The sequence below is a fragment of the Acrocarpospora catenulata genome, from assembly GCF_018476525.1.
In the GTDB taxonomy this organism is placed as follows: Bacteria; Actinomycetota; Actinomycetes; order Streptosporangiales; family Streptosporangiaceae; genus Acrocarpospora; species Acrocarpospora catenulata.
In genome coordinates this window covers 219,096-276,043 of sequence record NZ_JAHCST010000007.1, presented here as the reverse complement: position 1 = coordinate 276,043, position 56,948 = coordinate 219,096, and the positions used below count along the sequence as shown (strand labels likewise).

Genomic DNA, 56,948 nt, shown 5'->3' with positions numbered 1-56,948 from the left:
ATCCAGGGGCGGCCGTCCTCCTCGACCACGTCGTGCACCACGATCACGTTGGGGTGGGAGAGCCGCCCGGCGGCCCTCGCCTCCCGGATCGTCCTGCGGTTGAACGCGATCCGGTCCTCCTCGCTCATCGGCGAGTAGAGGACCTCCTTGACCGCGACCGCGCGGTCCAGCAGCTCGTCGTGGGCGCGCCAGACCACGCCCATGCCACCCCTGCCGATACGTTCAATCAGCTGGTACCTGCCGGCCAGGCGACGCGGTTCCTCCACCGATCCCCCTCCGAAACGTCAGCACCGTCCCACCCGGGCCGGGGCTCACTTCGCGGGTTCGAAGGTAGCCGCGAAAGTGTCGAAATAGTGAAGATACTTCTTCCAGTCCTTGTCCCGCGTCTTCCAGAGAATCGCGTACCCGTGGCGGTCGTCGACGACGAAGCCGCGGTTGCGGATGTGGCCGGTGGAACCGCCCGGCTCCCAGGTGAACTCCCAGTCGGCGGCTTCCCGGAAGTAGTCCACCGATTCGATCTTTATCCGCTTGTAGCCGGGCCAGTTGCCCCGGGTGCTCCGCTCCTGGTTCTCCCAGTCCTTGACCGCGTCCGACTTGGGGGAACTGGTGAACCCGATCTGCAGGTACGCCCCGTCCAGCGGCCCCCGGAAATACACGTTGCCCGAGTCCCGCGAGGACACCTTCCAGCCCTTCGGCAGGGCCAGCTTGAAGCCCTTCGGGTCCTTGTGCGTCTTCCAGCCCGCGGGGAGCGCGCCCGCCGACGGGCTCGGCGAGGACGAGGAAGACGGTGAGGACGAGGAAGAGGACGAGGGTGAGGGCTCCGCAGGGGTGGTGCTTGCGGACGGCTCGGCCGGGGTCGTGGCACCAGGCGCGGATGTGGCGGCGGCACCGCCGCCCTGGCCGGCCTCCTGGCTGGCCTGCTGGGCACCCAGCCAGACGCCGACCCCCGCGATGACCAGCAGAGCGGGGACGATCACCAGCGCCGCCTTGACCGCCGGGCTCATCCGCCGGGGCTCGGTGCTCCAGTCGGGGTAGACCGGGGGCGGCGGCTTGGCGGCGGCGGCCTCCTCCTCGCGCGGTTCCGGGGCGGGTGCCTCCGGCTCCCAGGTGCCCGGCAGCGCGCGCATGCCCGTCTCCGGCGGGTACGGGTCCCGGCGGCGGGCGCTGGCCGGAATCGGGGTGCGCTTGGGCGTCTCCTCGGGGTCGGCGGGTTCGGGGTCCGGCTTGGGCCGGGGGGCGGGGATCTCGACGGGGCCGGTGTCGGCCTCGCTGGACTTCACCGCCGGGGAGGGCTTGGCCGGCCTGGGCGGGACCGGCTTCGGCTTGACCGGCTTGGACTTGACCGTCTTGGGTTGGACCGGCTTGGGCTGGACCGAGGGGGAGGTCTCCTGCTGGCTGGTGGGGAACGGCTTGGTGGCGGGTTCCTTGGCGCCGCGCAGCAGCCGTACCGTCTCGTCGTAGTCGGGCCGCTCCTCCGGCTCCTTGGTCAGCAGGCGTTCCAGGACCACGCCCAGCCGTCCCGCGTGCACGGCGGGGTCCGGCTCGTCGTTCAGCACCGCGTGCATGGTCGCCATGGCCATGCCCCGGTCGTGCGGCGGGCGGCCCTCCACGGCCGCGTACAGGGTGGCGCCGAGCGACCACAGGTCGGACTCGCGCTGGGCGGGCCCGCCCCTTAACCGTTCGGGGGCGATGAAGGCGGGGGTGCCGACCAGGCCGGTCCTGGTCATCGTGGAGTCGGTCTCCACCCGGGCGATGCCGAAGTCGGTGAGCACCACCCGGCCGTCCTCGGCCAGCAGTACGTTCTCCGGCTTCACGTCCCGGTGCAGCACGCCCTGGCCGTGCGCGGCGCGGAGCGCGTCCAGCACCTGCAGGCCGATGTCGGTGACCCGGGACGGGGGCAGCGGGCCGTCCTCCCTGATCACCTGGCCGAGCGAGCGGGACTCCACCAGCTGCATGATGATCCAGGGACGGCCGTCCTCCTCGATCACGTCGTGCACCACGACCACGTTGGGGTGGGTGAGCCGGCCGGCCGCCCGCGCCTCGCGCATGGTGCGCCGGTTGAGCTCTTCCAGCTCGTCGTCCATGGCGCTGTCGTACCTGACCTCCTTGACGGCCACCGTGCGGTCCAGCAGCTCGTCGTGGGCCCTCCAGACGATGCCCATGCCACCGCGGCCGATGGGCTGGATCAGCTGGTACCGGCCTCCGACGAGTCGGCCTTCCGCGTTCGACATTCACACCCCTCTCGAAACCCAAGAATCGTCCCACGGATGGCAAATGGATCAAACGGCGAACCACTGCCCCGATCCCGGGATCCGAGACAAACTCAGACCAGGGGTATCACCTTTAGGACATCGGGTCCGCAACGGGAGGTTCGCACACGGGCGGGACGACCGATGATCGCCGGGCCTGGGTGACCCGCCAGCCCACCGTGATCGCGACGGCCAGCACCGGGATCAGGTAGAAGGCCACCCGCTGGTCGGGGTCGGCGAACGGCATCAGGATCACCACGAGGGCCAGGAATCCCAGCGTGATCCAGTTGGTGACCGGCGCGCCGGGCATCCGGAAGGCGGGCCTGGCCAGCTCGCCGCGGAGCGCGGCCTGGCGCAGCCGCAGCTGGCAGAACAGGAAGGTGCCCCAGGTGGTGACCACGCCCAGCGAGGCCACCGCGGTGGCGATGTTGAAGGCCCGCTCCGGGACGAAGTAGTACAGGACCACCCCGCCCAGCAGGACCACGGCGGTGAACAGGATTCCCCCGTACGGCACGTGCCGCCCGCTCATCGCCTTGGCGAATCCGGGGGCCTCGCCGCGCAGCGCCATCGAGCGCAGGATGCGGCCGGTGGCGTACAGGCCGGAGTTGCAGGAGGACATGGCGGCGGTGATCACCACCAGGTTCATGATGTCCCCGGCGACCGGGAATCCCAGGTGGCTGAAGACCGTGACGAACGGGGACTGGCCCGCCTGGTAGGTCGTCCACGGCAGCACCATGGCCAGCAGCAGCACCGAGCCCACGTAGAAGATCGCGATCCGCCAGGTCACCCCGTTGATCGCGCGGGGCATGATCTTGGCCGGGTCCTTGGTCTCCCCGGCCGCGATGCCGACCACCTCGATCGAGGCGTACGCGAAGACCACCGCCTGCAGGCTCATCAGCACCGGGCCGAACCCGCTCGGGAAGAACCCGCCCACCTCGGTCAGGTGCGCCGGGCCGGCCCCGTGCACCGAGAACAGCACCAGGTAGAGGCCGACCACCAGGAAGGTCACGATGGCGGCCACCTTCAGCAGCGCGAACCAGAACTCCAGCTCGCCGAAGAGCCGCACCGAGACCAGGTTCACCGACAGCACCAGGCCCAGTGCGATCAGCGCGGTCAGCCAGCGCGGGAAGTCCGGTGCCCACTTGTGGACGTAGATGGCCACCGCGGTCAGTTCGGCCACCCCGGTGGCGGCCCAGTTGATCCAGTACATCCAGCCGCTGGCGAAGCCCGCCCAGGGGCCGATGAAGGTGGTGGCGTAGTCCACGAAGGAGCCGGAGGTGGGGCGGTAGAGGACCAGTTCGCCCAGGGCGCGCATGACGAAGAAGGCGGCCACGCCCGCCAGCGCGTACGAGATGACCAGGGCGGGGCCCGCGGCGGCCAGGCGTCCGCCGGAGCCGAGGAACAGGCCGACGCCGATGGCGCCCCCGATGGCGATCATCTGAACCTGGCGGTTTCCCAGGGCGTGCGAATAGCCCTCGTCGGTGCCGTTTTTCACCGGCCGTCTCCCCCCGAAGATCGTTTCGACTGTGACACACGTGACGACTTTTTCGGCGTAGGCTCTCGTCACCGGGTCGGAAGATGGGGGTCTCATGGGCGATTCGTTTGTGCATCTGCACGTCCACACGGAGTACTCGATGCTCGACGGTGCGGCCCGGTTGAAGCAGATGTTCAAACTCGTGGGCGAGCTGGGCATGCCCGCGATCGCCATCACCGACCACGGCAACATGCACGGGGCCTACGACTTCTACAAGCAGGCTACCGGCGCGGGAGTAAAGCCGATCCTCGGCATCGAGGCGTACGTGGCGCCCGCCTCCCGCCACCACAAGAAGCAGGTCCTGTGGGGCGAGCCGCACCAGAAGAGCGACGACGTCTCGGCCGGCGGCTACTACACCCACATGACCATCTGGGCCAAGAACAAGGTGGGCCTGGCCAATCTGATCCGCCTGTCCTCCCGCGCCTACACCGAGGGCTTCGTCCGTAAGTGGGCGCGGATGGACGCCGAACTGCTCGCCGAGCACGCCGAAGGGCTGATGGCCACCACGGGCTGCCCCTCCGGCGAGGTGCAGACCCGCCTGCGGCTGGGGCAGTACGACGAGGCGGTCGCCGCCGCGGCCAAGTTCCAGGAGATCTTCGGCAAGGACAACTACTTCCTGGAGATCATGGACCACGGCCTGGACATCGAGCGCCGGGTCCGCGACGGCCTCACCCGGATCTCCGCGGAACTGGGCATCCCGCCCCTGGTCACCAACGACTCCCACTACACCTACGAGAGCGACTCGGCCTCCCACGACGCGCTGCTGTGCATCCAGACCGGCAAGCAGCTGTCCGACCCCGACAGGTTCCGCTTCGACGGCAGCGGCTACTACATCAAGACGGCCGACGAGATGCGCGCCGTGGACTCCTCCGACCTGTGGCAGGAGGGGTGCCGCAACACCCTGCTGGTGGCCGAGAAGGTCGACCCGTCGGACATGTTCGGCTACAAGAACCTGATGCCCAGCTTCCCGGTGCCGGAGGGGGAGACCGAGGAGACCTGGTTCCGCAAGCAGGTCTGGGCCGGCATGGACCGGCGCTTCCCCGACGGGTACGACGAGGAGCACCGCCGCTGGGCGGAGAACGAGATCAACGTCATCCTGCAGATGGGGTTCCCGTCCTACTTCCTCGTGGTCGCCGACTTCATCATGTGGGCCAAGAACAACGGCATCCGGGTGGGCCCCGGCCGTGGCTCCGCCGCGGGCTCCCTGGCCGCGTACGCGCTGGGCATCACCGACCTGGACCCGATCCCGCACGGCCTGATCTTCGAACGGTTCCTCAACCCCGAGCGCGTCTCGATGCCCGACGTCGACATCGACTTCGACGAACGTCGGCGGGCCGACGTGATCCGGTACGTGACCGAGCGCTGGGGTTCCGACAAGGTCGCCATGATCGCCACCTTCGGCACCATCAAGGCGAAAGCCGCCATCAAGGACGCCGCCCGCGTCCTCGGGCATCCGTACGCGCTGGGCGACCGCGTCTCCAAGGCGTTCCCGCCCGCCGTCATGGGCAAGGACATCCCGCTCAGCGGCATCTTCGACAGCGAGCACCCGCGCTACAACGAGGCCGGCGAGCTGCGCAAGCTCTACGAGGACGACGTCGACGTGCGGGCCACCATGGACCTGGCCAAGGGCCTGGAGGGCCTGATCCGGCAGACCGGCGTGCACGCGGCCGGAGTGATCATGTCCGCCGAGCCGCTGGTCGACAACGTGCCGATCATGCGGCGCGATTCCGACGGCGCGATCATCACGCAGTTCGACTACCCGACCTGCGAGACCCTCGGCCTGCTGAAGATGGACTTCCTCGGCCTGCGGAACCTGACGATCATCGACGACTGCCTGAAGATGATCGAGGGCAACACCGGCACCGACATCGACCTGCTCGCCCTGCCGCTGGACGACGTCAAGACCTACGAGCTGCTGGCCAGGGGCGACACGCTGGGCATCTTCCAGCTGGACGGCGGCGGCATGCGCTCGCTGCTGCGCATCATGCGCCCCGACAACTTCGAGGACATCTCCGCCGCCCTCGCCCTCTACCGGCCGGGCCCGATGGGCGCCAACTCGCACACCAACTACGCGCTGCGCAAGAACAAGCAGCAGGAGATCACCCCGATCCACCCCCAGCTGGAGGAGCCGCTCAGGGAGATCCTGGACACCACCTACGGCCTGATCGTCTACCAGGAGCAGGTCATGGCCATCGCCCAGAAGGTGGCCGGATACTCGCTGGGCGGCGCCGACCTGCTCCGCCGGGCCATGGGCAAGAAGAAGAAGTCCGAACTGGACAAGCAGTTCGAGTTCTTCGAGAAGGGCATGCTGGACAACGGCTTCTCGGCCGAGGCGATCAAGGCGCTCTGGGACATCCTGCTGCCGTTCTCCGACTACGCCTTCAACAAGGCGCACACCGCCGGGTACGGGCTGGTGTCGTACTGGACGGCCTACCTGAAGGCCAACTACCCCGCCGAGTACATGGCGGCCTTGCTCACCTCGGTCAAGGACGACAAGGACAAGTCCGCGCTCTACCTGAACGAGTGCCGCCGGATGGGCATCAAGGTGCTCCCGCCGGACGTCAACGACTCCGACTTCGACTTCACCCCGCGCGGCACCGACATCCGGTTCGGCCTGTCGGCCATCAGGAACGTGGGCGGGAACGTGGTGGACGGGGTCATCGCCGCCCGCCGGGAGAAGTCCAGGTTCGCCGACTTCAAGGACTTCCTGCGCAAGGTCCCGGCGTCGGTGTGCAACAAGCGGGTCATCGAGTCGCTGATCAAGTCCGGCGCCTTCGACTCCCTGGGCCACGTGCGCAAGGGCCTGGTGATGGTGCACGAGCAGGCCGTGGACGCGATCATCGACATCAAGAAGAACGAGGCCATCGGGCAGGACTCGCTGTTCGGCGCGATCGAGGGCGTGGAGGACCAGACCTTCGACGTGCAGATCCCGCAGGGGGAGTGGGACAAGAACACGCTGCTCCAGTTCGAGCGCGAGATGCTCGGTCTGTACGTCTCCGACCACCCCCTGCTGGGGGTCGAGCACATCCTGTCCAGCGGGGCCGACTGCTCGATCGCGGCGCTCCAGGACGAGAGCCGCCCCGACGGGCAGATCGTCACCGTCGGCGGCATCCTGTCCGGTGTGCAGCGCAAGGTCACCAAGAAGGGTGACACCTGGGTGCTCACCCAGCTGGAGGACCTGGAAGGCTCCATCGAGGTGATGATCTTCCCGTCCGCCTACCAGCTCTGCGCCACCATCCTGGCCGAGGACGTGATCGTCTTCGTCAAGGGCCGGGTGGACAAGCGGGAGGACGTCGCGAAGATCATCGCGATGGAGGTGACCCAGCCGGACCTGACCAGCGAGTCCGGCGGGCCCTTAGTGGTCAGCATGCCGGTCGCGCGGTGCACTCCGCCGGTGGTCGGCCGCCTCAAGGAGGTGCTCACCACCCACCCCGGCACCACCGAGGTCCACCTCCAGGTGCACAACGGCCCCCGGACCACGGTCATGCGCCTGGACGACCGGCTGCGGGTCAACCCCAGCCCGGCCCTCATGGGTGATCTGAAGCAGCTGCTGGGCCCCGCCTGTCTGGGCGCCTGACCCCTATCGTGCGGTAAGCCGCAGGTAGGGGATGAGGGACTGGAGGACCGCGGCGGCGTGCCAGGCGGCGACGCGCCGGTGGGTCTCGCCCGCGGCCGGGGGCGTGATGCCCTGGATCACCGCCCAGCCCTGGGTCAGCTCGCCCACCTCGGCGGGCTTGGCCGTGCCGACCGGTCCCGGGAGCACGCGGTGCGCCCGGGACACGCCCCTGGCGTCCTCGGTGCGCCAGTGCGCGGGGTCGCCGTAATCGCCGAAGAAGGCGGCGACGGCGTGGCCGATCCCGGTGCCGGGGCCGTCCACCACGGCTTCCGCGCAGACCACCACGTCACCGGCGGCCAGGCCGGGGTCGGTGGCCTCGGCGGTTCCGGTCAGCACCACGATGCCCGGCCGGAAGTGGCCGAGCAGGTGGCCGAGGGCCGCCGCGACCGAGTCGCGGGCCTGGAGGGCGGCGATCCGCGACGTGGTACCTCTGGTACGCACGGTGCCCTCATAGAAGAGCAGCCCCCCGGCCGCTGCCAGGCCCAGGTCGAGGACATCCCGGACCGCGCCCATCTCGACGGGGGTTCCGGTGATCACTCCGATGTCGACCGGCCGCCTCTCGTGGCTGATGCCGCTCACCGCTGCACTCCTCAGACTCGCGGGTCTCCGGGGGGTGGTGCAAGATCGTGTCGCGCCGTTGACTGCCTATTCTGACGCCACTTTGCGGTGCGGGAGTACGGTTCCGGCCGTGACGCCGGGTGATCTCCGGGTGATCTCGTGTGATTGCGATGTCTGACCCCTTTGTTGTGTTACGTTGACGCTGCGTGCGCTCCCCCTGGTCATTTCGCCGATGGGGAGAGTTGTCATGGTGCGGATCGGGGCGGTCGGCGGGCTGGCCTTGTGCGGGGCCGTCGGAGGGTTGCTGGGGGCCGCCCTGGTGGTGCCGTGGGTGGCAGGGGCGGGAGCGGCCGGCAACGCGGCGGCGGCCAACTTCACCAACCTGCCCGCGCCACCCCGGGAGGAGCAGCTCCCGGAGATGACCCGCATCCTGGACCGGAACGGCAAGAAGATCGCCCAGTTCTACTACCAGAACCGGCGGTCGGTGCCCATCGCGCAGGTCTCCGGGCACATGCGCAACGCCATCGTGGCCATCGAGGACGCCCGCTTCTTCGAGCACGCCGGCCTGGACGTCAAGGGCACCCTCCGGGCGCTGATCGCCAACGCCCGGGCCGGGGGCGTCAAGCAGGGCGGCTCCTCGCTGACCCAGCAGCTGGTGAAGAACATCATGGTCAACCGGGCCGAGTCGGACCACGAGCGGAACTCGGCGCGGGTGCAGAGCATCCGCCGCAAGCTCAACGAGATGCGGTACGCGCTGGCCATGGAGGAGCGCTACACCAAGAACCAGATCCTGGAGCGGTACCTGAACATCGCCTACTTCGGGGCGGGCGCGTTCGGGGTGCAGGCCGCCTCCCGGCGGTTCTTCGGGGTGGACGCCGACGATCTCACCCTGGCCCAGGCGGCCACGTTGGCCGGTTCGGTGCGCACGCCGTACGGGACCGACCCGTCGCTGGGTAAGGAGCAGCAGGCCGCGCTGCTGGAGCGGCGCAACACCGTGCTCGACCGGATGGCCCAGCTACGGATGATCACCCAGCTGGAGGCGGACCAGGCCAAGCGGCTGCCGCTGGGGCTGAAGCTGACCCCGGCCCCCGGGGGCTGCGAGACCAGCAAGTACCCGTTCTTCTGCGTGTACGTGCAGTCCGAGGTGCTGGACAATCCGGCCTTCGGCTTCACCCGGGCCGACCGGGAGCGGCGGCTGCGGATCGGCGGCCTGACCCTGCGCACCACCCTCGACCCGGTCGCCCAGAGCGCCGCCGAGCAGGCCATCCGGGCCAAGGTGGCGCCCGCGGACACCCAGGTGGCCGCCGAGGCGATGGTGGAACCGGGCACCGGGGCGATCCGCGCGCTGGCGGCCAGCAAGAAGTACGGCCGCAATCCCGGCGACAAGAACCTGGGCCCCAACACCACCTTCAACCTGCCCGCCGATCAGGCGCACGGGGGTGGCATGGGTTTCCAGGCCGGGTCCACCTTCAAGATCTTCACCCTGGCCGCCGCGCTCGCGAAGGGCTGGCGGTTCGGGGAGGGCTTCAACACCCCGGGCATGTTCGTGCCCTCGCAGGGCTACGTCAACTGCGCCGGAGAGAAGGTCAACGACCCCAAGGCCAAGGTGTTCAACGCCAGCGGCGAGGGTGTCGGCGGTCCTTACAGCCTCGAACTCGGCACCTGGAAGTCCTCCAACATCTTCTACATGATGCTGGAGAAGGAGGTCGGCCTCTGCAACGTGGTCAAGATGGCCGAAGCCGTCGGCATCCGCCGCCCCGACGGCGCCCCCCTCCAGCAGGTGCCCACCTTCACCCTCGGCGTCAACGAGATGGACCCGCTCACGGTGGCCGCCGCCTTCGCCGCCTTCGCCGCCCGGGGGGTGTACTGCAGGCCGACCGCCATCACCGCCATCTCGGAGCGTGACGGACGCTCGGTGGCCGTGCCGCCCAGCTGCTCGAACGCGGTGGAGGGGCCGGTGGCGGACGCCGTCAACCGTGTCCTGTCCGGCGTCTTCACCCAAGGCACCATGAAGGGCCAGTCCATCGGCCGTCCCGCGGCCGGGAAGACCGGCACCAACAACAGCTACACCTCGGCCTGGTTCGCCGGCTACACCCCCGACCTCGCGGCGGCGGTGAGCGTCGGCGACATCCGCGGCTCCTACAAATACCCCCTGACCGACGTGCAGATCGGCGGAACCCACTACGGCTCGGTCCAGGGCGCCTCCCTCCCGGGCCCCATCTGGGTCGACTCCATGACCAGAGCCCTCCGCGACACCGAGGCCCGCTCCTTCACCCCGCCGGACATGCAACGCTTCGGCGGCGGCTTCACTCCCGGCCTACGCGAAATGCTGGAAAACGAGAACCGCAAACGCCGCGACCGCCGTCCCTTCGACGATTTCCCCGACGACTACCCGGACTACCAGGAGTACGAGGACTACCGCGAATTCCGGGACTACCCACGCGGTTACCGCCCCCGCTACGGCCGCCGCTTCGACTGGTAGCGGGCACAGGGCTACTCGGCGCGCAGGGTCCCGGCCAGGTGGAGCCGGGCGGCGGCCCGGGCAGGCAGGGCCGCCAGCGCCGAGGCGGCCACCAGGCCGACGGGAACGGCCAGGGCCAGCGCCCACACCGGGGTCGGCGGAACGTACACCAGCGGCGTGCTTTCTGCCACCAGTCGCCACAGCGTGCGGCCCAATGCCAGGCCAAGCGGCACGCCGAACACGAGACCGAGCGCCGCCAGCGCGCCGGCCTGGGTGAGCGCGATCCACCTGACCTGCCTGGGGGTCATGCCCAGCGCACGCAGGACCACGATGTCGTGCCGCCTCCGGTGCCCGGCGGCGCTCACCGCGTGGCCGGCCGTCGCGACGGCCAGCAGGGCCAGGCACCCGGCCAGCACCACCGGCAGCACGCGCAGGTCGCGGACCTCGGTGATCTGCGGCGGCAGTAGGGCGGGGGACACGCCCAGCCGTGGCCGGGCGATCCTCGGCAGCACGTCCGCCTTGCGGTCACCGTTGTAGCCGAGGAAGACGACGGCCTGATGGGTCTGGCCGAAGCGGGACGGATCGGCCGTGGCCAGGACGGACATGGCGGGCGAACGCGGTGCCGCGGCGGCCGCCCGGCCGGCCCACGCGACGCCCACCGCCCCCGCCCCGATCAGCAGGGGCACCAGCAGGAGCGCCGGCGCCAGCACCGCCAGATCGAGGTCGAAGCCGGGACTCGGCTCGAAGTCGGCGGCGGCCCCGACCGGCGTCCAGATCGAGGCCACCGCCGCCCCGCACCCGCCGAGCACGCTTCCCGCCAGGCCGGCCACCACCGGGCCCAGCGCCGCCGCGCCCGCCTCCTGCCCCGGCGTCAGCCCGCTCGGCCGCAGCACCCGCAGGTCGGCCAGGGCCGATCCCACCCAACGCGCGACGTACTGCCCGATCACGAAGGCGCCTGCGGCCAGCGCCGCCAGCCCGAGGGCGAGCACGCTGAGCGCCTGGTAGGAGAGGAGTCGCTGGTGGTGGCGGCCGGTCTCGGCCAGGTCGTCCACCTGCACCGGATGCCCGGTCAGGGCCGCCATCCGCGTGCGCAGCTCGTCCACTCCGGCGGCGCCGTGCGTGAGCCGGGCCAGGGCCACCGAGAACCCGCGGCCCGAGGCCCCCAGGAGGTTGTCGCGATATTTCTGGAACAGGCCGGAAGAGGGCAGCACGACACCCGGGCCGTCCAGGCCGTCGGCGAACACCGGCGACCGGATGACCCCGACGATCCTGGCCGTGATCCGTGGCCCGCGGCCGCCCGGCATCGTGCCCCCGGCGTCCGCCAGCAGGTCCACCTCCTGCGGGGTGTTGAGCTGGATGCGGACGGTGTCGCCGACGCTCTTGCCAAGCGCGCTCGCCCCGCGCCGCGCCGCCGCGACAGCGGTCAGCACCACGCCCAGTCCGACGGCGATCAGCACCACCAGCACACACAGTTCCCGCCGCCGCCGACGCACTTCGACCCCGAACCACACGGGCAGAAATCCCACGCATCCGAATCTCCCGCTCCCGGCGGCCGGAGCCAAGGGTGCTGGCCCCCCGTGGACAGCCGAAGCGCGCCGGCCGCGGCGGTAACCACGTCGCAACCGCGCCGCAAGGTCTCGACCCCAAGCTGAGGCAGCCCAGCATTCCGCTGGGCGTACTCAGCTAGATCACACTACGGGGATCACCATGAAAATCTTCGCCATGCGCAAGCAGGCCACGCTGGCGGTACTCACTCTGGCGACCGTCGCGGGCGTGTCCGTCCTGGCGGCGCCCGCACAGGCGGCGTCAGCGCGCTGTGTCCTGACCATCACCGACTACGACCACGGGTACGTCTGGCGCGTCAACAACAACTGCACGCCCGCCAGACCCAGCGACAGGCTCATTCAGTCGGTTTACTGGGGGGCCGACTGGCCGGACGTCGACGACTACCTGTTCGAACGCAGGTACCCCACCATGAACGACATCTTCACCCAGGGCCGGGCCTTCCTCGACGAAGACACGGCCGGTAGCGACGAGGTCTACACGGAGAACAGGTTCCAGCGGATAGACGGCACCATCTACACCGTCAAGTCCAACGAGGTGCACAAGCAGTTCTGGAGCAAGTTCTAGGGCATGCGATCCGAGGCTCTCGCCCCGCCACTGCCGGACTCCACGTACGGAGACGACCGGCCGCCCCCGGGAGGGACGGCCGGTGCGAAGGTCAGCTCGCCGGGGTGCCTCGGCGGATTTTGAGGCCCAGGGAAGTGAACTGCTCGAACGGGCGGTGGTAGCCGCGTTCGATGTGGTTGACGCCGCGGAGGGTGGAGGTGCCTTCGGCCACCGAGGCGGCCAGGACGGCGGAGAAGCCGGCCCGGATGTCGGGGAGGGTCACGTCGGCGCCGCGGAGCTTGGAGACGCCGCGGACGACCGCCGAGTGCTTGGCGTTGGTGTCGTGGTACCGGCAGGCCGGGCCGCCCAGGCACTGCGCGAAGACCTCGATCTCGCAGCCCATCTTCTGCAGGGCGGGCACGTACACCAGCCGGTTCTCGAAGACCGTCTCGTGCAGGACCGACATGCCCTCGGCCCGGGTGAACAGCACCATCAACGGCGTCTGCCAGTCCGTCATGAACCCGGGATGGGTGTCGGTCTGCACAGCCGCGGCACGCAGCCCGTCGGGCGCCGCGGCGGTCAGCCACTCGTCGGTGATCTCGAACCGCGCGCCCATCCGGGCCAGCGTGGTGATCGCCGTCACCAGCCGATCCTGCGGACACCCGTGCACCCGCACGAACCCACCGGTGACCAGCCCGGCCACCAGGTAGGAGAACGCCTCGATCCGATCCCCCGCCAGCCAGGTGGAAGCCCCGCGCAGCCGCTCCACACCCTCGATCACGATCCGCCGATCGGGGCTGAGCTCGATCATCGCCCCCATCCGCTGGAGGAACAGCGCCAGCTCCACCACCTCGGGCTCCATCGCCGCGCCCTTGATGACGGTCTTCCCCTCAGCCAGCACCGCCGTCATCAGGATGGTCTCGGTGGCCCCGACGCTCGGATACGGCAAGGTGATCCGCGTCCCGTGCAACCGGCTGGCCTTGGCCGTGATCCCGTTCTCGTCCTCGGTGATCTCGGCGCCCATCGACCGGAGCGCCTCCAGGTGGAAGTTGACCGGCCGCCGCCCGATCGGATCCCCGCCCACCATCGGGACGAACGCCTCACCCGCCAGGTGGAGCAGCGGCCCGAGCATCAGGATCGGAATCCGGTTGAGCCCGGTGTACTTCTCCGGCACCCGGGGACGGATCTCCGGGCCCTGCTCGATGGTGATCTCCCCGTCGGCGATCTCCACGTGGATGCCAAGGGCTTCCAGCATCGCCGCGGTGAGTCCGACCTCGCCGACCTCGGGGGCGTTGTGCAGCGTGCTCGGGCCGGTGCCCAGCATCGCCGCGACCATGTGCTTGGAAACCGCGTTCTTTGAACCCCGGACTTCGACGTCCCCCCGGAGTGGGCCGGATGGTTCGATATGCCACGCCTCTTCGTTCACGGGGCAATGCTAACGGCGTCGGAGTAGATCCCCGTGAATCTCCACGGGACCGGTCCACATGTGCGCCGGGGACCCGGGTACTAGCATCAGGACGGTGCGGCGGATCTCCTACTTCGTGAAGACGGTCCTGGTCCTCCTTGTGCTGGGGGCGGTGGCGGGGCTGGCCTGGTCGTACTTCGCGCCGCGCACCCATTATCTGCTGGCCGACGGGCAGTGGCTGGTCGCCGACCCCAACACCCAGACCCTGATCGCCGCCGACGGCTGGTTCGCCGTGATCACCGGCGCGCTCGGCCTGCTCTGCGGGCTGGCGGGCTACCGGCTGGCGGAGGAGCGGGCCATCGAGGTGGTCTCCGGCCTGGCGGCCGGAGGCGTCGCGGCGGCCCTGGTGGCCTATCTGGTGGGCTCCTCCGTAGGCGGCGCGGCGATCCAGGCGGCCGCCGCCGGCGGGTACAGCACCCGCGACACACTCGGCCTGACCGCCTACGGCGTGCTGGTGTTCTGGCCGGTGGTGGCGGCCGGCACGTTCTGGGCGCTGGAGTTCGCCGTCACCTACCGGGAGCGCCATCAGGAGTGAGTTGGGGCCGGATCCGCCCGAACCCGGTGGCCCGCTCGAAGGCGTGCCCGAGCCGGAGCACGTCCAGATCGGCCCACGGCCGCCCGACGATCTGCACCCCCACCGGCAGCCCCGCGTCGGTGAACCCGCAGGGCACCGAGAGGGCGGGCGCGCCGAGCACGCTGATCCAGTAGCAGGAGCGCATCCAGGCCAGATAGTCCGGCATCTGCTGCCCGTTGATCCGCGTCACGTACGGATCCTCCACCGGGAACGGCGGCACCTGGCTGACCGGGGCCACCAGGAAGTCGTACCGATCCCAGAACTCGGTCATCCGGTGCCAGAGCGCCGTGCGGAGGCGTTCGGCGTGGGCCAGGTCGGCGCCGGTGAGCTTGCGGCCCTGCTCGACGTTCCAGGCCACGTTGGGGCCGACGCCGTCCAGTTCGCCGAAGTTGAGCGCGTAGTACCAGGACCGGTAGGTGCGGAACGCCTCCTCGGCGCCGGACAGGTCCGGGTCGGCCGGTTCCACGATGGCCCCCAGGTCGGCCAGCACCTTGGCGGCGCCGGCGGTGACGACCGCCGTCCCGGCGTCCACCGGCAGCCCGCCCAGGTCGGGGCTGAACGCGATCCGGGTCCCGGTGAGGTCGCGCTCCAGCGTTTCGGCGAAGACCTCCCCGCCCTCCCGGACGGCCAGCGGGGAGCACGGGTCGAAGCCGGCGATCGCGCGCAGGAAGAGCGCCAGGTCCGCGACCGTGCGGGCCATCGGTCCCGAGACGCCCAGCGTGTACCAGGCCGCGGTGTCCGAGCGCGTCGGCACCCGGCCGGGCGTCGGCCGCAGGCCCACGATGTTGCAGAAGGAGGCCGGGTTCCGCAGCGAGCCGCCCATGTCGGACCCGTCCGCCAGGGCCACCATGCCGGTGGCCAGCGCCGCCGCCGCGCCGCCGCTGCTGCCCCCGGCCGACCTGCTCAGATCGTACGGATTGCGGGTGGCTCCGAAGACCTCGTTGACGGTGTGCGAGCCGGTGCCGAACTCGGGGGTGTTGGTCTTGCCCAGCATGATCCCCCCGGCCGCCCGGACCCGCCGCACCAGCAGGTCGTCGGCATCCGGCACGTGGTCGGCGAAGACCGCAGAGCCGTACGTGGTGCGCACCCCCGCCGTGTCCACCAGGTCCTTGTGCCCGACCGGCAACCCGTGCAGCGGCCCCCGCCAGGGACCCGCGTCCAGGTCGGCGGCGCGCAGCAGCGCCTGGTCGGCCACCAGCGTCACGATCGCGTTGACCGCCGGGTTGACCTCCTCGACCCGGCGCAGGTGCGCCTCGACCACCTCGACCGCGCTCACCTGCCTGGTCCTGAGCAGCCCCGACAGCTCCACCGCGGACATGTAGTGCACTCATCCACCCCCTCAGGACCGAGTCTCACCGACCCGGCCTGTCAGCCGCGTCGGCAACATTCGCCGAGGCTAGAGCTTGGCTATGGGCGCGGTGACCGCGTCGGTGAGCTTGACCAGGTTGGCCGGGTCGGTCTCGATCTGCAGGCCGCGCCGCCCGGCCGAGAAGTAGATCGTCTCGAAGCCGAGGGCCGACTCGTCCACCACCGTGGGCAGGCGCTTGCGCTGGCCGAGCGGGCTGATCCCGCCCACCACGTAACCGGTCACCCGCTCCACCTTGACGGCCTCGGCCATCGCCGCCCGCTTGCCGTGCAGCGCCGCCGCGAACGCCTTCAGGTCCAGCTTGCCCGCCACCGGCACCACCGCGACCGCGAGCCCGGCCTCGGTCTCGGCCACCAGCGTCTTGAAGATGCGCTCGTAGGGCAGCCCCAGCGCGTCGGCCGCCTCCTCGCCGTAGGCCTGCGCGTTCGCGTCATGCTCGTACGGATGCAGGGTGAACTCGGCCTTCGCCTGGGTCAGCGCCACCGTCGCGGGAGTGCCCTGCCCGCCTTTGCTCTTCGCCACGGGCCAAGCCTAAGCCCAGCTCCGCAACAGCATCCGCCGCCACCAGTCCTCGTACGGGATGGGCTCGGCGGTCAGCACCGGATGCAGCCACCAGAAGTTGAGCAGCGCGCAGAGCGCGAACAGCCCCACCACCGCGGCGCCCACCGCGCGCCGCCCCGGCGGGGCGTCCGCCCTGCCGATCAGCAGCCCGCCGGCCAGCACCAGCGCCAGGATCATGAACGGCACCATGGGCAGCGCGTAGAACTGGAACATGGTGCGGTTGTCGGCCAGCGCGAAGTAGAACCAGGGCAGCCAGCCGACCGCGTAGCCGAGCAGCACCGCGCCGGCCCGCCAGTCCCGGACCGCCGTGTACCAGGCCACCATGGCGATCAGGGCCAGCAGCCCGCCGTACCAGATCACGGGGGTGCCCACGTTGAGCACCGCGGCGGAGCAGGAGTCGGCGCCGCAGCCGGTCGGGCTGGCGTAGTAGAAGGCCACCGGGCGCTGGAGCAGCGGCCACTGCCACGGCTCCGACATCCAGTCGTGGGTGGCCTCCAGGCCGGTGTGGAAGGAGAGCGCGGCCGTCTGGTACCCGAACCAGGAGCGGACGGAGTCGATCACGAAGAAGGCCGGGCCGTGCGCGGTGGCCTGCGCCCAGTTCCGCCCGTACCCGAGCGAGGAGGCGAACCACCCGGCGAAGGAGGCCACGTACACCACCCCGGGCACCACCACCAGCCACGCCGCCGACAGCGGCAGGTCCAGCTTGCCCGTTCCCAGGTACGGCCTGCGCAGCCCCACCGCCCGCCGCGCCCCCGCGTCCCAGACCAGCACCATGACGGTGAACGCCACGATGAAGAAGATCGCCGTCCACTTGGTGGCCAGACCGGCCCCCAGACAGAGCCCGCCCGCCAGCCGCCACGGCCGCAGCCCGAGCCGGGGCCCCAGTTCCTCCGACCCGGCCGACTCCCGCCAGTCCGCGAGCCGCTCCCTGGTCCTGTCCCGGTCGGTGACCAGGCAGGCGAACCCCGCGACGATCCAGAACGTGAGGAAGATGTCCAGGATCGCGATCCGGGAGAGCGTGAAGTGCAGGCCGTCCAGGGCCAGCAGGAAGCCGGCCAGCGAGCCGAGCAGCACCGACCGGGTCATCCGCAGCGCCACCCTGGCCAGGATCAGGATGGTGAGCGAGCCGATCACCGCCGCCGCGATGCGCCAGCCGAACGGGTTCACCCCGAAGATCAGCTCGCCCAGGCCGATCAGCCACTTGCCCAGCGGGGGATGGACCACGTACTCGGCGCAGTCGCTCACCTGCGGGCAGGAGGAGAACACCCCCGTGCCGCCGTTCATCATCAGCGCGTCGGGGTCCTTCACCGAGGTGCGCTCCACGCCATAGGTGATCAGCGAGTACGCGTTCCTGGCGTAGTACGTCTCGTCGAAGACCACCGCGTGCGGCGTGCCCAGGTCCCGCAGGCGCAGGAAGGCCCCGAACGCGGTCACGAGAAGAGGGCCGAGCCAGCCCCAGAGCACACTCTCCTGGAAGGCCGGCAGCAGGCGGGCACGCACTGACGGCGACGGCAGGAGCCGGTCACGCACGGACGGCGATTCGCTCATCGGGCAATCGTAAAGTTTGTGAAAGGGTGGATTAGCCTACTTTGACGTATCCCATGGATCTTCGGATCCGTCACCCGGATCTTGCATGACACGGCACGTCCGCATGGTGGACAGAACCGGAATCCGGGCGGACCCTCCGTAGACTGGGCGAGTGATTTCCCGTATCGACCTGCGCGGCCCGCTGCCCCGGGACCTGCGCGATGTGCTGCCCCGTGCCGACCTGGACGTGGAGGCCGCCCTGGAGAAGGTGCGGCCCATCTGCGAGGAGGTCCGCCATCGCGGCGCGGCGGCCGTACGGGAACTGACCGCCCGCTTCGACGGGGTCGACCTGCCCACCGCCCGGGTGCCCGCCGCCGCCATCACCGCCGCCCTGGCCGGGCTCGACCCGAAGGTCAGGCAGGCCCTGGAGGAGGCCATCCGGCGCACCCGGCTGGTCCACCGCGACCAGCGCCGCACCGACGTGACCACCGCCGTGGTCCCCGGCGGCACCGTCACCGAACGCTGGATCCCGGTCGAGCGGGTCGGGCTGTACGCGCCGGGCGGCCTGGCCGTCTACCCGTCCAGCGTGGTCATGAACGTGGTCCCCGCCCAGGAGGCCGGGGTGCCCTCGATGGCGGTGGCCTCGCCGCCGCAGTCCGACGGCCTGCCGCACCCCACCATCCTGGCCGCCTGCGCGCTGCTCGGCGTGGCGGAGGTCTACGCGGTGGGCGGCGCCCAGGCCGTGGCCATGTTCGCCTACGGCACCGAGGACTGCCCGCCGGTCAGCATGGTCACCGGTCCAGGCAACGTCTGGGTGGCCGCCGCCAAGCGCCTGCTCAAGGGCCGGATCGGGATCGACGCCGAGGCGGGCCCGACCGAGATCGCGGTGCTCGCCGACGCCACCGCCGACCCGGTGCACGTGGCCGCCGACCTGATCAGCCAGGCCGAGCACGACCCGATGGCCGCCGCCGTGCTGGTCACCGACTCCGAGGACCTGGCCGAGGCGGTGGAGAAGGAGCTCGCCGTCCAGGTCGAGGCCACCAAGCACCGCGAGCGCATCGCCACCGCGCTGGGCGGCCCGCAGTCCGGCGTCGTGCTGGTCTCCTCCCTCGAGGACGGCCTGCGCGTGGTCGACGCGTACGCGGCCGAGCACCTGGAGATCCAGACCGCCGACGCGGCGGCCGTGGCGGCCCGGGTGCGCAACGCCGGGGCCATCTTCGTCGGCTCCTTCGCGCCGGTCTCGCTCGGCGACTACCTGGCCGGCTCCAACCACGTGCTGCCCACCGGCGGCTGCGCCTGCCACAGCTCCGGCCTGTCCGTGCAGACCTTCCTGCGCGGCGTGCACGTGGTCGACTACACCCGAGAGGCGCTCGCCGAGGCCGCGCCGCTGGTCTGCACGCTCGCCGACGCCGAGGACCTGCCCGGTCACGGCGCCGCCGTGCGCGCCCGTTTCGACTGGGAGATCCCCGCCCCGTGACCACTCTCGACGACCTGCCCATCCGGGACGACCTGCGCGGCAAGCAGCCCTACGGCGCGCCGCAGCTCGACGTGGCGGTGCAGCTGAACACCAACGAGAATCCGTACCGGCCGTCGGACGCGCTGGCCGCGGACCTGGCCGAGGCGATCCGCCGGGCCGCCGGCACGCTCAACCGCTACCCCGACCGGGACGCCGTGGAGCTCCGCAAGGACCTGGCCGACTTCCTCGGCCACGGGCTGACCGGGCGGCAGCTCTGGGCGGCCAACGGCTCCAACGAGATCCTGCAGCAGGTCCTCCAGGCGTTCGGCGGGCCCGGCCGCTCGGCCATCGGGTTCGAGCCGTCGTACTCGATGCACCCGATCATCGCCGGGGGCACCAACACCCGGTGGATCGAGGGCGGGCGGGAGCAGGACTTCTCGCTCGACCCCGACCGGGCGGTGGCGCTCATCGAGGAGCACCGGCCGGACGTGGTCTTCCTCACCTCGCCCAACAACCCGACCGGGACGGCGCTGCCGATCGCGGTGATCGAGCGGGTGCTGGCCGCCGCCCCCGGCATGGTGGTGGTGGACGAGGCGTACGCGGAGTTCGCCCGGGGCGGCACGCCCTCGGCGCTGACCCTGCTGCCCAGCCACCCCCGGCTGGTCGTGACCCGGACCATGTCCAAGGCGTTCGCGCTGGCCGGGGCCCGGGTGGGCTACCTGGCGGCGGACCCGGCCGTGATCGACGCCATGCTGCTGGTGCGGTTGCCGTACCATCTGTCCACGCTCACCCAGGCCGCGGCCCGGGTGGCGCTGGCGCACCGCGAGGAGCTGCTGGGCACGGTGGCCGCGCTGCGCGCCGAGCGGGACGAGACGGTGCGCTGGCTACGGCAACGTGGCCTGACGGTCGCTGACAGCGACTCCAATTTCGTGCTATTCGGTAAGTTTCCGGATCGGCATGCGGTGTGGGAAGGACTGCTGGACCGCGGCGTGCTGATCAGGGAGACCGGCCCGGCCGGCTGGCTGCGCGTCTCGATCGGCACACCGGAGGAGATGGCGGCCTTCCGGGCCGCGCTGGAAGGGGTTCTCGGATGAGGATCGGGCGGATTGAGCGGGCCACCAAGGAGACCTCGGTGCTGGTCGAGGTCAACCTCGACGGCACCGGCCAGGTGGAGGTGGCCACCGGCGTCGGGTTTTACGACCACATGCTCGCCCAGCTGGGCAAGCACGGTCTGTTCGACCTGACCGTGAAGACCGAGGGCGACCTGCACATCGACTCCCACCACACGATCGAGGACACCGCGATCGCGCTGGGCGCCGCCTTCCGGGAGGCGCTGGGCGACAAGTCGGGCATCCGGCGGTTCGGCAACGCGTCCTGCCCGCTGGACGAGGCGCTGGCCGAGGTCACCGTGGACCTGTCCGGCCGGCCGTACCTGGTGCACAGCGAGCCCGAGGGCATGGCGCCGATGATCGGCCCGGAGTACGACACCACGCTCACCCGGCACATCCTGGAGTCCTTCGTGGCCCAGGCCGCGATCTGCCTGCACGTGCGGGTGCCGTACGGGCGCAACGCCCACCACATCGTGGAGGCGCAGTTCAAGGCGCTGGCCCGGGCGCTCCGCGCGGCCTGCGAGCCCGACCCGCGCGCGACGGGCGTGCCCAGTACCAAGGGAGTGCTGTGACCCTCGCCTCCGGTGGAATGATCTTCTTTGGCCTCTTCCTCATCGGCGGGGTCATCTCCTTCTTCCGCCAGGGGTTCAAGGTGGCCGCAGTGGTGACGGGCGCGGTATCGGCACTGGCGATAACGGCGGGGGTGCTCTGGTGGCAGTGAACAAGCGCGTCGTGATCCTGGACTACGGGTCGGGGAACCTGCGTTCCGCGGAGCGGGCGGTGGCCCGGGCCGGGGCCGAGGTGACGGTGACCGCCGACTACGACGCGGCGATGGAGTGCGACGGCCTGGTGGTTCCCGGCGTGGGCGCGTTCGCGGCCTGCATGGCCGGGCTGAAGGGCGTGCACGGGGACCGCATCGTGGGCCGGCGATTGGCGGCCGGGCGGCCGGTGCTGGGCATCTGCGTCGGCATGCAGATCCTGTTCGAGAAGGGCGTCGAGCACGGCGTGCACACCGAGGGCTGCGGGGAGTGGCCCGGCACGGTGGAGCGGCTGGAGGCGCCGGTGCTGCCGCACATGGGCTGGAACACGGTCACCGTGCCGGAGGGCTCGGTGCTCTTCCGGGGGCTCGACGCGGACACCCGGTTCTACTTCGTGCACTCCTACGGCGTACGGCACTGGGAACTCCAGGCCGGGCCCGGGTTCACCCAGCCGCTGGTCACCTGGGGCGAGCACGGTGTGCCGTTCGTGGCGGCCGTGGAGAACGGCCCGCTGATGGCCACCCAGTTCCATCCCGAGAAGTCCGGCGACGCCGGCGCCCAACTGCTGGCCAACTGGCTGAACACCCTGCCATGAGCAAGGAACGGGCCAAGCGGCGGGCCGCGCGGGAGGCCGAGCAGGCCAAGCTGGCCGCCGAGCGCGCCGTCCGCGAGGCCCGCGCCGCCCGCCGCCGGGAGCTGCGCGGACGCATCACCGCGGTGCTACCCCGGCCGGTTCGGGTGGCCCGGCAGGGCGGCTACCTGGCCAGGCGGCGCCGCACGCAGAACGCGGTGATGGCCGTGCTCTGGTTCCTGGTCCAGGTGCTGGCCTGGATTCTTCTCGACACCTGGATGGCCAGAATCGCGGTCTTCGCGGTGTCGCTCCTGCTCATCCCGGTGCTTGTCACCGTCTTCTTCGACCGGAGGTCGTAAACGATGTCCCTGGTGTTGCTACCCGCGGTGGACGTGGCGGACGGCCAGGCCGTCCGCCTGGTCCAGGGAGAGGCGGGTTCGGAGACCTCCTACGGCGACCCGCTCGCCGCCGCCCTGGCCTGGCAGGAGGCCGGGGCCGAGTGGATCCACCTGGTGGACCTGGACGCCGCCTTCGGCCGGGGGAGCAACCGGGAGTTGCTGGCCGAGGTGGTCGGCAAGCTGGACGTGCGGGTGGAGCTCTCCGGCGGTATCCGGGACGACGCCTCGCTGGCCGCGGCGCTGGCCACCGGCTGCCGCCGGGTCAACATCGGCACCGCCGCGCTGGAGAACCCGGCCTGGTGCGCCAAGATCATCGCTGAGCACGGCGACCGGATCGCGGTCGGCCTGGACGTGCGCGGCAGCACGCTGGCCGCCCGCGGCTGGACCGAGGAGGGCGGCGACCTGTGGGAGGTGCTCGACCGGCTGGAGGCCGACGGCTGCCCCCGCTACGTGGTCACCGACGTCACCAAGGACGGCACGTTGCGCGGCCCCAACCTGGACCTGCTCCGCCAGGTCTGCGCCCGCACCGACCGGCCGGTGATCGCCAGCGGCGGCGTCTCCTCGCTGGACGACCTGCGCGCCCTGGCCACCCTGGTCCCCGACGGCGTCGAGGGCGCCATCGTGGGCAAGGCCCTGTACGCCGAGCAGTTCACCCTCCAGGACGCGCTGAAGGCGGTGCGCGCATGATCCCCGCCACCCGCATCGCCTCCGGCGGCCCCTGGGAGGACCGCTACGGCTACTCGCGCGCCGTCATCGCCGGACCGCACGTGCTGGTCTCCGGCTGCACCGCCGTGGTCGGCGGCGAGCTCCAGCACATCGGCGACGCCTACCAGCAGGCCATCACCGCCTTCGGGGTGGCCCTGGACGCGCTGGCCAAGGCCGGCGCCTCCCGCGACGACGTGGTCCGCACCCGGCTCTACGTGGTCAACGAGGCCGACTTCGACGCGGTCGGCAACGCGCACGGCCACATCTTCCGCGAGGTGCGCCCGGCCTGCACCAGCGTCCAGGTGGCCGGCCTGGTCGACCCGCGCATGCTGGTCGAGGTCGAAATAGAGGCGTACCGGCCATGACCGTAGCGGTACGCGTGATCCCCTGCCTGGACGTGGACGCCGGGCGGGTGGTCAAGGGCGTCAACTTCGAGAACCTGCGGGACGCCGGCGACCCGGTGGAGCTGGCCCGTCGCTACGACGCCGAGGGCGCCGACGAGCTGACCTTCCTGGACATCACCGCCTCCAGCTCCGACCGCTCCACCATGCTGGACGTGGTGCGCCGCACCGCCGAGCAGGTCTTCATCCCGCTCACCGTGGGCGGCGGGGTCCGCGCGGTGGAGGACGTGGACCGGCTGCTGCGCGCGGGCGCCGACAAGGTCGGCATCAACACCGCCGCGATCAGCCGTCCGGAGCTGCTGCGTGAGGCGTCCTGGCGGTTCGGGGCGCAGTGCATCGTGCTGTCGGTGGACGCCCGGCGGGTGGTGGACGGTCCGCCCACGCCCAGCGGCTTCGAGGTGACCACGCACGGCGGGCGCCGGGGGACCGGCATCGACGCGGTGGAGTGGGCGGCCAGGGGCCAGGAGCTGGGGGTCGGCGAGATCCTGCTCAACTCGATGGACGGCGACGGCACCAAGGACGGCTACGACATCGAGATGATCGAGGCCGTGCGGGCCGTGGTGACGGTGCCGGTGATCGCCTCGGGCGGCGCGGGCAAGCTGGCCGACTTCCCGCCGGCCGTCGCGGCGGGCGCGGACGCGGTGCTGGCGGCCAGCGTCTTCCACTTCGGCGAGCTGAAGATCCCCGACGTGAAGGACACGCTGCGGGCCGCCGGACACCCGGTGCGCTGAACGAATTCGCTGAAAGATTCAGCGGCGGCTGATCACCGCACCGCCCACGGCGGCCTCGGTCTGGGCGATCAGCTCCCGCAGCGTGGCGGGCAGGGCGGCGATGGACTCGCGCAGGTACTGGGGGCTCTGGTCCCAGAGCACCAGCCGCGAGCCGCCGGTGGCGACCAGCAGGCCGAAGAGCACGCCGTCCTGCATGCGCAGCGGCTGGCGGCGCTCGATGGCCAGATTGAGCCGTCCCACCGGCCAGGCCGCCTTGTTGGCCTCCACCGGGGCCTGGGCGGTCGATCCCAGCAGGCGTTTGGCCGCGGGCCGGAGCAGGCCGGCCTCGGTCATCCTGGCCGCCACGTCGGCGTGCGCGGTTCTGGCCAGGAAGAGCAGCCAGGTGCCGACCGGGTGGGTGGGCTCGGCGACCAGGTGGTCCAGGGCGTACTGGGTGGGCGCGTCACCGGTCGGCGCCGGGTCGACCACGGCGAGTTGGACCTGACCCGGGACCAGCCGGACGGTGACGCGCCCGGTCAGCATCAGCTCACCGAGCACCGCGGCGGCCAGTCCGAGACCGGTCAGCCGGGGATGGAGCCGCATTCGCCCTGACACGTCGTCATGCATGACGAAGTAGAGGTCGTCGGCCAGACTTAGTGCTGGAAGATCACCTTCAGCCACGTTCGGTGATGTTATCGGCGAATTGTTAAGTCTGTCATTACAAGACGAATGTTTTTCCTCTTGCTTTCTGGCGACTTGCACCCTCGGCCGAATGGAGTAACACCATTAATTTCCTCTTTGTGAGGTAAGTCCATTTCGGCCGGTGTCACAGGATGGTTACTCATCGTGATGCCATGGGCCGGGAACTTGATGCTTCAAGTAAGGTCCGATAGCTTGAAGCATCAAGTTTCCCCCAAGGAGTACCGATGAACGTTGTCCTCTGGGTCCTGCAAGGCCTGCTCGCCGTGGCCTTCGCCGGGGCCGGCATCATCAAGACCACCCGGCCCAAAGACCAGCTCAAGGCCGCCATGCCCTGGACGGAGGACTTCTCCGCCACCCAGATCAAGGGCATCGGCGCACTGGAGTTCCTGGCCGCCCTCGGCCTCATCCTCCCCGCCGTGACCGGCATCGCCCCCGTGCTCACCCCGCTGGCCGCCACCGGCCTGGTGCTCGTCATGGCCGGCGCCATCCTCACCCACCTGCGCCGCAAGGAGTCCTCGGTCATCGTCGTCAACGTCGTGCTGCTGGCCCTGGCCGCCGTCGTCGCATGGGGGAGGTTCGGTCCGTACGCTTTCTGATGTGGAACCACGGGGCGGATGGCTGGACGAAACCGAACAGCGGGCATGGCAGGGCCTCATCGGCTTCGCCATGCTCGCCCTCCCCGAACTGGAGCGCGCCCACCGCCGCCACGGCCTGGTGCACATCGAGTACGGCCTGCTCGCCGCGCTGAGCGACCGCTCCTACCGGCTGAGCGAGCTGGCCGCCATGCTCACCATGTCGCAGAGCCGCCTCAGCCACCGCATGAACAAGCTCCGCGACCGCGGCCTGGTCCTGCTCAGCCCCAGCCCCGAGGACGGCCGGGTCACCGTCGCCGAGATCTCCCCCGCCGGGCGCGCCCTGGTCGAGAGCATCGCCCCCGGCCATGTGGAGGACGTCCGCCGCCTGGTCTTCGACAACCTCACCCCGGCCCAGACCGAGGCGCTGGCCGACGCCCTCACCGCCGTCATCGGCGGGCTGGGCTCCTGCGGCCCTATCGACCGTCCCGCGCCCGACTGTCCCCCACCTGGCTGTCCCTGACCTAGCTGTCCCTGACCCGCAGCAGGGTCTTGCCGAGCGTGCCACGGGCGGCCATGGCCCGGTGCGCCTCGGCGGCCTGCTCCAGCGGGAACATCTGGCCGATCAGCGGCCGCAGCCGCCCCGCCGCGCCCGCGGCCAGGGCCTGCTCGGTGGCGGCGCGCAACTCCTCGGGCGTGGGGCTGGGCCGGACCAGGGTGACCCGGCGCTCCGCCGCGCGCTCCGGCGGGATCTTCGCCCACTCGCCGCTGGCCAGCCCGAAGCTGACCATCCGGCCGCCGGGATCGAGCAGTTCGAAGGCGGCGCCGGCGACGGCACCGCCCACACCGTCGAGGACCACGTCCACGCCGCCGGCGGCCTTGCGCACCAGCTCGGGCCAGGCGGGGTCGCGGTAGTCCACGACCGTCTCGGCGCCCAGCTCCGCGGCCACCGCCATCTTGAGGTCGCCGCCCGCCGCCCCGATCACCCGGGCTCCGGCGGCCACCGCCAGCTGCACCAGCAGGGAACCCACCCCGCCGGCCGCGGCCTCCACCAGCACCCGCTCACCCGGGGCGGGCGCGCCCGCCCGCAGCATCAGGGTCGCGGTCCTGCCGTCGGCGAGCAGCGCCACCGCCGCGTCCAGCGCCAGACCCTCCGGTACGGTGAACAGCCCCGCCGCGGCCACGGCCACCCGCTCGGCGTACCCGCCGGAGCCGCCGGTGGAGGTGACCACCCGCCGGCCGACCAGGCCCGGATCGACCCCCGAGCCGGCCGAGGCGACCACGCCGCCGACGCCGTTGCCGAGGATCGTGGGCAGCGCCGGGCGGAACGGGCCGGTCCCCGCGCGGACCTGGGTCTCCACGAAGGTGAGGTTGGCGAATTCCACCTCGACCACGACCTGGCCCGGGCCCGGCGACGGTTCCGGGGTGTCGGCGACCACCAGCACGTCCGGATCGCCGAACTCGTGTATCCATACCGCGCGCACAACGCACCTCCCGATCAGTTGCAGCTCACCCGCGCACGCCTTCGAGCGCGGTCGAGGCCGGGGACGGGCGAGCAACGATCGGGAGGTCGGCGATGGTGAGGTGTCAGCGGATCGGCCCGGGAGACTGGCTCACGGGCCGGTCAGATCACCGCAGAACCTGCGTGAAGAAGGTCGCCAACTGCGTGGCGCCGGTGTTCACGCTGTCGAACACGCCACGCACGGCCGCAGCCGCGGCGGACGGCTGCGTGTAGAGGTAGAAGACCACGAACGCGATACCCGCATACGTGAGCACCTTCTTGACCTGCATCAGGGGGCCTCCTGCGGTCAGTTTCCCGCTGCTATGTACCCGGCAACCCGAATGATCATAACTAGCCGCGAAGCAAGGAGGACCTTCCGGCCCCCCCGACTCACCGGCGTCTCAGAGTAACCGCCGCCGCTAACCAGCGAACAGTGATGTGAAGAACCGTGATAGCGACTCCGCTCCGGCCCCGATTCCGTCCAGAACCCCGCGGACCGCCGACGCCGCACCGGTCGGCTGGGTGAACAAATAGAAGATCACAAAAGCGATGATCGCGTACGTTAACAGCTTCTTGACGTTCAAGGCGGGGCTCCAACCGTGATGCGCTGCCCCTCATGCTGCCCCATTTCGGTGGGTACCGTACGCGAATTGGGGATAAGTCCGGATGTCCGCAACCTTGTCCGTAACCACGAAAACTTCGCCGGATTCCATCACCCGATGAGATCTGCCCGGCTCCCCTGCCGCAGGGTGGCGTGATGAATTGTTCATCCCGCGATGTGCCGAGACGATCCTGAGGAGTGCGCACGCTCATGGACCCCAGCGTGGATTCCCCCGCCCGCCTCGCCGAGGCGCTCCGCCCCGTGCTGGCCCTCGGCCCCGGTACGGTCGAGGCCGCCGTCCTGGCCAGGAACCTGAAGGAACTCTCCTCCCAGCTGACCGCCGACATCCACGCCGTGCAGGACCAGTCAGCCCGGGAGGTGCTCCGCCGGATCCGCACCGAGGTGGAGCGCCTCACCGACGAACTGGACCGGCCCGGTCACTGAGGCTGATCGCTGGGGCCTCACGCCCCCAGCGGGGCGGCCATGAGACGGCTCACGGCGTCGTCGGGGCCGTCCATGGCGACCCTGGCGTGGGACTGGCGGCCGAAGGCGAACAGCAGGAGTTCCAGGGGCGCGCCGGTCACCACCACGGCCGGGTCGGCCATCTTGGCGCCCGCCTTGTCCGGGGTGTCGGCGCGGCGGAGCACCACCCCGACGGGGGACTTGCGGAAGAAGAACCGGCCGCCGGCCTTGAGGCGCCGCCAGATCAGGTCGTCCAGGTCGGCGGGGAGCGCGCGGGGCTCCCAGCCGGGCTGGGCGCGGCGCACGTCCTCGTGGTGGACCAGGAACTCGATGGTGTTGACGAGGGAGTCCAGCCCGGGCACCAGACCGTACGGCGTCCAGCGGGGCGGCCCGGTGCGGACCATGTCCACCAGCTTCGGATAGGGCGTGCCGGACTTGAGATCGGTCTGCACGGTCCGGGTGTAGGGCCCGAGGAATTTTACCGAGATTCCGGCGGCGGCATCGATGCGCCGTTCCCGGAGCACCAGGTGGGCGGCCAGATCGGCCGTCGTCCACCCGTGCACAGGGTGGGCGCGTCCGGACCGAGCCGGTCGAGCAGGTCGCTGAGCGCGGCGCGTTCCGCGCGGGCGTGGGTCACGGCACCCAGACTAGATCGGGACCGAGAGCAGGGCGCGAGCGGGAATAACCTGCCGCTCCGGAAAGATTTCACGTGCCTAGGACCAGCGGCTGACCACTAGCAAGCGACCTGTCAGCCTATGGGCTGATCCAGGATGTCTGTCCCCTTATGTACTGTCATCTCTCGGAAGCTCTGCTGTAACGGAGCCACAACCGAAGCAACCGAAAGGAACCCCGCGTGCCGACCAAGGTTTCTTCCGCAGTCATGCGCCAGGGGTTCCGGGTGATCGGTGTCGCCATCAAGACCGAGCCGCGCATCTTCACCGTGGCCGTGCTGGCCAGCGCCGTCTACGGCGTGATGACCGTGGCCGCGGCCTGGGCGCTGGGCTGGGCCACCGAGAACGTGGTGCTGCCCGCCTTCCGCCAGGGCACCACCACCGGCGGCGCCCTCACGGCCGCCGGGCTGCTCATCATCGGCGTGGCGGCGCTCAAGGCGCTCGGGGTGATGGGCCGCCGCATCCTGGCCGGGATCATGCAGTACCGCATGCAGGCGCACTCCCGGCGCGCGGTCACCCGCCAGTACCTGCGGCTGCCGATCTCCTGGCACCACCGCCACCCGACCGGCCAGCTGCTCTCCAACGCCAGCTCCGACGCCGAGGCCGCCTGGGGCCCGCTGGCCCCGCTCCCGATGGCGGTCGGCGTGATCATCATGCTGCTCGCGGCGGCGGTGGCCATCGTGGTCACCGACCCCATGCTGGCCATCGTCGGTTTCCTGATATTTCCGGCGATCGCCCTGCTGAACCTCGTCTACCAGCGGCGGCTCTCCCCGCTCGCCACCCGCGCCCAGGAGCTGCGCGCCTCGGTCAGCGAGGTGGCGCACGAGAGCTTCGACGGCGCCCTGGTGGTCAAGACCCTCGGCCGCGAGGAGGCCGAGACCGTCCGCTTCCAGGCCAGGGCCGACGAGCTGCGGGACGCCAACATCGCGGTGGGCCGGGTGCGCGGCCTGTTCGACCCGCTGCTGGAGGCGCTGCCCACCCTGGGCGTGCTGGCCGTGCTGCTGGTCGGCGCGATGCGGTTAACCTCCGGCCAGGTCACCTCCGGCGACCTGATCCAGGTGGCGTACCTGTTCACCCTGCTCGCCTTCCCGATCCGGGCGCTCGGCTGGGTGCTGGCCGAGCTGCCGCGCAGCGTCGTCGGCTGGACCCGCGTGCAGGAGGTGCTGGACGCCACCGGCTCCCTGACGTACGGCGCCGAGCGTCTGACCGGGCAGGACCCGGCCAGGGCCGAGGCCCGGGAGGTCACCTACGGTTACGACCCCGAGCTGCCGGTGCTGCGCGGGGTCACCTTCACCGCCGAGCCGGGCCGGACCGTCGCGGTGGTCGGGCCCACCGGTTCCGGCAAGTCCACGCTCACCCAGCTGCTGGGCCGGCTGATCGACCCCGACGCGGGCGCCGTGCTGGTCGACGGCGTGGACCTGCGGGAGCTGGCGCGCGGCGAGGTGAGCGGCAGCGTCGCCCTGGTGCCGCAGGCCACCTTCCTCTTCGACGACTCGGTGCGCGGCAACATCACGCTCGGTGCCGGGCTGCCCGACGAGCAGGTCTGGGCCGCCCTCCGGCTGGCCCAGGCCGACGGCTTCATCAGCGCGCTCCCCGAAGCCCTGGACACCCGTGTAGGCGAGCGCGGCGCCACCCTCTCCGGCGGGCAGCGGCAGCGGCTGGCGCTGGCCAGGGCGCTGGCCCGGCGGCCCCGGCTGCTGATCCTGGACGACGCCACCTCCAGCGTGGACCCCCAGGTGGAGAAGCGCATCCTGGTCGGCCTGCGCGACCAGCCGGCCACGGTGATCGTGGTGGCCTACCGGATGGCCACCATCGCCCTCGCCGACGAGGTGGTCTACCTGGAGCAGGGGGTCGTGGCCGACCAGGGCACCCATGAGCAGCTGCTGCGGCGCTGCGCGGGTTACCGGGACCTGGTCACCGCCTACGAGCGGGAAGAGACCGAGCGCGCGGAACTGGCGGAACTGGACGAGATCGAGGACGAGGTCGTGGCATGAGTATGCAGGCGCTGGAGCGGTCCGCCCTGGAGACGGTCCGCCAGGGCATCCGGCTCTCGCCGGAGTTCCGCAAGGGCCTGGCCGGCACGCTCGTCCTGGCCGCGCTGGCCACGGTCGGCAAGATCATCGTGCCGATCGCGGTGCAGCAGGTGATCGACAAGGGCCTCCAGGGGCCCACCCCCGACCTGGCGTTCATCCGAAACGCCGTGCTGGCCTGCGCGGTCGCCGTGCTGCTCACCGCGCTGGCCGGGTACCTGATGAACGTGCGCCTCTACCGGGCCACCGAGTCCGGCCTGGCCACCCTGCGCGGCAAGGGCTTCCGGCACGTGCACGACCTGTCGGTGCTCACCCAGAACACCGAGCGCCGCGGCGCCCTGGTGTCCAGGGTGACCGGGGACGTGGACCAGATCAGCACGTTCATGCAGTGGGGCGGCCTGATGATCATCCTGGCGGTGGGCCAGCTGGCCATCGCCACCGTGCTCATGGCGGTCTACTCCTGGCAGCTCACCCTGCTGGTCTGGCTCTGCTTCCTGCCCGTGATGCTGGCCCTGCCCCGCTTCCAGCGCCTGGTGGCCCGCGGCTACACGGTGGTCAGGGAGCGTACCGGCGACGTGCTGGCCGCGGTCAGCGAATCGGTGGTGGGCAGCGCCGTGATCCGCGCGTACGGGTCGGAGGACCGCACCGCCGAGCGCATCGACCAGGCCATCGACGGCCAGCGCCGGGCCCAGGTGCGGGCCCAGAAGATCGTCGGCCTGACCTTCCCGATCAGCGAGCTGGTGGCCTCGATCGCGCTGGCGGCGGTGGTGGTGGCCGGCGTGCTGCTCGGCCTGGACGGCGACATCACCGCGGGCGAGCTGATCGCCTTCCTGTTCCTGATCACCCTGTTCATCTCGCCGCTCCAGATGGGCACCGAGGTGCTCAACGAGGCGCAGAACGCGATCGCCGGCTGGCGGCGCATCCTCGGCGTGCTGGACACCCCCGCCGACGTGGCCGACCCGGAGGACGGCGTGGTGCTGCCGCGCGGCCCGATCGCGGTGGCCTTCGAGGAGGTCGGCTTCCACTACCCGGAAGGCCCGCCGGTGCTGCACGAGGTCAGCGCGGCCATCCCGCCGCGCAGCAGGATCGCGGTGGTGGGGGAGACCGGCTCCGGCAAGACCACCTTCGCCAAGCTGCTCACCCGGCTGATGGACCCCACCGGCGGCCGGATCACCGTGGACGGCGTGGACCTGCGCCAGGTGAGGTTCTCCTCGCTGCGCGAGCGCATCGTGATGGTGCCGCAGGACGGCTTCCTGTTCGACTCCACGCTGGCGGAGAACATCCGGTTCGGCCGCCCCGAGGCCACCGACGAGGAGATCACCGCGGCGCTCGGCGAACTGGGTCTGGCCGACTGGCTGGAGGGCCTGCCGTACGGGCTGCGCACGCCGGTCGGGCAGCGCGGGGAGTCGCTGTCGGCGGGGGAGCGGCAACTGGTCGCGCTGGCCCGCGCCTACCTGGCCGACCCGGACCTGCTGCTGCTGGACGAGGCCACCTCGGCGGTGGACCCGGCCACCGAGGTACGGCTGGCCCGTGCCCTGGAGGGCGTCACCCGGGGCCGCACGGCCATCTCCATCGCGCACCGCCTCTCCACGGCCGAGGCCGCCGACGAGGTGATCGTCTTCGAGCACGGCCGGATCGTGCAGCGCGGCCCGCACGCCGAACTGGTGGCCGAGCCGGGCGTCTACGCCGACCTGCACGCCTCCTGGACCACGGCCACCACCAGCGCCACCACCAGCGCTAGTAGCGCGACGCCTCGCCCGTGATCCGCTGGGCCAGCCAGATCGGCAGCACGCTCAGCACGATCAACGCCGCCGCGACCACGTTCACCACCGGCGCCTGGTTGGGCCGGAACAGGTTCTCGAAGATCCAGATGGGCAGGGTGCGCACCCCGGCGCCCGCCGTGAACGTGGTCACGATGATCTCGTCGAAGGAGAGCGCGAAGGACAGCAGCCCCCCGGCCAGCAGCGCCGAGCGCATCATCGGAAAGGTGACCAGGCGGAACGTGGTGAAGGTGTCCGCGCCCAGGTCGGCCGAGGCCTCCTCGATGGAGACGCCGAGCCGCCGCAGCCGGGCCAGCACGTTGTTGTAGACGGTCACCACGCAGAAGGTGGCGTGCCCGACGATCACGGTGAACAGCCCGAGCGGGACCCCCAGCACCGAGTGGAAGGTGTTGCTCAGCGCGATCCCGGTGACGATGCCGGGCAGCGCGATCGGCAGCACGATCAGCAGGGAGACCGTCTGCCGACCGAAGAAGGCGTACCGCTGCACCGCGAAGGCCGCCATGGTGCCCAGCAGCAGCGCGATCGCGGTGGCCCCGAGAGCGGCCTGCACCGAGGTCCACAGCGCCTCCCGCATGCCGGTGGAGCGCCAGGCCGCCCCCCACCAGTCCAGGGTCAGCCCGGGGGGCGGCCAGCCGAAGGTCCGGTCGGCGTTGAAGGAGTTGACCACCACCACGGCCAGCGGCAGGTAGATCACGGCCAGCCCGGCCCCCAGCGCGGTCCAGAGGGCGGCTCGGGCCGTACGGGACAGGTTCACAGGTTCTCCAGGGCTCCGGTCCGGCGTACCGCCGACAGGTAGACCAGCATGATGAGCACCGGCACGGTGGCCACGGCCGCCGCGAACGGCAGGTTGTTGGCGGCGCCGATGTTGTCGTAGACCACGTTGCCGATCAGCTGCGAACTGCCGCCGACGATCTTCACGGTGATGTAGTCGCCCAGCGAGAGCGAGAACGTGAAGATCGACCCGGCCACCACGGCCGGGAAGGTGAGCGGCCAGACGACCGTGCGGAAGGTCCGCCACGGCCGGGCCCCCAGGTCCCCGGCCGCGTCCAGCAGGGAGTTGGGCAGCCGCTCCAGGCCCGCGTAGATGGGCAGGATCATGTACGGCAACCACAGGTAGGACAGGGTCAGGATGGTCGCGCCCAGCCCGTACCCCCAGCCCAGGATGCCCTCGGAGGACAGCAGCACCCGCCAGGCGTACGCCTTGACCAGGTAGGACGCCCAGAGCGGGGTGAGCACCGCGATGACCAGCCAGCGCTGGGTCCTGGGGGAGGCCAGCTTGGCCATCGCGAAGGCCATCGGGAAGGCCACCACCAGGTCGATCAGCGTCACCGCCGCCGCCACCCCGAGGGAACGGAGCGCGACCGTCCGGTACACCTCACCGGTCACCAGATCCTGGAAGTTCGACCAGGTGAACGTGCGGATCAGGTTCCCGGTGAAGGTGTCGGTGGACCAGAAGGCGGTCACCAGCAGCGCGGCCAGGGCGCCCAGATAGGCCAGCCCCAGCCACGCCATCGGCGCCGACAGCAGCAGCGACAGCCGTACCCCGGCGTGCCGGTGCAGGAAGGTGGCCAGTCGCCGCCTCATCAGCTCTTATCCCTTGATCTCGGTCCAGGCCCGGGTCCACTCGGCGTAGTCCTTGCAGGTCACGTCGGTGCGGCCGTCCAGGCACTGCGGGATGGGGGTGGTCCAGTAGTAGACCTTCGAGAAGTAGTCCTCGTCGGTGGCGTGGAAGGTGTCGCAGTGCTTGGGGTCGGCCGTCTCGGCGCACGACTTGGCGTTGGACGGCGCCTCGCCGAACCACTCGGCGACCTGGGCGTTGGCCTTGGGGGAGATGATCCAGTCCAGCCACTTGTAGGCGCAGTTGGGGTGCTTGGCGTTGGCGGCCACCATCCAGGTGTCCGACCAGCCGGTCGCGCCCTCCTTGGGCAGCGTCACCTCCACCGGCGCCTGGTCGGCCTGCGCCAGGTTGGCGATCACCTGCCAGGTGGTGCCCACCACGGTGTCGCCCGCCTTGAAGGCCTGGATCTCCTTGGTGTAGTCCGACCAGTACTCGCCGATGATGGTGCGCTGCTGCTTGAGCAGGTCCACGGCGGCCTGGAACTGGGTGTCGTCCAGCGCGTACGGGCTCTTGATGCCCAGTTCGGGCTTGGTGGCCATCAGGTAGACGGCGGCGTCGGCGATGTAGATGGGCGAGTCGTAGGCGGTCACCGACCCCTTGTACGGCGAGTTGGGGTCGAACACCACGCCCCAGGAGTCGGGGGCCGGGCTGACCTTGTCGGTCCGCCACATCAGCAGGTTGGCGCCGCGGCCGTGCGGAACCCCGTAGGAGACGCCGTTCACCGAGTTCCACGGCCGGTCCTTCAGGCCCGCGAAGACGTCGGCGTAGTTGGGGATCAGCGCGGTGTTGACCGGGGCCACGTTGCCGGCCGCGATCAGGCGGAGCGAGGCGTCGCCGGAGGCGGAGACGGCGTCGTACTCGCCGGTCTTCATCAGGTTGACCATCTCGTCGGAGGTGCCGGCCACCTTGGTGTTCACCTGGCAGCCCGTGGTCGACTCGAACTCGGTCACCCAGTCCACCTTGGGATCGCTGGAGCCGTCCTCCACATACCCGGCCCAGGCGACCAGGTTGACCTGGCCCTCGCCGGCGCCGAGGGACTGCAGGGCCTCGATCTTGGGCGGGGTGAAGCCGCTGGAGCCGGGGGCGGGGGCGGCCGTGCCGGTGGGTTCGGTGGACCCGCAGGCGGCGGCCAGCGCGAGCGCTGCGACGGCGGTAAGGGTACGGGAGAGCCTTCGGGGGGTTGATCGCATGCTGACTCCTTGTTAGACGATCGCGAACTCGTGGCGGCGGTGCCACACGAGCCGGACCCTGGTACCGCGCAGGCCCATCACGTCCATGGACGAGACCTGCAGGTTCTGCTGGAGGGCGATGAGCCGCCCGCCCGCGTCCAGATCCACCACGAACCGGGTGGCGGGCCCCGCGTACACGACCTCGCTGACCAGGCCGGTGGCGCTGTGCTCGCCGTCCCCGACGGGTTCCTCCGGCGCGGCCACCCGCAGCTTCTCCGGCCGCACGCTGAAGGTCCCCTCCTTGCCCAGTACGGCCTGGGCCGCCGCACCGGAGATCAGGTTGGAGGTGCCGACGAACCCGGCCACGAACGCGCTCGCCGGTCGCTCGTACACCTCGGCGGGGCTGCCGATCTGCTCGATCCGGCCGGCGTTGAAGACCGCGACGCGGTCGCTCATGGTCAGCGCCTCCTCCTGGTCGTGGGTGACGAACACGAAGGTGATGCCGACCTCGCGCTGGATGGCCTTCAGCTCGACCTGCATCTCCTCGCGGAGCTTGAGGTCGAGGGCGCCGAGCGGCTCGTCGAGCAGGAGCACGCGGGGGCGGTTGACCAGGGCCCTGGCCAGGGCGACCCGCTGGCGCTGGCCGCCGGAGAGCTGGGCGGGGCGGCGTTTCTCGAACCCTTCCAGCCGGACCGAGGCGAGCGCTTCTAACGCGCGTTCCCGGCGGTTCGGGACCTTTTTCACGCGCAGGCCGTACTCCACGTTCTCCAGGACGGACATGTGGGGGAACAGCGCGTAGTCCTGGAAGACGGTGTTGACGTCGCGTTCGAAGGGGGCCAGCCGGGTCACGTCCCGGCCGCCGAGTTCCACGGTCCCGGCGGTCGGGGTCTCGAATCCGGCGATCAGCCGCAGCACGGTCGTCTTGCCCGAGCCGGACGGGCCGAGCATCGCGAAGAACTCGCCGTCGGCGACGTCCAGGTCCACTCCCGCGACCGCTTCGACGCTCCCGAAGCTCTTGCGCAGCCCGCGCAGGGCTACCGCTTGGTCAGCCATGAACTTAAACATATGGTGTTAAATGTTTCGCAACAAGACACGATCCGGTATCACAGGGGTTAACGAGAAAGGCGTGACCTGGACCCGTGCGGCCAGGGCGGCTGCTCGTTGCTGAAAGTGGTCGACGGGGAGGGCAAGCGGATGAACACGGCGCGGCTGGCCGTCTTCGCGCCCGTCGACAGCACCGCCCGGGTGGAGGCCGTGGTCCGCCGCCTCACCGACGCCATCGCGCTCGGCCTGCTCACCGACGGCGAGCAGCTGCCCAGCGAGGCCGAACTCGCCGCCCAGCTGGGCGTCTCCACGGTCACCCTGCGGGAGGCGCTGATGGCGTTGCGCCAGCAGGGCCTGGTGGAGACCCGGCGCGGCCGCGGCGGCGGCAGCTTCGTGCGCGCCCCCGACTCCCTCGACGTCGGCGTACGGCTGCGCGCCTACGCCGTCGACGAACTCCGTGACCTCGGCGACCACTACGCGGCCATCGCCGGGGCCGCCGCCCGGCTGGCCGCCCAGCGGGCCCTGCCCTCGGACCTGGCGCCGCTGCGCCGCTCCCTGGCCGAGATGGCCACCGCCGACTGGGACGGCCGCCTGCGCCGCCTGGACGGGCGGTTCCGGGTCGAGGTGGCCGCCGCCTCCCAGTCCGCGCGACTCACTCAGGAAGAGATCCGGTTACAGGCTGACATCGGACCGTTGCTGTGGCTTTCCCGGGACGAGCGGCGGGGGCACGATGAGATGTCGGTGCGGCGGCTGCTCGACCAGCACCAGACCCTCGTCGAGGCCATCGCGGCCGGCGACGGCGACCGGGCCAGGGCGCTGGCGGAGCGGCACGTGCAGGACGCGATGGATCACCTCATCGAGCTTCGGCTGCGCCTTCAGGAGTAGTACATGACCAGCACAGTGTCGACCAGTGCAGGGTCGACGGCGCAGGTGGGCACGGCCGTCGCCAGGGTCGCCCAGCTGACCGACCAGGTGTACGCCGCCCTCCGCGAGGTCCGCGACGCCACGGTGACCGCGCTCCGGGACTCCCTCGGAGCCGCGCCCGCGCCGGTGGTGGCCGACCTGGCGGCGCTGCGGCCGCTGCTCTGGCGGCGGCTCGGCGCGCTCATCGCCGGGATCGGGTTCATCGCCGCGCCCGGGCTGCTCGCGGACGCGCCCTGGTACCTCGAATGGTGGCAGGAGAACCCGTCCGGGCGGCCGGTGCAGCTGCTGCGCGACCTGGACCCCTCCTCCAGCGCGTTCTACGACTACACCCACTGGGACTGGTACACCGGGCCGCAGGCAGGGGTGGAGCACACCATCTGCGGGCCCTACGTGGACTACCTCTGCACCGACGAGTACTCGCTGACCCTGTCGGTGCCCGTCACCGTCTCCGGCGCCTTCCTCGGCGTGGCCGCCGCCGACGTCTTCGTCCGCCGCTTCGAGGCCGCCGTGCTTCCCGCGCTCCGTGAGATCCCCGGACCGGCCTTCCTGACCAACGCGGAAGGCCGGGTGGTCGCCTCCACCACGGCGCGCTGGATCACCGGCGCCGCCTACCGGGGGGCTCCTGGATTCACCGCCCATCCCATCCGCGACCTGCCGTTGTCGCTGGTGGCGGCCGATACGTGAGGCATGATGGGGGACATGTCCCTTGATCAGAAGATCGCCGGCCGGTTGAAGCGCAATCCCGACGGGCTGGTGCCCGCCGTCGTCCAGCAGTACGACACCGGGGAGGTGCTGATGCTCGCGTGGATGGACGACGAGGCCCTGCACCGCACGCTCACCACCGGCCGGGCCACCTACTGGTCGCGGAGCCGGGGGTCGTACTGGGTGAAGGGCGACACCTCGGGGCACGTCCAGTGGGTCAAGCACGCCGCTCTCGACTGCGACGGTGACACCATCCTGCTCCAGGTCGATCAGGTGGGGGCGGCCTGTCACACCGGGGACCGTACGTGCTTCGACGCGGACCCCCTCGAAGTGTCGGGGTGAAGGGCATGGCGGTTCGAGGTGAGGTGAGCGCGGACACCACGCCGTCCCGTGGCGGGCGGGAGATGGCGGTCTGGCTGGTGGTGTGCGCGGCGGGGGCCGGTCTGGCGTGGCTGGCCGCCGGGCGGGACTGGGGTCTGCCGGCCGCCGGCGCCGTCACCGTCAACCGGCCGGTGGCGGCGCTCACCGGTGACGAGGTCGCCGCGTGGCTCACCCCGGTCGCGCTCGCGGCCCTGGCCGGGTGTGTCGCGGTACTGGCCACGCGCGGTGTCTGGCGGTCCGTCGTGGGCGTGCTGGTGGCGCTCTGCGGGGCCGGCGTGGTGGCGGCGGGGCTCCAGGCGTACGGGACGGCGGTGCTCGATCGCACGTACTGGCCGGTGGCCGCCGTCGCCGGCGGGGCGCTGCTGCTCGTGGGCGGCCTGGTCACGGCCCTGCGGGGGCGGCGCTGGGCGGGCATGTCCGCCCGGTACTCGCGAACCCCCGACGACTCGGCGCCCTCGGCCCGCCGCCTCTGGGACGCCCTCGACGAGGGGCTGGACCCCACCGCCGAACAAGAGGACCATCGGTGACGGGCGGGAACGCTGGTCACAAATCGTCCACAAATTGAGCGACAAGCCCAAGTAATTCCAGGCAATCGCTAGGCTGCGCCCCGCACCTCTCACGATGACCGCTAGGAGTCATTCACATGAGTTACGGGAACCAGCCAGGCGACACCGGGGACCAGCCGCCCGGCTACGGCCAGCAGCCAGGCTACGGCGGCCAGCAGCCCGGCTATGGCCAGCCCGGTTACGGCCAGCCCGGCTACGGGGACCAGCCGGGCTACCCCCAGCAGCCCGGTTACGGCCAGCAGCCTGGCTACGACCCCTACGGCCAGCAGGGTTACACCCAGCCCAGCGGCTACGACCAGTCCTACCAGCAGCCCGGTTACCAGCAGCCCGGTTACCAGGCCTACGGCTACGCCCCCCAGCCGTCCCGCCCCACCAACGGCCTGGCCGTGGCCTCCCTCGTCATGGGCATCGTCGGCCTCCTCCTCTGCGGCGTGACCAGCATCCTCGGCGTGATCTTCGGCCACATCGCCCTCAGCCGGATCAAGGACAGCGGCGAGGAAGGCCGCGGCATGGCCGTGGCGGGCCTCGTCACCTCCTACATCACCATCGCCCTCTGGATCATCCTCTGGCTGATCCTCGGCAGCACCATCCTCGCCCTGATCGGTCTCGCCGAATCCATGCCCACGGACTACCAGTACTGAGCCGTCCGCCGCGCCTCCGGCGCGGCGGACAGGGGGCCGGGGGCTGATCGCCCGCGGAGTAGGGTGACGGCGTGGAGGCTGGTCCGGGGGTGAAGGGGCGGCGGCTGCGGGGGTTGGTCGCGCCTGGGGGAGTGGCCGGGATCGGGCTGGCGGCTTGGGCCTATGTATCGGCCGTCGATCCGAATTCGCCGGGACGCTATCCGACATGTCCGCTTTTTGCGGTAACGGGGCTTTACTGTCCCGGGTGCGGGAGTTTGCGGGCCGTTTATGCGTTGAGCCACGGGGATGTCGGGGCGGCGCTGGGGCTTAATCCATTGTTTGTGGTGATGCTTCCGGTTCTCGTGTACGTGTGGGGGATTTGGGTTGTGGGGGTTTGGCGGGGTAAGGGGGTGCGGAGTGTGTTGATGCACCCTGTGGTGGTTTGGGGGAGTGTGGGGGTCGTTATGGCGTACTGGATTGTGCGGAATCTGCCTTTTGGGCGGTTCCTCGCGCCGTGACGGGGGCCCGATGGCGGGGCAAGGTCGGGAAGGCCGATACCATCGGCAGGGCACGGCGGGGCGGCGCCCCGTGGGGCGCAGTCGATCCGGTAGTCCACATCGGAGGGATCCGAACCACGTGAGCGAGCGTAGCGAGCGAGCAGGCCTTGACCGCTTGGCGGGCCGTACGCCCACGACCGGGGAGGTCCGATGAGCGTTCTGGACGAGATTCTTGAGGGGGTCCGGGAGGACCTCGCCGAGCGGCAGAAGGACGTGTCGATCGAGGACCTCAAGCGGCGCGCCGAACGTGCCCCCGCCCCTCGTGACGTGCTCGCGGCGCTGGGCGGCGACCGGGTCTCGGTGATCGCCGAGGTGAAGCGGTCCAGCCCGTCCAAGGGCGCGCTCGCCGCCATCGCCGACCCGGCCGCGCTGGCCGCCGACTACGAGGCCGGTGGCGCGCACGTGATCAGCGTGCTCACCGAGCGGCGCCGGTTCGGCGGCAGCCTCGCCGACCTGGCCGACGTCCGGGCCAGGGTGGACGTGCCCGTGCTCCGCAAGGACTTCATCGTCAGCTCCTACCAGCTCTGGGAGGCCCGGGCCTACGGCGCGGACCTGGCCCTGCTGATGGTGGTCTCGCTGGAGCAGGAGGCGCTGGTCTCGCTGATCGAGCGGGCCGAGTCGATCGGGCTGACCCCGCTGGTCGAGGTGCACACCGAGGAGGAACTGGAGCGTGCCGTCGCGGCCGGGGCCAAGGTCATCGGTGTGAACGCGCGCGACCTGAAGACCCTCCAGGTGGACCGGGAAGTGTTCGCCAAACTCGCCCCCAAGATCCCGGACGGGATCATCAAGATCGCTGAATCGGGTGTGCGCGGGCCGCACGACCTGCTCGCCTACGCCCGGGCCGGGGCGGACGCGGTGCTGGTCGGGGAGAGCCTGGTCACCGGCAAGGACCCCAGGTCCGCCGTCAACGACCTGGTCACCGCCGGCGCGCACCCCTCATCCCGCCAGGAGCGGCAGCAGTAGCCGCAGGGGCGGGCTCGAACAGACCACGGAGACCACCAATGACTGAGGGAACTGTCCTGACCCCGGGCGATCTCACCGGGATCGGCGCCCACGACACCGCCGAGCGCGGTAAGTTCGGCGTCTTCGGCGGCAGGTTCGTGCCGGAGGCGCTGATTCCGGCCCTGGACGAGGTCGCCGCCGTCTACGAGAAGGCCAGGACCGACATCGCGTTCATCCGCGAGTTCGACCACCTGCTCCGCACGTACGCGGGCCGCCCCACCACCCTCACCGAGGTGCCGCGCTTCGGCGAGCAGGCGGGCGGCGCCCGGATCGTGCTCAAGCGCGAGGACCTCACCCACACCGGCGCCCACAAGATCAACAATGTGCTCGGCCAGGCGCTGCTCACCAAGCGGCTGGGCAAGACCCGGGTGATCGCCGAGACCGGCGCCGGGCAGCACGGCGTGGCCACCGCCACCGCCGCCGCGCTGATGGGCCTGGAGTGCGTCATCTACATGGGCGCGGTGGACTGCGAGCGGCAGGCACTCAACGTGGCCAGGATGAAGCTGCTCGGCGCCACCGTGGTGCCGGTCACCAACGGCAGCCAGACCCTCAAGGACGCCATCAACGAGGCCTTCCGCGACTGGGTCACCAACGTGGACTCCACCCACTACCTGTTCGGCACCGTGGCGGGGCCGTACCCGTTCCCCGGCATCGTGCGGGACTTCGCGCGGATCATCGGGGTCGAGGCGCGCCGCCAGATCCTGGAGCTGACCGGGCGGCTACCGGACGCGGTCTGCGCCGCCGTCGGCGGCGGGTCCAACGCGATCGGCATCTTCCACGCCTTCCTCGAGGACCAGGACGTCCGGCTGCACGGCTACGAGGCGGGCGGCAGGGGCCTGGAGACGGGCGAGCACGCGCTCACCCTCACCGCGGGTTCGATCGGCGTGCTGCACGGCTCGCGCACCTACGTGCTGCAGGACGAGGAGGGCCAGACCATCGAGTCCCACTCGATCTCGGCGGGTCTGGACTATCCGGGCGTCGGCCCGGAGCACGCCTGGCTCAAGGACAGCGGGCGCGCCACCTACCACGGCATCACCGACGCCGAGGCGATGGACGCGTTCTCGCTGCTGGCCCGCACCGAGGGCATCATCCCGGCGATCGAGTCCTCGCACGCGCTGGCCGGAGCCCTCAAACTGGGCCGTGAGCTGGGCCCCGACACGACCATCCTGGTCAACCTCTCGGGGCGCGGCGACAAGGACATGGGCACGGCGATGAAGTACTTCAACCTCTGAGGTCTGACCGATATGACGACACTTGCCGCGGTATTCGACAAGGCCCGCTCGGAGAACCGCGCCGCCCTGGTGGGCTACCTGCCCGCCGGGTTCCCGACCAAGGAAGGCGCGGTGGCCGCCGCCTCCGCCATGGTGGCGGCCGGCTGCGACGTGATCGAGATCGGCCTGCCGTACTCGGATCCGCTGATGGACGGGCCGACCATCCAGGACGCGGTGCACCGCTCGCTGCTGAACGGCACCCGGATCGCCGACGTGCTCCGCACCGTGGAGGGCGTGGCCGCGACCGGGGCGGCGACCCTGGTCATGACGTACTGGAACCCCATCGACCGGTACGGGGCCGAGCGGTTCGCCCGGGCGCTGGCGGACGCGGGCGGGGTGGGGACGATCACCCCGGACCTGACGCCCGAGGAGGCCGGGCCGTGGCGGGAGGTCAGCCGGGAGGCGGGCCTGGACACCGTCTTCCTGGTGGCGCCCAGCTCCACCGAGGAGCGCATCGGCGTCGTCGCCGAGTGCTGCACCGGGTTCGTGTACGCCGCCTCGCTGATGGGCGTCACCGGCGCCAGGGAGGCGGTCGGCAGCGCCGCTGAAGGCCTGGTCAAGCGCACCCGCGCGCACACCACGCTCCCGGTCTGCGTCGGCCTCGGGGTCGGCACCGGCGCCCAGGCCGCCGAGGTGGCGGCGTACGCGGACGGCGTGATCGTCGGCTCGGCCTTCATCCGCCGCCTGCTGGACGCCCCCGACGAGGCCGCCGGTCTTTTCGCGGTCCGCGAACTCGCCGCCGAGCTCGCCGCCGGGGTGCGCCGCTGATCTACGCCTACGGAACGGCCGGTCCCCGCGCGGGATCGGCCGTTCTGCGTCTTGTACAGGGCTCGTTCGGCGGGCGTACACGTCTTATCGGGCGCTTATACGGGCCATGATGAGCTGACTGCCATAGGTTCGGGACCGGTGCCGCGTGGGCGGCACGGCAAAGGAGACCTCAGGTGGCATCGGACAGTCACGCATTCAGGTGGTCACTATCCGCTCCGGTGGCGGTACCCTGGGTGACGACTCTGGCCCGGCTGGTGCTCGGCGGCGTGCTCATCGTCGCGGGCTGGCTCAAGATCGGCACGCCCGCCCTCTCGGTGCAGGCGGTCAAGGCCTACGAGCTGCTGCCGGACGGGGTCGCCACGGCCGTGGGGTACGGCCTGCCCATTCTGGAGATCGTCGTCGGAGCGCTGCTTGTGCTGGGCCTGCTCACCCGCTTCTCGGCGGTGGTGGCCGGGCTGCTCATGCTCGCCTTCGTGGTCGGCATCGCCTCGGCCTGGGCGCGGGGGCTGCGCATCGACTGCGGCTGCTTCGGCGGGGACGGCACGCTGGCCGCCGGTCAGGAGCCCGCCTACCTCGCGGAACTGCTCCGGGACGCGGGGCTGGTGCTCTGCGCGGCCTGGGCGGCCTGGTTCCCGCCCGGGCGGCTGGCGCTCGACTCCCTGCTGGGTCTGACGCCCCCGGACGACGACGACCTTCTGGACGATTCTCAGGAGAAGGAGAACGAGTGATGAGCAAGGGTGCGCGGTCCGCCGCGGCGCGCGAACGGATCGCGGCGCAGCGGCAGGCGGACCGCAAGCGGGACCGGCGCCGCCGCCTGGCAACCATCGCAGGCGTGGCGGTGGTGGCCGTGGCCGCGGTCGGCTTCGGCTCCTGGTACGCCGCCTCCCAGGACACGGCCGAGGCGCCCCGGCAGGGGCTCGCCCCGACCACCGTCAACTCCGACGGCTCGGTCACCATGGCGCAGGCAGGGGTGGAGTCCCCGGTGCTGGACGTGTTCGAGGACTTCCAGTGCCCGGCCTGCAAGTCCATGGAGGACAGCAGCGGGTCCACGATCCGGAACCTGGCCGCCGAGGGCAAGGCCAAGGTGGTCTACCACCCGATCACGATCTTCCCGCAGGAGCCGACCAGGTCCAACTCGATCCGGGCGGGGGCGGCGGCCCGGTGCGTCACCGACGGCGCCCAGTGGGTGGCCTTCCACGACAAGCTCTTCCAGGAGCAGCCGCCGGAGACCGTGGAGGGCTTCCGGCTGAACGACCTGGTCTCCTGGGGTAAGTCGGCCGGGGTCACCGCGCCCGATTTCGCGGACTGTGTCACCACGCAGCGGAAGGCCAAGGCGCAGGAGCAGTTCTCGACGACCACGATGCGGCAGCAGAAACTGACCGGCACGCCGACCGTCAAGCTGAACGGCAAGGAACTCGGCAACGAGACGATCTTCGTTCCGGCCAAGCTGCGGCAGGCCGTACAAGCTGCGGCTCAGTGAGCGGAATGACCGTTCTGTGGCCTGGAATGCCCGCTCCATTACGGTCGACCGTACCCGAGTGCCTCACGGAGGCGGTAGCGTCCTGTGACATGCCCCTCGCCTACATTCCCAGCCCGTCGCAGGGGGTCTGGAATCTCGGACCGATCCCCATCCGGGCCTACGCGCTGTGCATCGTGCTCGGCGTGGTCGCCGCCGTCTGGATCGGTGAGCGCCGGTGGCGCGCCCGTGGCGGACAGCCCGGCACCATCACCGACCTCGCCGTCTGGGCCGTGCCGTTCGGCCTGGTCGGCGGCCGGCTGTACCACGTCATCACCGACTGGCAGCTGTACTTCGGCGCCGACGCGCCCAACCGGCCGATCGACGCGCTCTACATCTGGAAGGGCGGCCTCGGCATCTGGGGGGCGATCGCGCTCGGCGCGGTCGGCGTCTGGATCGCCTGCCGCCGGCGCGGTATCTCGTTCCTGGCGGTGGCCGACACGCTGGCGCCCGGCATCGCCGTCGCCCAGGGCATCGGACGCTGGGGCAACTACTTCAACCAGGAGTTGTTCGGCGGGCCCTGCGACTACTCCTGGTGCCTCCAGATCGACCCGGGCCGTCCCGGCACGGTGCCCGGCGTCGAGACCTACCACCCGACCTTCCTGTACGAGTCGCTCTGGGACTTCGCGCTGGCGGGCGTGCTGATCCTGGTCGGGGCGCGGTTCTCGCTCCGGCATGGGCGGCTCTTCGCGCTGTACGTCGCGGGGTACACGGTCGGGCGGTTCTGGATCGAGGGGCTGCGGGTGGATCCGGCGCACGAGATCCTCGGGCTGCGGCTCAACCAGTGGACCTCGGTGGTGATCTTCCTGGGGGCGGTGGCGTACTTCTGGCTGACCAGGAACAAGACGACCGAGGAGATCATCGTTCCGGCCGGGGCCGAGAGCCACGACCCCGCGCACGGTCCCGAACAGGCCGAGGACGACGAACTCGCGACGGCCACCGAGCCGTCCGCCGCGGCCCCCGGCGAGACCGGGGATTCCGCCGGATCCTCTGATTCCTCGGATTCCGCCGAGTCCGCTGATTCCGGCCGTGACACCGGCGACGGCGACGCCGACCGTGACAAGGCCGCCTCCGGAGTTTCCGGGGAGGAGGCCGGCCAGCGATGACGGCCGCCTCCACCCGGCCGGGCTCGCCGCGATGAGCGAGCCCGGCCCTAGATCGACCATCGGGGCAGACCACACATGACCACCCCCCGGAAACGCCGCTCACCGTCCCGCTCAGAACGCCCGGCACACCCGGAACCTTCGAGCTACTGGGCCACGTCAGAAGGCCCGGACCGTTCGGGACCTTCGGGCCAATGGGCCACTTCGGAAGGCTCGGACCGTTCGGGACCTTCGGGCCACTGGCCGGGCCCAGGTCACCCGAACCGTTCGGAGCCTTTGGGGCGCTGGGCTGGACCAGAAGGTCCCGAACGGTCCGAGCCTTCGGACTATTGGGCTGGGTCGGAAGGTTCGGAGCCTTCGGGCCGTCGGGCCGGTCCGGGAGATCCGGAGCGCTCGGAGTCTTCGGGTCGTCGGGCCGGTTCTGGAGATTCGGGGCGTTCGGGACGCCTGGCTCAGTCCGGTCGAATGGGGCGCTCCGAGCGGGCTGCTCGCGCGGAACGTCCCGCTCGGTCTGAGCGAGCCGCCCGTCCGCCTCAGAACGACCGCTGGAGCGAGACCCGTCTCGCCGAGCTGGGCCTGACCCCCGTCCAGCAGAAGGTGCTGCTCGGTATGGGCGGAGTGGCCGGGCTGCTGGTCGTGGCGCTGCTGCTCATCTTCCTGGTGGACGCGGTCAACGGCACCTCGGCCGCTCCCAGCGAGGCCGGGGCGGGTTCGGCCATCGGCCAGGCCCGCCCGGAGGACTACCGCGCCTGGCCGTCCCTGAAGCAGTTCGAGCCGATCGCCGACCGTACGGCCGACGCCAAGCCGCTCACCGCGGAAGAGATCTTCAACGTCCGCACGGTGAAAGCCGGAAAGCAGTCGCTGAAGCTCACCCAACGGCAGCTGGACGCCGACTGCGCGGCCGTGCTCTGGGGCGAGGAACTGATCGACCAGGTCGCCGACGCGGGCTGCACCCAGGCCGTGCGCGGCCTGTTCACCAGCTCCGACGGCGTCTACATCGCCCAGTTCACCCTGCTCAACCTCGCCGACGCGGAAGCCGCCAACACCCTGGTCACCCGCCTGGAGTCCCTGCACCGAGGCGGCTGGGTCCTCCCCCTCCAACCCGACCAGGCCCCCTTCTCCGGCTACACCGAGGCCAGCGGCCACGCCATGGGCCACTACGCGGGCCTCGTCTGGGTAGGCCGCAAAGACGGCGCCGAACCCGAAACCGGCGACGACTTCGTCTCCCTCAACCTGGCCGCCCGCGAATCCGAGAAAGCCGTCTACCGCCGCGTAGTAGCCGTCACCGGCCCCACCCCACCCCCAACAAGCTGACCACCCAGCCGACCATGTGATTGCGACGATCAACCGCCCCGTCGGAAGCCAGGTCCGGACCCAAAGGATCAACGAGGGTGGGGCTTCCACGGCAACCATCCATCCCGGCGGAGCCGAGTCCGGACCCGGAAGGTCAAGCAGGTAGGTGCGTGGGAACCTTACGGCAATCAAGCTCGCTACGTGGGGCGGTGCCCTACCGTCCCGGCGGAGCCGGGCCCGGACCCGGAGGGGCCAAACGGGTGAGTGGGTGGGAGTCCCACGGTAATCAAACGTCCCCCGGTTTCTGTCGGAATCACACTACGGCCCCGGCAGATATCGGGGTCAGGTTCCCATCGAGGTGACAGGGGCCAAACGGTAGTGTGTTCGATGTGAGCCTGGTGGTGCAGGTGAAACTGCGGCCGACGCCCGAGCAGGCGGTGGCGCTGGAGGCAACCCTGCACGCGGCCAACCGGGCCGCGGATCTGGTATCGCAGATCGCGTTCACCCAGGGCTGCTTCCGCAACTTCGACCTGCGCAGGCACACCTACGATCAGATCAAGGCCGACTTCGGGCTGGCCGCCCAGGCGGCCCAGCACGTGATCAAGAAGGTCGCCGACGCCTACCGCACCCTGCACGCCAACCTGGCCGACGGGAACCTGGGCAGGCCGGGATCGGCGCGGCGGGTCAAGGCGGAGAGCAAACCGATCACCTTCCGCGTTGGCGCTGCCCAGCCCTACGACGACCGGTGCCTGTCCTGGCAGCTCCAGGCTCGCACGGTGTCGATCTGGACCGTGGCCGGCCGGCTGCGCGGGATCGCCTTCACCGCCTCGGCCGACCAGGTGGCGATGCTGACCGCCCACCGGCGTGGTGAGTCGGACCTGGTCCGCCGCGACGGCTCCTGGTACCTGATCGCCACCTGCGTGCTTCCCGAGGTCGCGGTCACCGCCCCGGATGGCTTCCTGGGGGTGGATCTGGGCATCGCCAACATCGCCACCACCAGCGACGGCATGCGCCACAGCGGCAAGGGCCTGAACGCGGTCCGCCGCCGACATCGCCTGCTGCGCCGCCGGTTGCAGGCCAAGCAGACCAAGTCCGCCAAGCGGCTGCTCAAACGCCGGGCCCGCAAAGAGGCCCGGTTCGCCGCGAACCTCAACCATGTGATCGCCAAGCAGATCGTGACCGAGGCAGAACGCACCTGTCGCGGCATCGCCCTGGAAGACCTCCAGGGCATCCGCGAGAGGGTACGGCTTCGCAAGTCCCAGCGGGTCACACTGCACGCCTGGAGCTTCCACCAGTTGGGAGGCTTCATCACCTACAAGGCGGCCCGCCGGGGAGTCGCCGTGATCCATGTGGATCCGGCCTACACCTCCCAGCAGTGCTCGGCTGCGGGCACGTCGACAAGAAGAACCGGCCGGACCGGGACAGATTCTCCTGCACGTCGTGCGGCTTCGCTGAGCACGCCGACGTCAACGCAGCCCGCAACATCGCCTCACGCGGCGTAGTGGGCTGGGCAGTGAGTCACGCTGCCGACGACGCGGACTGAACCGTCGAGGCCATCGACGGCAAGGAACTGCAGCTCGGTCGTTCACGGCCGAGAAGCTGACTAGGATCTGGCCTTATGCGTTGGATCGCTGCGGTGCTTGTGGCCGCTGTGGTGGGGGTGGCGTGTTCCGGGGCTCCGGAGGGGCCGCGGCCGAAGGTTTTTCGGGGGGAGCCTAGTTCGGCGATTTATGAGCCGATTGGGAGTCGGGCGGTTGATTCGGCGCCGTTGACGCAGGGGGAGGTGTTCGCCCAGGAGTCGGTGGGGACCGGTGGGGTGAGCATGCGCCGCGGGCAGGTGACGGAGTCGGGGGACTGCGCGGGGGCGGTGTGGGGGAGTGCGCCGCTGGCGGGGTGTACGCAGGTGTTGCGTGCGGTTTATGCGGCTGACGGGGTCAGCGGCCAGTTCGCGATCTTCAATCTGGCTGATTCGGCCGCGGCGGATCGGCTGGCCACGGCCTTCGCCAGGGAGGCGTTCGTTCGGGTCGCTCCCGGGCAGCCACAGGTGGACGGGGGTTCCGCCCAGGTAAGAGCCCTTGGCCACTACGTGGTGGTGAGCTGGGTGGCCGCGCTCGGCGACGAGACCCCGGACCTGACCGATCCGCTGCTGGCCGTCGACTCGATCAGCCGGTTCCTGCAGACCCGCCTGCTGGCGGGCTAGCCGACAGGGACACACCGACCAGGTGCGGCAGGTCGGCCAGGCGGTGTTCCGGAAGCTCCAGGGTCGTGGCATCGGCCCAGGCCGGAATAACCGCTCTGGCCTGCTTCTTGGTGAGGCCGGTTTCGGCGATCAACCCTTCCCGCCAGGCATTGGCGGCCTTGCCGTGCGCGTTGTCAAAGATCCGGCGCACGATGCGCGCGCCGCCGGTCTCCGGCGCCGCATGCCGTACCGCACGGACGACGCCGCCCTCGACGGCGAGGGAGTAGACCGGGGCGAGCAGGGCGGCGAGACCGGCGGGCGGCTCCGCGCAGTGGAGGAGAACCTGCCGGGCCCGGGTGGCCAGCAGCAGGCGCACCGCCACCGCCTCCAGCCCGGCCGGCACGGCGATCGCCACCCGTTCCGGATCACCCGCGTACGCCTTGGCCAGCCAGGTCGAGAGCCGAACCCGAGCCACCTTCGGCAGGATCTCCCGCGGCCAGTCCCCGACCAGCACCTGAGGCGCGAACTCCTCGACCCCCAACAGATCAGATGAACCGGATACAGCCGGACGCGCGGCCGACTCCACCGCCTGCGGCCCCTGGGTATAGATCGCGGTAGCCAGCCGATCCACCCGCGAGGCCACCGCCGGCCAGGTCTTACTGGTCGGCCGGAGAACGTACAGATCGGCCGCGCTGCCGATGGCCTCCGCCCCGTGGTACCGGTTGAAGTCCGGGAACATGGCCTCGGTCACCAGATTCAGCTCCGCCAGCGCGTGCTGCACCTTCAACGCCAGCATCGGCGTACGCTCCGAGGCCCCGTAAGCCAGCAGGATCCGCCCCTGCTCACGATCACGCAGCCCTTCGGCCCCCCGAGCGGTGAACAACCCCACCCCCTCAGGCGTGTACGGCGGATCGGTGACGATCAGATCCGCCCACCCCCGAACCGACGGCGGCAACCCCAGCCGCAGATCCGCCCAGAAGGTGCGAACCCCCAGATCCTGGGCATCGATGTAGGCAAGCACCCGCTCGTCGAGATCGGCCACCGCCACCTCGGCCTCCGGGTGGACCATCCGGATCGCCAGCGAGGTCAGGTCATGGTCGCCGACACAGAGCACCCGGGCCCCCGGCAGCCAGAACCGCTCCCCGAGCAACACCGCCCGCCGCACCACGGTGTCGGCGGTGGCGGACACATGGTCGAGGGTGCGCCGCCCCCGAGGCGCCTTGACGATCAGCTCCCCGATTCGGGCCACCGTATCCCGATATATGTCCATAAGATGAGACACGGGGTCCGAAATATTCGATTCGATGCCAGTGTTGTACTGTTTGGCCTGATCGGGCCGGATTCTGAGGTGCGGGTCGCGACGCTCAAGGGGGAGCTCGCGAAGCAGCGCCTCAACGGTACGCCGCGAGGTCGCCGTCTCCCTGACCAGATCGGCCAGTGTCCACCAGCGCCCATCCGCCAGGAGGGCGACCACCTGACGGAGCCGCCTGCCATCCACTCCTGCCTGTGCAAACAGCTCCTCGATAGCCATACTCCGAACTGTATCGGCGACTCCGGCCACCCGGATCGCCCCCACCGACGGCGACTACCGAGCAGTGCGGTGAATGTCACAGCCTGATGACACCGCCCGCCGGAGGTGGGTCTTTGTGACAGTGGGGTAATCTCTAGACCACCTACAACTGCAGCAGGGCCAGCGTCGTCCCTCTGTTCCACGCAGACGATGACGACGGGAGTGATTACATGCCTGCTGCCCGCCTTGGCCGTCCTGGGGGCTTTCCCGAGCCACAGGGCCTATATGACCCCACGAACGAGCACGACGCCTGTGGCGTCGCCATGGTGGCCGACGTCCACGGCCGCCGCAGCTATGACATCGTGGCGAAGGCCCTGACCGCGCTCATCAACCTCGATCACCGGGGGGCACGGGGGAGCGAACCGGACACCGGAGACGGCGCCGGCATCCTCACCCAGATCCCGGACGAGCTCTACCGGGCGACGGTCCCCTTCACGCTCCCGGAAAAGGGCCACTACGCGGCCGGTATCGCCTTCCTCCCCTCGGACGAGCAGGCCCGCGCCGTGGCCATGCGCATGATCGAGGAGATCGCGGCCGAGGAGAACGTGACCGTGCTCGGCTGGCGCGAGGTCCCGGTGGACACCGCGCACGCCGGCCCGAGCGCCCGCGCCGTGATGCCCGCCTTCCGCCAGCTGTTCGTCTCGGCCGGCGACCTGACCGGCGTCGAGCTGGACCGGCAGGCCTTCGCCTTCCGCAAGCGCGCCGAGCACGAGGTGGACGTCTACTTCGCCTCGCTGTCCAGCCGGACCGTGGTCTACAAGGGCATGCTCACCCCGCAGCAGGTGGAGCCGTTCTTCCCCGACCTGTCCGACTCCCGGTACGACTCGGCCATCGCCCTGGTGCACTCCCGCTTCTCCACCAACACCTTCCCGTCCTGGCCGCTGGCCCACCCGTACCGGTACATCGCGCACAACGGCGAGATCAACACCGTCAAGGGGAACCGGAACTGGATGCGGGCCAGGGAGGCCATGCTCGGCACCGGCCTGATCCCCGGCGACCTGGAGCGGCTGTTCCCCATCTGCGACCCGGACGCCTCCGACACCGCCTCCTTCGACGAGACGCTGGAGCTGCTCCACCTGGGCGGCCGCTCGCTGCCGCACGCGGTGCTCATGATGATCCCGGAGGCGTGGGAGAACCACACCGAGATGGACCCGGCCCGCCGGGCCTTCTACGAGTTCCACTCCACCCTGATGGAGGCCTGGGACGGCCCCGCCTCGATCTCCTTCTCCGACGGCACCCTGGTCGGCGCGGTGCTGGACCGCAACGGCCTGCGCCCCGGCCGGTTCTACGTGACCGACGACGGCCTGGTGGTGCTGGCCTCCGAGGCCGGCGTGCTGTCCGACATCGAGCCGGAGCGGGTGGTCCGCAAGGGCCGCCTCCAGCCGGGCAAGATGTTCCTGGTCGACACCTCCCGGGGCCGGATCATCGAGGACGACGAGATCAAGGCCGAGTTGGCCGCCGCCGAGCCGTACGGGGAGTGGCTGCACGCCGGGCTCGTCCGGTTCGAGGAGCTGCCGGAGCGGGAGCACGAGCACCCGACCCACGAGGCGCTGGTGAAGCGGCAGCAGACCTTCGGGTACACCCAGGAGGAGCTGCGCATCATCCTCACCCCGATGGCGGTCACCGGCATCGAGCCGATCGGCTCGATGGGCACCGACTCCCCGGTGGCCGTGCTGAGCGAGAAGCCCCGGCTGCTCTTCGACTACTTCAGCCAGCTGTTCGCGCAGGTCACCAACCCGCCGCTGGACGCCATCCGGGAGGAGCTGGTCACCTCCCTGCAGTCCACCATCGGGCCGGAGGGCAACCTCCTCGACCCGGGCCCGGCGTCCTGCCGCCGCCTGGTGCTGCCGTACCCGGTGATCGACAACGACGAGCTCGCCAAGATCATCCACATCAACAACGAGGGCGCGCTGCCCGGCTTCCAGCCGTACGTGGTCTCCGGGCTCTTCCACGTGGGCGGCGGCGGGGACGCGCTGACCAGGCGGCTGGCCGAGATCCGCGAGGAGGTCTCCCGGGCCATCGCGGACGGGGCGCGCATCATCGTGCTCTCCGACCGCGGCTCCTCACCGGAGAAGGCGCCCATCCCGTCGCTGCTGCTCACCGGCGCGGTCCACCACCACCTGATCAGGGAGAAGTCCCGGACCCGGGTGGGCCTGGTGATCGAGACGGGCGAGGCCCGCGAGTGCCACCACATGGCGCTGCTCATCGGGTACGGCGCCAGCGCCATCAACCCGTACCTGGCCCTCGAGACGGTGGAGGACATGATCTCCACCGGGGTGCTCGCCATCGACCCGCGCAAGGCCGTCCGGAACCTGATCAAGGCGTACGGCAAGGGCGTGCTCAAGGTCATGTCCAAGATGGGCGTGTCCACCGTGGCCTCCTACACCGGAGCGCAGATCTTCGAGGCGCTCGGCCTGGGCGCCGAGGTGATCGACGAGTGCTTCACCGGCACCACCTCCCGGCTCGGCGGCGTCGGCTTCGACGTGCTGGCCAAGGAGGCCCAGCAGCGGCACCTGCGGGCCTACCCGCGGGCGGAGAACGCGCACCGGCGGCTGGAGGTGGGCGGCGAGTACCAGTGGCGGCGCGAGGGCGAGCCGCACCTGTTCAACCCGACCACCGTTTTCAAGCTGCAGCACGCCACCCGGACCCGCCGGTACGAGATCTTCAAGGAGTACACCTCCCTGGTCGACGGCCAGTCCGAGACCCTGATGACGCTGCGCGGCCTGTTCAAGCTGCGCCCGGCCGCCGCTCCCGTGCCGATCGAGGAGGTGGAGCCGGTCGAGAGCATCGTGCGCCGGTTCTCCACCGGCGCCATGTCCTACGGCTCCATCTCGATGGAGGCGCACGAGACGCTGGCCATCGCCATGAACCAGCTGGGCGCCAAGTCCAACACCGGCGAGGGCGGCGAGGACCCGGAACGCCTCCACGACCCGGCCCGCCGGTCGGCGATCAAGCAGGTGGCCTCCGGCCGGTTCGGGGTGACCAGCGAGTACCTGGTCAACGCCGACGACCTGCAGATCAAGATGGCCCAGGGCGCCAAGCCCGGCGAGGGCGGCCAGCTGCCCGGCCACAAGGTCTACCCGTGGATCGCCAAGACCCGGCACTCCACCCCCGGCGTCGGCCTCATCTCGCCGCCGCCGCACCACGACATCTACTCCATCGAGGACCTGGCCCAGCTCATCCACGACCTGAAGAACGCCAACCCGCTGGCCCGGGTGCACGTGAAGCTGGTCGCCGAGGTCGGGGTCGGCACGGTCGCGGCGGGCGTCTCCAAGGCGCACGCCGACGTGGTGCTCATCTCCGGCCACGATGGCGGCACCGGCGCCTCCCCGCTCACCTCGCTCAAGCACGCGGGCGCGCCCTGGGAGCTCGGCCTGGCCGAGACCCAGCAGACGCTGCTCCTCAACGGCCTGCGCGACCGCATCGTGGTGCAGACCGACGGCCAGCTCAAGACCGGCCGCGACGTGATCGTGGCCGCTCTGCTGGGCGCCGAGGAGTACGGCTTCGCCACCGCGCCCCTGGTGGTCTCCGGCTGCGTGATGATGCGCGTCTGCCACCTGGACACCTGCCCGGTCGGCGTGGCCACCCAGAACCCCGAGCTGCGCCGCCGCTTCACCGGCAAGCCCGAGTTCGTGGTCAACTTCTTCGAGTTCATCGCGCAGGAGGTCAGGGAGTACCTGGCCACGCTGGGCTACCGCTCGCTGGACGAGGTCATCGGCCGGGCCGACCTGCTGGACGTGGACGCGGCCGTGGACCACTGGAAGGCCGCAGGCCTGGACCTGTCGCCCGTCCTGTACCAGCCGGAGCTGCCCGCCGGCACCGCGCTGCACCGGGTGGTGGGCCAGGACCACGGCCTGGACAAGGCACTGGACAACACCCTCATCCAGCTGGCCGAGGGTGCGCTCCAGTTCGGCGAGCGGGTCACCCTGGAACTGCCGATCCGCAACGTCAACCGGACCGTGGGCACCATGCTCGGCCACCACGTCACCCGCAAGTGGGGCGGCGCGGGCCTGCCGGACAACACCATCGACGTGACCTTCACCGGCTCGGCGGGGAACTCCTTCGGCGCCTTCCTGCCGCACGGCGTCACCCTGCGGCTGACCGGCGACGCCAACGACTACGTGGGCAAGGGCCTGTCCGGCGGCCGGATCGTGGTCCGCCCGGTCAACGACGATCTGGACGGCCACATCATCTCCGGCAACGTGGGCCTGTACGGCGCCACCTCCGGCGAGGCGTTCATCCGGGGCGTGGTGGGCGAGCGCTTCTGCGTCCGCAACTCCGGTGCCACCGCCGTGGTGGAGGGCGTCGGCGACCACGGCTGCGAGTACATGACCGGCGGCCGGGCCGTGGTGCTCGGGCCCACCGGGCGCAACTTCGCGGCCGGCATGTCGGGCGGCATCGCGTACGTGCTGGACCTGAACGCGGTGCGGGTGAACCGGGAGATGGTGGAGATCGAGGCGCTCACCGACGAGGACTCGGAGTTCCTCCGGGAGACGGTCGAGAAGCACCTGGCCGAGACCGGCTCGCCGGTGGCCAAGGGGCTGCTCGCCGACTGGGACGCCGCGCTGGCCAGGTTCGGCAAGATCATGCCGATCGACTACAAGCGGGTGCTGCGGGCCCGCGCCGAGGCCGAAGCCGAGGGCCGGGACATCGACGAGGCCGTCATGGCCGCTTCGCACGGATAAGGGGGGACTACCGATGGCTGACCCGAAGGGGTTTCTTACGCACGGCCGGGAGCTGCCGGGACGCCGCCCGGTGGATGTGCGGATCCGCGACTGGCGGGAGGTCTACCACGACTTCCCGAAGGAGAACCTGACCCGGCAGGCGGCCCGCTGCATGGACTGCGGCATCCCGTTCTGCCACAACGGCTGCCCGCTGGGGAACCTGATCCCGGAGTGGAACGACCTGGTCTACCGGGACGACTGGCAGGAGGCGATCGAGCGGCTGCACGCCACCAACAACTTCCCGGAGTTCACCGGGCGGCTCTGCCCGGCGCCGTGTGAGGCGGCCTGCGTGCTCGGCATCAACTCCGACCCGGTGGCGATCAAGCGGGTCGAGGTGGAGATCATCGACCGGGCCTTCGCCGAGGGCTGGGTCACTCCGCAGCCGCCGCGCGTCAAGACCGGGAAGAAGGTGGCCGTCGTCGGCTCGGGACCGGCCGGTCTCGCGGCCGCCCAGCAGCTCACCCGGGCCGGCCACGAGGTGACCGTGTTCGAGCGGGCCGACCAGATCGGCGGCCTGCTCCGGTACGGGATCCCCGAGTTCAAGATGGAGAAGCGGAACATCGACCGGCGGCTGGCCCAGATGACCGCCGAGGGCACGGTGTTCCGCACCGGTGTGAACGTCGGCGTGGACATCACCGCCGCCGAACTGCGCGCCGAGTTCGACGCCATCGTGCTGGCCGGGGGCGCCACCGCCTGGCGCGACCTGCCGGTGCCCGGCCGGGACGCCGTCGGCGTCTACCAGGCCATGGAGTACCTGCCCCCCGCCAACAAGGGCTTCGGCGACTCCACGATCTCGGCACACGGCAAGGACGTCGTGGTGATCGGCGGCGGCGACACCGGCGCGGACTGCATCGGCACCGCCATCCGGCAGGGCGCGGCCTCCGTCACCCAGCTGGAGATCATGCCGCAGCCCCCGGCCGAGCGGCCGGGCTCCCAGCCCTGGCCGACCTACCCGATGCTCTTCAAGATGGAGAGCGCCCACGAGGAGCTGGCGGACCTGGGCGGGCAGCGGGTCTACGCGGTCTCCACCACCGAGTTCGTGAAGGACGCCGAGGGGCGGCTGACCGGGCTGAAGCTGGTGGACGTGGAGGGCCCGGCGGCCGGGTTCAAGCCGGTGCCCGGCACCGAGCGGGAGCTCCCCGCGCAGCTGGTGACGCTCGCCATGGGCTTCCTCGGCCCGGAGAAGGGCGGGCTGCTGACCGAGCTGGCCGAACTGTCCGCCGGGGAGTTCTTCGACGCCCGGGGCAACGTGGCGCGCGGCAAGAGCTACCAGACCGGGGTGAACGGGGTGTTCGCCGCGGGTGACATGGGACGCGGGCAGTCGCTGATCGTGTGGGCCATCGCGGAGGGGCGCTCCGCCGCCGCCGCGGTGGACGAGTACCTCACCGGTCAGACCGCCCTCCCGGTCGCCATCCCGCCGACCGCCCGCCCGCTGGTCTGATATTTCACGAAAGGGACGGCCGGCGCATGATCTTCCACGCCGCCGTCCTGTA

The 56,948-nt window shown here is 70.7% G+C and carries 53 protein-coding genes and 1 pseudogene (1 of these 54 only partly in view); 35 read left to right on the top strand and 19 right to left on the bottom strand.

The genetic code is table 11. The features are described from left to right. The 3 genes from KIP79_RS10170 to KIP79_RS10160 form a co-directional block, all read right to left on the bottom strand. Positions 1–266: the 5' end (the start) of a serine/threonine-protein kinase gene (locus KIP79_RS10170; protein WP_214104442.1), read on the bottom strand. The gene continues 1,471 nt to the left of window position 1, outside the view; the window shows 266 of its 1,737 coding nt (coding positions 1–266); it begins with the start codon at positions 264–266; its stop codon lies beyond the left edge, outside the window. Between the two features lie 45 nt (positions 267–311). Next, a complete protein-coding gene (locus KIP79_RS10165) occupies positions 312–2,231 on the bottom strand; it encodes a serine/threonine-protein kinase (RefSeq protein ID WP_214104441.1) in 1,920 nt (639 codons plus the stop codon). 112 nt (positions 2,232–2,343) lie between these two features. After that, positions 2,344–3,744, bottom strand: a complete 1,401-nt coding sequence (locus tag KIP79_RS10160) for an amino acid permease (RefSeq protein ID WP_308169648.1) — start codon at positions 3,742–3,744, stop codon at positions 2,344–2,346. Positions 3,745–3,838: 94 nt separating this feature from the next. On the opposite strand from KIP79_RS10160, the gene dnaE reads away from it, so the two are divergent. Continuing rightward, entirely contained in the window at positions 3,839–7,360 is a 3,522-nt protein-coding gene (gene dnaE, locus KIP79_RS10155; RefSeq protein WP_214104439.1) for a DNA polymerase III subunit alpha, read from the top strand. 3 nt (positions 7,361–7,363) lie between these two features. On the opposite strand, the gene KIP79_RS10150 is transcribed toward dnaE, so the two are convergent. After that, positions 7,364–7,978, bottom strand: coding sequence for a nucleoside phosphorylase-I family protein (locus KIP79_RS10150; RefSeq protein ID WP_214104438.1), 615 nt, complete (start codon positions 7,976–7,978; stop codon positions 7,364–7,366). A 226-nt stretch (positions 7,979–8,204) separates the two neighbouring features. Here KIP79_RS10150 and KIP79_RS10145 point away from each other — a divergent pair, with 226 nt between their 5' ends. After that, positions 8,205–10,439 (top strand): transglycosylase domain-containing protein, encoded by a 2,235-nt coding sequence (locus KIP79_RS10145; protein WP_250212955.1) that lies wholly within the window; start codon positions 8,205–8,207, stop codon positions 10,437–10,439. An 11-nt stretch (positions 10,440–10,450) separates the two neighbouring features. Here the strand turns inward: KIP79_RS10145 and KIP79_RS10140 are convergent, their stop codons facing one another. Beyond that, complete coding sequence (locus tag KIP79_RS10140; protein WP_214104436.1) at positions 10,451–11,944, bottom strand: FtsX-like permease family protein; 1,494 nt, start codon at positions 11,942–11,944, stop codon at positions 10,451–10,453. 181 nt (positions 11,945–12,125) lie between these two features. Between KIP79_RS10140 and KIP79_RS10135 the strand changes: the two genes are divergently transcribed. Then, complete coding sequence (locus KIP79_RS10135; RefSeq protein WP_214104435.1) at positions 12,126–12,548, top strand: hypothetical protein; 423 nt, start codon at positions 12,126–12,128, stop codon at positions 12,546–12,548. Between the two features lie 91 nt (positions 12,549–12,639). On the opposite strand, the gene murA is transcribed toward KIP79_RS10135, so the two are convergent. Continuing rightward, positions 12,640–13,953, bottom strand: coding sequence for a UDP-N-acetylglucosamine 1-carboxyvinyltransferase (murA, locus tag KIP79_RS10130; protein WP_214104434.1), 1,314 nt, complete (start codon positions 13,951–13,953; stop codon positions 12,640–12,642). 94 nt (positions 13,954–14,047) lie between these two features. Here murA and KIP79_RS10125 point away from each other — a divergent pair, with 94 nt between their 5' ends. After that, positions 14,048–14,527: a hypothetical protein gene (locus KIP79_RS10125; protein ID WP_214104433.1), complete on the top strand. Its 480-nt coding sequence runs from the start codon at positions 14,048–14,050 to the stop codon at positions 14,525–14,527. On the opposite strand, the gene KIP79_RS10120 is transcribed toward KIP79_RS10125, so the two are convergent. The 3 genes from KIP79_RS10120 to KIP79_RS10110 form a co-directional block, all read right to left on the bottom strand. After that, entirely contained in the window at positions 14,499–15,884 is a 1,386-nt protein-coding gene (locus KIP79_RS10120) for an amidase (RefSeq protein WP_214104470.1), read from the bottom strand. The two genes, KIP79_RS10125 and KIP79_RS10120, sit on opposite strands and share 29 nt — an antisense overlap. 78 nt (positions 15,885–15,962) lie before the next feature. Then, positions 15,963–16,454 carry a Cys-tRNA(Pro) deacylase gene (gene ybaK / locus KIP79_RS10115; RefSeq protein ID WP_308169647.1) on the bottom strand — a complete coding sequence of 164 codons (492 nt, stop codon included), beginning with the start codon at positions 16,452–16,454 and terminating at the stop codon, positions 15,963–15,965. A gap of 9 nt (positions 16,455–16,463) precedes the next feature. Next, positions 16,464–18,041 (bottom strand): dolichyl-phosphate-mannose--protein mannosyltransferase, encoded by a 1,578-nt coding sequence (locus KIP79_RS10110; RefSeq protein WP_214104432.1) that lies wholly within the window; start codon positions 18,039–18,041, stop codon positions 16,464–16,466. Between the two features lie 151 nt (positions 18,042–18,192). Between KIP79_RS10110 and hisD the strand changes: the two genes are divergently transcribed. Genes hisD through hisF form a run of 9 tightly spaced genes read left to right on the top strand, consistent with a single transcriptional unit; the run spans position 18,193 to position 24,149 of the window. Further along, positions 18,193–19,497, top strand: a complete 1,305-nt coding sequence (gene hisD, locus KIP79_RS10105) for a histidinol dehydrogenase (protein WP_214104431.1) — start codon at positions 18,193–18,195, stop codon at positions 19,495–19,497. After that, complete coding sequence (locus KIP79_RS10100) at positions 19,494–20,570, top strand: histidinol-phosphate transaminase (protein WP_214104430.1); 1,077 nt, start codon at positions 19,494–19,496, stop codon at positions 20,568–20,570. The genes hisD and KIP79_RS10100 overlap by 4 nt, the downstream gene beginning before the upstream one ends. Continuing rightward, positions 20,567–21,157: an imidazoleglycerol-phosphate dehydratase HisB gene (gene hisB, locus KIP79_RS10095; protein WP_214104429.1), complete on the top strand. Its 591-nt coding sequence runs from the start codon at positions 20,567–20,569 to the stop codon at positions 21,155–21,157. The genes KIP79_RS10100 and hisB overlap by 4 nt, the downstream gene beginning before the upstream one ends. Then, complete coding sequence (locus KIP79_RS10090) at positions 21,154–21,306, top strand: CG2302 family histidine operon protein (RefSeq protein ID WP_214104472.1); 153 nt, start codon at positions 21,154–21,156, stop codon at positions 21,304–21,306. Before hisB ends, KIP79_RS10090 begins: the two co-directional genes overlap by 4 nt. Next, positions 21,303–21,938 (top strand): imidazole glycerol phosphate synthase subunit HisH, encoded by a 636-nt coding sequence (hisH, locus tag KIP79_RS10085; protein ID WP_214104468.1) that lies wholly within the window; start codon positions 21,303–21,305, stop codon positions 21,936–21,938. The genes KIP79_RS10090 and hisH overlap by 4 nt, the downstream gene beginning before the upstream one ends. Next, entirely contained in the window at positions 21,935–22,273 is a 339-nt protein-coding gene (locus tag KIP79_RS10080) for a hypothetical protein (RefSeq protein WP_214104428.1), read from the top strand. Before hisH ends, KIP79_RS10080 begins: the two co-directional genes overlap by 4 nt. Before the next feature lie 3 nt (positions 22,274–22,276). After that, on the top strand, positions 22,277–22,999 hold the full coding sequence (gene priA, locus KIP79_RS10075) for a bifunctional 1-(5-phosphoribosyl)-5-((5-phosphoribosylamino)methylideneamino)imidazole-4-carboxamide isomerase/phosphoribosylanthranilate isomerase PriA (RefSeq protein WP_214104427.1): 723 nt from the start codon (positions 22,277–22,279) through the stop codon (positions 22,997–22,999). Next, a complete protein-coding gene (locus tag KIP79_RS10070; RefSeq protein ID WP_214104426.1) occupies positions 22,996–23,382 on the top strand; it encodes a RidA family protein in 387 nt (128 codons plus the stop codon). Before priA ends, KIP79_RS10070 begins: the two co-directional genes overlap by 4 nt. Beyond that, on the top strand, positions 23,379–24,149 hold the full coding sequence (gene hisF / locus KIP79_RS10065) for an imidazole glycerol phosphate synthase subunit HisF (protein WP_214104425.1): 771 nt from the start codon (positions 23,379–23,381) through the stop codon (positions 24,147–24,149). Before KIP79_RS10070 ends, hisF begins: the two co-directional genes overlap by 4 nt. 18 nt (positions 24,150–24,167) lie before the next feature. Here the strand turns inward: hisF and KIP79_RS10060 are convergent, their stop codons facing one another. Beyond that, positions 24,168–24,809: a GOLPH3/VPS74 family protein gene (locus KIP79_RS10060; protein WP_214104424.1), complete on the bottom strand. Its 642-nt coding sequence runs from the start codon at positions 24,807–24,809 to the stop codon at positions 24,168–24,170. Positions 24,810–25,054: 245 nt separating this feature from the next. Between KIP79_RS10060 and KIP79_RS10055 the strand changes: the two genes are divergently transcribed. Next, on the top strand, positions 25,055–25,426 hold the full coding sequence (locus KIP79_RS10055; protein WP_214104423.1) for a DoxX family protein: 372 nt from the start codon (positions 25,055–25,057) through the stop codon (positions 25,424–25,426). A gap of 1 nt (position 25,427) precedes the next feature. After that, on the top strand, positions 25,428–25,925 hold the full coding sequence (locus tag KIP79_RS10050) for a MarR family winged helix-turn-helix transcriptional regulator (protein WP_214104422.1): 498 nt from the start codon (positions 25,428–25,430) through the stop codon (positions 25,923–25,925). A 1-nt stretch (position 25,926) separates the two neighbouring features. On the opposite strand, the gene KIP79_RS10045 is transcribed toward KIP79_RS10050, so the two are convergent. From KIP79_RS10045 to KIP79_RS10035, 3 genes are all read right to left on the bottom strand, one after another. Further along, positions 25,927–26,886: a zinc-binding dehydrogenase gene (locus KIP79_RS10045; protein WP_214104421.1), complete on the bottom strand. Its 960-nt coding sequence runs from the start codon at positions 26,884–26,886 to the stop codon at positions 25,927–25,929. Positions 26,887–27,031: 145 nt separating this feature from the next. Then, positions 27,032–27,193, bottom strand: a complete 162-nt coding sequence (locus KIP79_RS10040) for a hypothetical protein (RefSeq protein ID WP_214104420.1) — start codon at positions 27,191–27,193, stop codon at positions 27,032–27,034. Between the two features lie 129 nt (positions 27,194–27,322). Beyond that, complete coding sequence (locus KIP79_RS10035; protein ID WP_214104419.1) at positions 27,323–27,487, bottom strand: hypothetical protein; 165 nt, start codon at positions 27,485–27,487, stop codon at positions 27,323–27,325. Positions 27,488–27,714: 227 nt separating this feature from the next. On the opposite strand from KIP79_RS10035, the gene KIP79_RS10030 reads away from it, so the two are divergent. After that, entirely contained in the window at positions 27,715–27,948 is a 234-nt protein-coding gene (locus KIP79_RS10030) for a hypothetical protein (RefSeq protein WP_214104418.1), read from the top strand. Between the two features lie 17 nt (positions 27,949–27,965). On the opposite strand, the gene KIP79_RS10025 is transcribed toward KIP79_RS10030, so the two are convergent. Further along, entirely contained in the window at positions 27,966–28,529 is a 564-nt protein-coding gene (locus KIP79_RS10025; RefSeq protein WP_308169646.1) for a TIGR03085 family metal-binding protein, read from the bottom strand. Between the two features lie 317 nt (positions 28,530–28,846). On the opposite strand from KIP79_RS10025, the gene KIP79_RS10020 reads away from it, so the two are divergent. Together KIP79_RS10020 and KIP79_RS10015 are read left to right on the top strand one after the other, a co-directional pair. Then, positions 28,847–30,631, top strand: a complete 1,785-nt coding sequence (locus KIP79_RS10020; protein WP_214104467.1) for an ABC transporter ATP-binding protein — start codon at positions 28,847–28,849, stop codon at positions 30,629–30,631. Then, positions 30,628–32,430, top strand: a complete 1,803-nt coding sequence (locus tag KIP79_RS10015) for an ABC transporter ATP-binding protein (RefSeq protein WP_214104417.1) — start codon at positions 30,628–30,630, stop codon at positions 32,428–32,430. The genes KIP79_RS10020 and KIP79_RS10015 overlap by 4 nt, the downstream gene beginning before the upstream one ends. On the opposite strand, the gene KIP79_RS10010 is transcribed toward KIP79_RS10015, so the two are convergent. Genes KIP79_RS10010 through KIP79_RS09995 form a run of 4 tightly spaced genes read right to left on the bottom strand, consistent with a single transcriptional unit; the run spans position 32,405 to position 36,288 of the window. Next, on the bottom strand, positions 32,405–33,202 hold the full coding sequence (locus KIP79_RS10010; RefSeq protein WP_214104416.1) for an ABC transporter permease: 798 nt from the start codon (positions 33,200–33,202) through the stop codon (positions 32,405–32,407). The two genes, KIP79_RS10015 and KIP79_RS10010, sit on opposite strands and share 26 nt — an antisense overlap. Beyond that, positions 33,199–34,032: an ABC transporter permease gene (locus KIP79_RS10005; protein WP_214104415.1), complete on the bottom strand. Its 834-nt coding sequence runs from the start codon at positions 34,030–34,032 to the stop codon at positions 33,199–33,201. Before KIP79_RS10005 ends, KIP79_RS10010 begins: the two co-directional genes overlap by 4 nt. A gap of 6 nt (positions 34,033–34,038) precedes the next feature. Then, positions 34,039–35,256: an ABC transporter substrate-binding protein gene (locus tag KIP79_RS10000; protein ID WP_214104414.1), complete on the bottom strand. Its 1,218-nt coding sequence runs from the start codon at positions 35,254–35,256 to the stop codon at positions 34,039–34,041. 12 nt (positions 35,257–35,268) lie between these two features. Further along, a complete protein-coding gene (locus KIP79_RS09995) occupies positions 35,269–36,288 on the bottom strand; it encodes an ABC transporter ATP-binding protein (RefSeq protein WP_250212954.1) in 1,020 nt (339 codons plus the stop codon). A 117-nt stretch (positions 36,289–36,405) separates the two neighbouring features. On the opposite strand from KIP79_RS09995, the gene KIP79_RS09990 reads away from it, so the two are divergent. The 15 genes and pseudogenes from KIP79_RS09990 to KIP79_RS09920 all read left to right on the top strand — a co-directional run bounded on the left by KIP79_RS09990 (position 36,406) and on the right by KIP79_RS09920 (position 49,182). Beyond that, entirely contained in the window at positions 36,406–37,164 is a 759-nt protein-coding gene (locus tag KIP79_RS09990; protein ID WP_308169651.1) for a FadR/GntR family transcriptional regulator, read from the top strand. 3 nt (positions 37,165–37,167) lie between these two features. Beyond that, positions 37,168–37,887 (top strand): cache domain-containing protein, encoded by a 720-nt coding sequence (locus KIP79_RS09985; RefSeq protein ID WP_214104412.1) that lies wholly within the window; start codon positions 37,168–37,170, stop codon positions 37,885–37,887. A 15-nt stretch (positions 37,888–37,902) separates the two neighbouring features. Next, entirely contained in the window at positions 37,903–38,247 is a 345-nt protein-coding gene (gene hisI / locus KIP79_RS09980; protein ID WP_214104411.1) for a phosphoribosyl-AMP cyclohydrolase, read from the top strand. 5 nt (positions 38,248–38,252) lie between these two features. Then, complete coding sequence (locus KIP79_RS09975) at positions 38,253–38,813, top strand: Trp biosynthesis-associated membrane protein (RefSeq protein WP_250212952.1); 561 nt, start codon at positions 38,253–38,255, stop codon at positions 38,811–38,813. Between the two features lie 116 nt (positions 38,814–38,929). Next, positions 38,930–39,493 (top strand): DUF4190 domain-containing protein, encoded by a 564-nt coding sequence (locus KIP79_RS48920; protein WP_214104410.1) that lies wholly within the window; start codon positions 38,930–38,932, stop codon positions 39,491–39,493. Positions 39,494–39,564: 71 nt separating this feature from the next. After that, the gene (locus tag KIP79_RS48210) at positions 39,565–39,990 is read left to right on the top strand and encodes a DUF2752 domain-containing protein (RefSeq protein WP_214104409.1); all 426 of its coding nucleotides are present in this window, start codon (positions 39,565–39,567) and stop codon (positions 39,988–39,990) included. Positions 39,991–40,179: 189 nt separating this feature from the next. Continuing rightward, on the top strand, positions 40,180–40,992 hold the full coding sequence (gene trpC / locus KIP79_RS09960) for an indole-3-glycerol phosphate synthase TrpC (RefSeq protein WP_214104408.1): 813 nt from the start codon (positions 40,180–40,182) through the stop codon (positions 40,990–40,992). Between the two features lie 38 nt (positions 40,993–41,030). Continuing rightward, a complete protein-coding gene (gene trpB / locus KIP79_RS09955; protein ID WP_214104407.1) occupies positions 41,031–42,263 on the top strand; it encodes a tryptophan synthase subunit beta in 1,233 nt (410 codons plus the stop codon). Positions 42,264–42,275: 12 nt separating this feature from the next. Beyond that, on the top strand, positions 42,276–43,070 hold the full coding sequence (gene trpA, locus KIP79_RS09950; protein WP_214104406.1) for a tryptophan synthase subunit alpha: 795 nt from the start codon (positions 42,276–42,278) through the stop codon (positions 43,068–43,070). A 218-nt stretch (positions 43,071–43,288) separates the two neighbouring features. After that, the gene (locus tag KIP79_RS09945) at positions 43,289–43,798 is read left to right on the top strand and encodes a MauE/DoxX family redox-associated membrane protein (protein WP_308169645.1); all 510 of its coding nucleotides are present in this window, start codon (positions 43,289–43,291) and stop codon (positions 43,796–43,798) included. Then, positions 43,798–44,550 carry a DsbA family protein gene (locus KIP79_RS09940; protein WP_214104405.1) on the top strand — a complete coding sequence of 251 codons (753 nt, stop codon included), beginning with the start codon at positions 43,798–43,800 and terminating at the stop codon, positions 44,548–44,550. Before KIP79_RS09945 ends, KIP79_RS09940 begins: the two co-directional genes overlap by 1 nt. An 89-nt stretch (positions 44,551–44,639) precedes the next feature. Then, positions 44,640–45,692: a prolipoprotein diacylglyceryl transferase gene (lgt, locus tag KIP79_RS09935; protein WP_214104404.1), complete on the top strand. Its 1,053-nt coding sequence runs from the start codon at positions 44,640–44,642 to the stop codon at positions 45,690–45,692. A gap of 462 nt (positions 45,693–46,154) precedes the next feature. Then, entirely contained in the window at positions 46,155–47,003 is an 849-nt protein-coding gene (locus KIP79_RS09930) for a hypothetical protein (RefSeq protein WP_214104403.1), read from the top strand. Between the two features lie 359 nt (positions 47,004–47,362). After that, a pseudogene (locus KIP79_RS09925) lies at positions 47,363–48,525 on the top strand (RNA-guided endonuclease InsQ/TnpB family protein). 225 nt (positions 48,526–48,750) lie between these two features. Continuing rightward, positions 48,751–49,182 (top strand): hypothetical protein, encoded by a 432-nt coding sequence (locus KIP79_RS09920; protein ID WP_214104402.1) that lies wholly within the window; start codon positions 48,751–48,753, stop codon positions 49,180–49,182. Here the strand turns inward: KIP79_RS09920 and KIP79_RS09915 are convergent. Beyond that, positions 49,145–50,410 carry a bis-aminopropyl spermidine synthase family protein gene (locus tag KIP79_RS09915; RefSeq protein ID WP_308169643.1) on the bottom strand — a complete coding sequence of 422 codons (1,266 nt, stop codon included), beginning with the start codon at positions 50,408–50,410 and terminating at the stop codon, positions 49,145–49,147. The genes KIP79_RS09920 and KIP79_RS09915 overlap by 38 nt on opposite strands. Positions 50,411–50,901: 491 nt before the next feature. On the opposite strand from KIP79_RS09915, the gene gltB reads away from it, so the two are divergent. Beyond that, positions 50,902–55,416 carry a glutamate synthase large subunit gene (gene gltB / locus KIP79_RS09910; RefSeq protein ID WP_214104400.1) on the top strand — a complete coding sequence of 1,505 codons (4,515 nt, stop codon included), beginning with the start codon at positions 50,902–50,904 and terminating at the stop codon, positions 55,414–55,416. Between the two features lie 13 nt (positions 55,417–55,429). Then, entirely contained in the window at positions 55,430–56,896 is a 1,467-nt protein-coding gene (locus tag KIP79_RS09905) for a glutamate synthase subunit beta (RefSeq protein WP_214104399.1), read from the top strand. Positions 56,897–56,948: the final 52 nt, after the last annotated feature.

Coding starts and splice junctions, on each gene's coding strand:
- KIP79_RS10165 (WP_214104441.1), bottom strand. CDS start 2,231: ATGTCGAACGCGGAAGGCCGACTCGTCGGAGGCCGGTACCAGCTGATC.
- dnaE (WP_214104439.1), top strand. CDS start 3,839: ATGGGCGATTCGTTTGTGCATCTGCACGTCCACACGGAGTACTCGATG.
- KIP79_RS10145 (WP_250212955.1), top strand. CDS start 8,205: ATGGTGCGGATCGGGGCGGTCGGCGGGCTGGCCTTGTGCGGGGCCGTC.
- KIP79_RS10135 (WP_214104435.1), top strand. CDS start 12,126: ATGAAAATCTTCGCCATGCGCAAGCAGGCCACGCTGGCGGTACTCACT.
- KIP79_RS10120 (WP_214104470.1), bottom strand. CDS start 15,884: ATGTCCGCGGTGGAGCTGTCGGGGCTGCTCAGGACCAGGCAGGTGAGC.
- KIP79_RS10110 (WP_214104432.1), bottom strand. CDS start 18,041: ATGAGCGAATCGCCGTCCGTGCGTGACCGGCTCCTGCCGTCGCCGTCA.
- hisB (WP_214104429.1), top strand. CDS start 20,567: ATGAGGATCGGGCGGATTGAGCGGGCCACCAAGGAGACCTCGGTGCTG.
- KIP79_RS10080 (WP_214104428.1), top strand. CDS start 21,935: ATGAGCAAGGAACGGGCCAAGCGGCGGGCCGCGCGGGAGGCCGAGCAG.
- priA (WP_214104427.1), top strand. CDS start 22,277: ATGTCCCTGGTGTTGCTACCCGCGGTGGACGTGGCGGACGGCCAGGCC.
- KIP79_RS10070 (WP_214104426.1), top strand. CDS start 22,996: ATGATCCCCGCCACCCGCATCGCCTCCGGCGGCCCCTGGGAGGACCGC.
- hisF (WP_214104425.1), top strand. CDS start 23,379: ATGACCGTAGCGGTACGCGTGATCCCCTGCCTGGACGTGGACGCCGGG.
- KIP79_RS10055 (WP_214104423.1), top strand. CDS start 25,055: ATGAACGTTGTCCTCTGGGTCCTGCAAGGCCTGCTCGCCGTGGCCTTC.
- KIP79_RS10040 (WP_214104420.1), bottom strand. CDS start 27,193: ATGCAGGTCAAGAAGGTGCTCACGTATGCGGGTATCGCGTTCGTGGTC.
- KIP79_RS10030 (WP_214104418.1), top strand. CDS start 27,715: ATGGACCCCAGCGTGGATTCCCCCGCCCGCCTCGCCGAGGCGCTCCGC.
- KIP79_RS10020 (WP_214104467.1), top strand. CDS start 28,847: ATGCGCCAGGGGTTCCGGGTGATCGGTGTCGCCATCAAGACCGAGCCG.
- KIP79_RS10015 (WP_214104417.1), top strand. CDS start 30,628: ATGAGTATGCAGGCGCTGGAGCGGTCCGCCCTGGAGACGGTCCGCCAG.
- KIP79_RS10005 (WP_214104415.1), bottom strand. CDS start 34,032: ATGAGGCGGCGACTGGCCACCTTCCTGCACCGGCACGCCGGGGTACGG.
- KIP79_RS10000 (WP_214104414.1), bottom strand. CDS start 35,256: ATGCGATCAACCCCCCGAAGGCTCTCCCGTACCCTTACCGCCGTCGCA.
- KIP79_RS09995 (WP_250212954.1), bottom strand. CDS start 36,288: ATGGCTGACCAAGCGGTAGCCCTGCGCGGGCTGCGCAAGAGCTTCGGG.
- KIP79_RS09985 (WP_214104412.1), top strand. CDS start 37,168: ATGACCAGCACAGTGTCGACCAGTGCAGGGTCGACGGCGCAGGTGGGC.
- hisI (WP_214104411.1), top strand. CDS start 37,903: ATGTCCCTTGATCAGAAGATCGCCGGCCGGTTGAAGCGCAATCCCGAC.
- KIP79_RS09975 (WP_250212952.1), top strand. CDS start 38,253: ATGGCGGTTCGAGGTGAGGTGAGCGCGGACACCACGCCGTCCCGTGGC.
- KIP79_RS48920 (WP_214104410.1), top strand. CDS start 38,930: ATGAGTTACGGGAACCAGCCAGGCGACACCGGGGACCAGCCGCCCGGC.
- trpC (WP_214104408.1), top strand. CDS start 40,180: ATGAGCGTTCTGGACGAGATTCTTGAGGGGGTCCGGGAGGACCTCGCC.
- trpB (WP_214104407.1), top strand. CDS start 41,031: ATGACTGAGGGAACTGTCCTGACCCCGGGCGATCTCACCGGGATCGGC.
- trpA (WP_214104406.1), top strand. CDS start 42,276: ATGACGACACTTGCCGCGGTATTCGACAAGGCCCGCTCGGAGAACCGC.
- KIP79_RS09940 (WP_214104405.1), top strand. CDS start 43,798: ATGAGCAAGGGTGCGCGGTCCGCCGCGGCGCGCGAACGGATCGCGGCG.
- lgt (WP_214104404.1), top strand. CDS start 44,640: ATGCCCCTCGCCTACATTCCCAGCCCGTCGCAGGGGGTCTGGAATCTC.
- KIP79_RS09930 (WP_214104403.1), top strand. CDS start 46,155: ATGGGGCGCTCCGAGCGGGCTGCTCGCGCGGAACGTCCCGCTCGGTCT.
- gltB (WP_214104400.1), top strand. CDS start 50,902: ATGCCTGCTGCCCGCCTTGGCCGTCCTGGGGGCTTTCCCGAGCCACAG.
- KIP79_RS09905 (WP_214104399.1), top strand. CDS start 55,430: ATGGCTGACCCGAAGGGGTTTCTTACGCACGGCCGGGAGCTGCCGGGA.